This is a genomic window from Zhenpiania hominis (genome assembly GCF_014333425.1).
In the GTDB taxonomy this organism is placed as follows: domain Bacteria; phylum Bacillota; class Clostridia; order Peptostreptococcales; family Anaerovoracaceae; genus Hominibacterium; species Hominibacterium hominis.
Map to the genome: position 1 here is coordinate 1 of NZ_JACRYT010000022.1, position 51,624 is coordinate 51,624.

The 51,624-nt window shown below is 43.9% G+C and carries 35 protein-coding genes and 3 tRNA genes; 34 read left to right on the top strand and 4 right to left on the bottom strand.

Annotated features, from left to right (window positions below; all coding sequences use genetic code 11):
• Positions 1–62: 62 nt before the first annotated feature.
• Both H9L42_RS14045 and H9L42_RS14050 read left to right on the top strand, forming a co-directional pair.
• Positions 63–1,850 (top strand): FAD-dependent oxidoreductase, encoded by a 1,788-nt coding sequence (locus H9L42_RS14045; RefSeq protein WP_283243252.1) that lies wholly within the window; start codon positions 63–65, stop codon positions 1,848–1,850.
• A 165-nt stretch (positions 1,851–2,015) separates the two neighbouring features.
• Positions 2,016–3,311: an ATP-binding protein gene (locus H9L42_RS14050; protein ID WP_187304042.1), complete on the top strand. Its 1,296-nt coding sequence runs from the start codon at positions 2,016–2,018 to the stop codon at positions 3,309–3,311.
• Positions 3,312–3,352: 41 nt separating this feature from the next.
• On the opposite strand, the gene H9L42_RS14055 is transcribed toward H9L42_RS14050, so the two are convergent.
• On the bottom strand, positions 3,353–4,276 hold the full coding sequence (locus tag H9L42_RS14055) for an AEC family transporter (protein ID WP_187304043.1): 924 nt from the start codon (positions 4,274–4,276) through the stop codon (positions 3,353–3,355).
• Positions 4,277–4,636: 360 nt separating this feature from the next.
• On the opposite strand from H9L42_RS14055, the gene H9L42_RS14060 reads away from it, so the two are divergent.
• Positions 4,637–5,959 (top strand): uracil-xanthine permease family protein, encoded by a 1,323-nt coding sequence (locus tag H9L42_RS14060; protein WP_187304044.1) that lies wholly within the window; start codon positions 4,637–4,639, stop codon positions 5,957–5,959.
• Here H9L42_RS14060 and H9L42_RS14065 read toward each other — a convergent pair.
• Entirely contained in the window at positions 5,956–8,031 is a 2,076-nt protein-coding gene (locus H9L42_RS14065) for a sigma-54-dependent Fis family transcriptional regulator (protein ID WP_187304045.1), read from the bottom strand. The genes H9L42_RS14060 and H9L42_RS14065 overlap by 4 nt on opposite strands.
• A 349-nt stretch (positions 8,032–8,380) precedes the next feature.
• Between H9L42_RS14065 and H9L42_RS14070 the strand changes: the two genes are divergently transcribed.
• From H9L42_RS14070 to lpdA, 4 genes are all read left to right on the top strand, one after another.
• Positions 8,381–9,370, top strand: a complete 990-nt coding sequence (locus H9L42_RS14070) for a thiamine pyrophosphate-dependent dehydrogenase E1 component subunit alpha (protein WP_187304046.1) — start codon at positions 8,381–8,383, stop codon at positions 9,368–9,370.
• 48 nt (positions 9,371–9,418) lie between these two features.
• Entirely contained in the window at positions 9,419–10,393 is a 975-nt protein-coding gene (locus H9L42_RS14075) for an alpha-ketoacid dehydrogenase subunit beta (RefSeq protein ID WP_187304047.1), read from the top strand.
• Between the two features lie 19 nt (positions 10,394–10,412).
• A complete protein-coding gene (locus H9L42_RS14080) occupies positions 10,413–11,846 on the top strand; it encodes a dihydrolipoamide acetyltransferase family protein (protein WP_187304048.1) in 1,434 nt (477 codons plus the stop codon).
• A 169-nt stretch (positions 11,847–12,015) separates the two neighbouring features.
• Entirely contained in the window at positions 12,016–13,764 is a 1,749-nt protein-coding gene (lpdA, locus tag H9L42_RS14085; RefSeq protein ID WP_187304049.1) for a dihydrolipoyl dehydrogenase, read from the top strand.
• A gap of 114 nt (positions 13,765–13,878) precedes the next feature.
• Here lpdA and H9L42_RS14090 read toward each other — a convergent pair whose 3' ends face one another.
• The gene (locus H9L42_RS14090) at positions 13,879–14,412 is read right to left on the bottom strand and encodes a flavodoxin domain-containing protein (protein WP_187304050.1); all 534 of its coding nucleotides are present in this window, start codon (positions 14,410–14,412) and stop codon (positions 13,879–13,881) included.
• A gap of 154 nt (positions 14,413–14,566) precedes the next feature.
• On the opposite strand from H9L42_RS14090, the gene H9L42_RS17295 reads away from it, so the two are divergent.
• The 13 genes from H9L42_RS17295 to H9L42_RS14155 all read left to right on the top strand — a co-directional run bounded on the left by H9L42_RS17295 (position 14,567) and on the right by H9L42_RS14155 (position 23,898).
• On the top strand, positions 14,567–15,454 hold the full coding sequence (locus H9L42_RS17295) for a DUF5131 family protein (protein WP_187304051.1): 888 nt from the start codon (positions 14,567–14,569) through the stop codon (positions 15,452–15,454).
• Between the two features lie 503 nt (positions 15,455–15,957).
• A tRNA-Asn gene (locus tag H9L42_RS14100) sits at positions 15,958–16,032 on the top strand.
• A gap of 44 nt (positions 16,033–16,076) precedes the next feature.
• A tRNA-Leu gene (locus H9L42_RS14105) sits at positions 16,077–16,165 on the top strand.
• A gap of 15 nt (positions 16,166–16,180) precedes the next feature.
• Positions 16,181–16,256, top strand: a tRNA-Met gene (locus H9L42_RS14110).
• Between the two features lie 599 nt (positions 16,257–16,855).
• Positions 16,856–17,485, top strand: a complete 630-nt coding sequence (locus tag H9L42_RS14115) for a CatA-like O-acetyltransferase (protein ID WP_187304052.1) — start codon at positions 16,856–16,858, stop codon at positions 17,483–17,485.
• Between the two features lie 205 nt (positions 17,486–17,690).
• Complete coding sequence (locus tag H9L42_RS14120) at positions 17,691–18,104, top strand: DUF3788 domain-containing protein (protein ID WP_187304053.1); 414 nt, start codon at positions 17,691–17,693, stop codon at positions 18,102–18,104.
• 108 nt (positions 18,105–18,212) lie between these two features.
• The gene (locus tag H9L42_RS14125; RefSeq protein WP_187304054.1) at positions 18,213–18,953 is read left to right on the top strand and encodes a helix-turn-helix domain-containing protein; all 741 of its coding nucleotides are present in this window, start codon (positions 18,213–18,215) and stop codon (positions 18,951–18,953) included.
• A gap of 7 nt (positions 18,954–18,960) precedes the next feature.
• Positions 18,961–19,398, top strand: coding sequence for a hypothetical protein (locus H9L42_RS14130; RefSeq protein ID WP_187304055.1), 438 nt, complete (start codon positions 18,961–18,963; stop codon positions 19,396–19,398).
• Positions 19,399–19,718: 320 nt separating this feature from the next.
• A complete protein-coding gene (locus H9L42_RS14135; protein ID WP_187304056.1) occupies positions 19,719–20,921 on the top strand; it encodes an ATP-binding protein in 1,203 nt (400 codons plus the stop codon).
• Positions 20,922–21,151: 230 nt separating this feature from the next.
• Positions 21,152–21,634, top strand: a complete 483-nt coding sequence (tenpIN, locus tag H9L42_RS14140) for a type III toxin-antitoxin system TenpIN family toxin (protein ID WP_187304057.1) — start codon at positions 21,152–21,154, stop codon at positions 21,632–21,634.
• Between the two features lie 355 nt (positions 21,635–21,989).
• Complete coding sequence (locus H9L42_RS14145; protein ID WP_187304058.1) at positions 21,990–22,622, top strand: GyrI-like domain-containing protein; 633 nt, start codon at positions 21,990–21,992, stop codon at positions 22,620–22,622.
• Between the two features lie 10 nt (positions 22,623–22,632).
• Entirely contained in the window at positions 22,633–23,169 is a 537-nt protein-coding gene (locus H9L42_RS14150; protein ID WP_187304059.1) for a GNAT family N-acetyltransferase, read from the top strand.
• Between the two features lie 402 nt (positions 23,170–23,571).
• The gene (locus tag H9L42_RS14155; protein WP_243235803.1) at positions 23,572–23,898 is read left to right on the top strand and encodes a DUF4143 domain-containing protein; all 327 of its coding nucleotides are present in this window, start codon (positions 23,572–23,574) and stop codon (positions 23,896–23,898) included.
• 90 nt (positions 23,899–23,988) lie between these two features.
• On the opposite strand, the gene H9L42_RS14160 is transcribed toward H9L42_RS14155, so the two are convergent.
• Positions 23,989–24,369: a helix-turn-helix domain-containing protein gene (locus H9L42_RS14160; protein ID WP_187304060.1), complete on the bottom strand. Its 381-nt coding sequence runs from the start codon at positions 24,367–24,369 to the stop codon at positions 23,989–23,991.
• Between the two features lie 158 nt (positions 24,370–24,527).
• Between H9L42_RS14160 and H9L42_RS14165 the strand changes: the two genes are divergently transcribed.
• From H9L42_RS14165 to H9L42_RS14230, 14 genes are all read left to right on the top strand, one after another.
• Positions 24,528–25,226 carry a YjjG family noncanonical pyrimidine nucleotidase gene (locus H9L42_RS14165; RefSeq protein ID WP_187304061.1) on the top strand — a complete coding sequence of 233 codons (699 nt, stop codon included), beginning with the start codon at positions 24,528–24,530 and terminating at the stop codon, positions 25,224–25,226.
• Positions 25,227–25,321: 95 nt separating this feature from the next.
• A complete protein-coding gene (locus H9L42_RS14170; protein WP_187304062.1) occupies positions 25,322–26,014 on the top strand; it encodes a M15 family metallopeptidase in 693 nt (230 codons plus the stop codon).
• Between the two features lie 154 nt (positions 26,015–26,168).
• Positions 26,169–26,804 carry a hypothetical protein gene (locus H9L42_RS14175; protein ID WP_187304063.1) on the top strand — a complete coding sequence of 212 codons (636 nt, stop codon included), beginning with the start codon at positions 26,169–26,171 and terminating at the stop codon, positions 26,802–26,804.
• 622 nt (positions 26,805–27,426) lie between these two features.
• Entirely contained in the window at positions 27,427–28,632 is a 1,206-nt protein-coding gene (locus tag H9L42_RS14180; RefSeq protein WP_187304064.1) for a hypothetical protein, read from the top strand.
• A 9-nt stretch (positions 28,633–28,641) separates the two neighbouring features.
• Positions 28,642–30,372: a fibronectin type III domain-containing protein gene (locus H9L42_RS14185; protein WP_187304065.1), complete on the top strand. Its 1,731-nt coding sequence runs from the start codon at positions 28,642–28,644 to the stop codon at positions 30,370–30,372.
• 39 nt (positions 30,373–30,411) lie between these two features.
• Complete coding sequence (locus H9L42_RS14190; RefSeq protein ID WP_187304066.1) at positions 30,412–31,416, top strand: M14 family zinc carboxypeptidase; 1,005 nt, start codon at positions 30,412–30,414, stop codon at positions 31,414–31,416.
• A 58-nt stretch (positions 31,417–31,474) separates the two neighbouring features.
• Positions 31,475–33,163 carry a leucine-rich repeat protein gene (locus H9L42_RS14195; protein WP_187304067.1) on the top strand — a complete coding sequence of 563 codons (1,689 nt, stop codon included), beginning with the start codon at positions 31,475–31,477 and terminating at the stop codon, positions 33,161–33,163.
• A gap of 461 nt (positions 33,164–33,624) precedes the next feature.
• A complete protein-coding gene (locus H9L42_RS14200; RefSeq protein ID WP_187304068.1) occupies positions 33,625–35,058 on the top strand; it encodes an O-antigen ligase family protein in 1,434 nt (477 codons plus the stop codon).
• A gap of 51 nt (positions 35,059–35,109) precedes the next feature.
• On the top strand, positions 35,110–38,553 hold the full coding sequence (locus H9L42_RS14205; protein WP_187304069.1) for a fibronectin type III domain-containing protein: 3,444 nt from the start codon (positions 35,110–35,112) through the stop codon (positions 38,551–38,553).
• A 52-nt stretch (positions 38,554–38,605) separates the two neighbouring features.
• Positions 38,606–41,170: a fibronectin type III domain-containing protein gene (locus H9L42_RS14210; protein WP_187304070.1), complete on the top strand. Its 2,565-nt coding sequence runs from the start codon at positions 38,606–38,608 to the stop codon at positions 41,168–41,170.
• Positions 41,171–41,194: 24 nt separating this feature from the next.
• A complete protein-coding gene (locus H9L42_RS14215) occupies positions 41,195–43,789 on the top strand; it encodes a leucine-rich repeat protein (protein ID WP_187304071.1) in 2,595 nt (864 codons plus the stop codon).
• Between the two features lie 12 nt (positions 43,790–43,801).
• Complete coding sequence (locus H9L42_RS14220; protein ID WP_187304072.1) at positions 43,802–45,754, top strand: fibronectin type III domain-containing protein; 1,953 nt, start codon at positions 43,802–43,804, stop codon at positions 45,752–45,754.
• A 1,230-nt stretch (positions 45,755–46,984) separates the two neighbouring features.
• Positions 46,985–50,563, top strand: a complete 3,579-nt coding sequence (locus H9L42_RS14225; RefSeq protein ID WP_187304073.1) for a fibronectin type III domain-containing protein — start codon at positions 46,985–46,987, stop codon at positions 50,561–50,563.
• A 20-nt stretch (positions 50,564–50,583) separates the two neighbouring features.
• On the top strand, positions 50,584–51,594 hold the full coding sequence (locus H9L42_RS14230; RefSeq protein ID WP_187304074.1) for a hypothetical protein: 1,011 nt from the start codon (positions 50,584–50,586) through the stop codon (positions 51,592–51,594).
• The last annotated feature ends 30 nt before the right edge of the window (positions 51,595–51,624 follow it).

Sequence of the window (51,624 nt, forward strand, 5' to 3'; positions counted from 1 at the left end):
TTTCCATAGAGACCTTATCCTTTCGTGATTATTTTGTTTTTGGGTAAAACTATTTTATCACTTTGGAGTCGGTCTCTTCTTTTATTTCTCTGAAAACTCCACAACTATTTTACACTATCGCAGGCGCTTTTAAAACCCTGCCGGGACTGTGGAAAGATGAGCAAATTGCAAGCCATGCCAAAGTCACAGAGCGGGTACATGCGGCAGGTGGAAAAATAGCCGCGCAGTTATACCACGCGGGCAGAGAGACAACCAGCGAGATAACAGAAGTACAGCCAATTGCTCCATCCGCAGTCAAGGAGCAGTCAATGAGCGAAATCCCAAGAGAGTTAACGATTGAGGAAATACATGAGCTTGTAGAGCAATTTGGAGATGCGGCAGAGCGAGCCAAAAAAGCAGGCTTTGACGCGGTAGAAATGCATGGCGCCCATGGATATCTGATAGGCGCTTTTGTTTCGCCGCTTTCCAATCTGAGGCATGATAAATATGGAGGGTCTATCACGAACAGGGCCCGTTTCGCTGTGGAAATTTTACAAAATATACGTAAGAAGTGTGGAGAAGAATTTCCTGTCATATACCGGATGTCTACGGTTGAGTACGCTCATGGCGGTCTTGCGATAGAAGAAGCCAAAACAGTAGCCATGATATTGGAAGACGCAGGCATAGACGCGATTCATTGCTCACAGGGAATTTATGTATCTACACATGCGATCATTCCATCGTCGATTGTACCAAGAGCAGCCTATGTTGATAATGCCGCGGCCATAAAAAGCGTCGTGGACATACCGGTCATTGCTGTTGGAAGGATTAATGACCCCAGAATTGCAGAGTCTGTAATTGTATCGGGAAAAGCGGATTTGGTGGCTATGGGAAGAGCCTCCCTTGCGGATCCGATGCTGCCGAAAAAAACAGCGGAGGGCAGAGAAGATGAGATTATCCGCTGTATCGGGTGCGTGCAGGGATGTGTTGGGGAACATGTTACTGGGAGGTATACAAGATGTTTAGTAAATCCTGTGACAGGCATGCTTGATGAATATGACTTGACTCCAACGAAAGCGCCGAAAACGGTTTTGGTAATCGGCGGCGGTATTTCCGGTTGTGAAACAGCAATTGCGGCAGCGCTGAAAGGTCACAAGGTTACGCTAGCTGAAAAAACTGGTAAACTAGGAGGCCAATGGGTGCAGGCATCGATTCCGATTGGCAAAAGCGAATTTACGTCTCTGATTAACTGGCAGACCAATGAACTTAGACGCTTGGGAGTTGAAATTCGAATGAATATCTTGGATGATAAAAAACTTATTGAAAAGACGAATCCAGATATCCTTGTTGCGGCAACAGGAAGCCGCCCTATCATTCCCTCAATTCCCGGAAGCTCAAAAGCGCATGTTAAAACAGCCCATGAGGTTTTAAACGGAGACGTACCAGTTGGAAAGCATGCAGTGGTAATTGGCGGAGGCCTGATCGGGGCGGAAACTGCGGACTGGATGGCCGAGCAAGGCGCTAAAGTGACCATGATTGAGATGCTTCCGGAAATCGTAAAAGATGGGGAGCATACGCCGAATAAATACTTAAAAGAACGCCTGGCAGAATACCAGGTTGATATTTACACTTCTACGGAAGTTACAGAAATCCGAGACGATTGTGTAATCGCCAGGAAAGGGGAGAATTGTATAGAAATTTCAGATGTCGATATGGTCGTAATGGCGGTAGGCGTTGAGAAAGCGCTTCCTGAAGATAAAATATTTGACTCCTTTCAAGGCCGCGTTATTTATGTCGGTGATGCGAGAACTGTCAAAAATGGATTTAAAAATATGTTGGAAGCTTTCGAAACCGGTTTGAAGATCGATTAACTATCGCAGCGCCGCTGTCTGGGTGTGGCAGGAAATATCACATCGTGTTTGCGTCGGGTTTTAAGAAATTTAAAAAATGTGTATTTTAGTGTCAAAAATCTATAAATTTTCGTGCATATTTACATGAAAATATGATATACTATAGCTATCTGCAGGGAGGTCGCTATGTATCGAAAGATTACTCGCTTTTTGGAAGCATGGAAGGAAAACAAACATCGAAAACCTTTGATTTTACAGGGGGCAAGACAGGTTGGAAAAACCTATTCGATTTTGGAGCTTGGACGCAGCCACTATGAAAATGTGGCGTACTTTAATTTTGAAACAAATCCAAAGCTGAACGAAACTTTTGATGAAAACATTAGTCCGGATTATCTGCTCCCTATTTTATCGCATATCGCAGGTCAGACGATCGTGAAAGAGAAAACGCTGATCGTATTCGACGAGGTACAGCTCTGCGAACGGGCCTTAACTTCTCTGAAATATTTTTGCGAGGATGCGCCGGAGTATCATATCGTAGCTCTCGGCAGCTTGCTCGGCGTTGCGACAAGCAGGGAAAAATTCTCTTTTCCGGTAGGTAAGGTCGATATGAAAACCATGTATCCTATGGATATGGAGGAGTTTATGATGGCTATGGGTGAAGAAGCTCTTGTAGCACAGATTAAAAAGTGCTTTGAAACCGATACTCCGATGCCTTCCGCCCTGCACGATGCGGCAATGCTGCTCTACAGGCAATATCTCGTTGTAGGCGGTATGCCCGAGTGTGTTCTGCAGTTTACGCAGACAAAGGATTACATTCTTGTACGACATACACAGGATACCATACTCGCAAGCTATCTGAATGATATGAGTAAGTACAACAATGTGAATGAAATTAAGAAAACCAGACTTGTCTATGATAACATTACGGTTCAGCTCTCAAAGAAGAATACTCGTTTTCAATATAAACTGATAAAAAAAGGCGGAAGGGCATCTGAATTTGAAAACGCGATTGAATGGCTCTGTCTGTCCGGTATCGTTTCACAGGTTTATAAGGTAGAACAAATCAAAAAGCCTTTGGAGAACTACCGTGATATTGACGCGTTCAAGATCTATGTTTCTGACTTGGGTCTGCTTTGCGCAAAGAAAGACTTAGCGGCAAATGATGTCCTTTATATGGTTGAGGATTTGAACGATTTTAAGGGAGGTATGACGGAAAACTACGTCCATGTGCAGCTTACTATGAACGGCTATAAGAACTACTATTGGGAGTCCAGGCGCGGAGCTGAAATAGATTTTATCATTCAGCGAGACGGACAGATTATCCCCATTGAAGTCAAAGCCGCCGATAACACCAGGGCAAAGAGCCTGCGGGTCTATATGGATACTTATCATCCCGCCTACGCGATTAAGCTCTCCGCAAAAAATTTTGGATTTGAGGACAATAAAAAAACCGTTCCTCTCTATGCTGCCTTTTGCTTATAGTCCGCATATATGAATGGTATATTGTCAGGGAACGCATGACCCTATAGCAGAATCGCCGCGTAAATCGGAATGGTTACCAGGCTGATGAGCGTAGACAGGCTGACCAGGTTGGAAGCGTATTCACTTTCCAGATCGTAGTATTCGGCCATAATTGCCGTCTGGGCATGGCATGGAAGGGCGGCGGTAAGAATAAAGACCTTCAGAGGAAGGCCATGAACCCCCACCAGAGAGAAAACAGCGAATATAATCAGCGGATGAATCACAAACTTTCCTGCCATAATAACCACCTGATCCAGTGTGATTTTAGGAATTCCATGGGAAAAGGATTTCGCCAGATTGGAGCCGATGACCAGAAGGGACAGAGGCACGCAGATGTCGCCAAGATAGGTGAGGGCGGTTTCCGGAATTGAGGGCAGATGAAGCTCCAGCTCCGCCAGGACACAGCCGATGAGAACTCCAATGAGCCCCGGACTGAGGATTTTTTTCAGAGAAAAGGAATCTCTGTTTTCGCGGGAAGCCTTGCTCAGGGTATAAACTCCAAGGCTCCAGAACAGCACGATGGTCACAAGATAAAAGGTAAACAGATAAGGAAGGCCGTCATGGCCGAAAATAATCTGGTTGATGGGAAGTCCGATAAACATCGTGTTGTTAAAGGTGAAGGTGGTTTCAAAAACCGCCTTCTTTTCCGGAGCCAGCCGCAGCAGGCGGGAAAGGAGTTTTCCCAGGAAATACATGAAAAAAACGCTGGCAGCGATAATCAGCAGATTCCAGAAAGAGGAGCGCAGCAGCTCCGGCGTGAAACGGTTTTCAATACTGACAACGGCCAGACAGGGCGCCGCGATCTTAACCACTGTAGTGGAAAAGACTTTGTTTGTGTTGTCCGGCCATTTTTTTGCTTTTGTGAAATAAAAACCTACGGCTAAAAGAATAAATACAATCAGTACGCTGCTCATTCCTCTCAGCATAATCGTTCCTCCATCCTGATTTATGGGTATATTAAAAAGAAATCCTTATTATAATAATGCAAAAAAGATACCAATCTGAAAAAACGCGGAAAACAGCGATTCTTTTCGAGGCAATATGACAATTCTGCGACAAAATGTCAATGTGTTTCAGAAAGTGGCACAAAAGTGACACATAACTGACACGGCTGCAATGGTGCGATGACAGGATAAGAAAAAAGGCCGGATGCGAAATCCCTGATAATTTACAGATAAAACACAGGGATGGAAAAAAAGAATTGCGAAGATTTATGCCAATGGCATAATAGTTGCGTTTTGCTAAGAAGAGCAATCTATCTTTCTGAATATAAGGAGGCGGGTGTTATGCGGAAACAGCCAGATACCTTAAAATACGGCCTGGAAGATGTGGTCCCCAGACAGGAACTTCCCCTTTATACCCTGCAGCATATTGTTTATTTTGCCGCGGGAATTATCGTGCTGCCCATTGCGGTGGGCCTTTATCTCGGGCTCTCCCAGGGGGAACTCGCGGAATTTTTACAGAGAACCTTTTTCTTATGCGGCGTGGTTACGCTCCTGCAGCTTAGTTTTGGACACCGGTATCCGATTATTGACGGACCGGCGGGCCTGTGGGCGAGTATGTTAATCGTCATGTGCCTTGTGGTTTCGGAAATGGGCGACAGCTTAGGAGAGCTTCGAAGAGATTTACAGCTTGGAATTCTAATCGCGGGAGGACTTGTCGCCCTTCTTGCCGCCAGCGGACTGATTGTAAAGATTTCCAAGCTGTTTACCCCCATTGTAAACGGCGTGATCATTTTGCTGATGGTGCTGCAGATGAGTGAAACTTTTATTCGGGGCGCGCTAGGCGTAACCGATGAAAGTCCGGCGATGGACCCGAAACAGATGCTGGTATTTCTGGTAACGATTGTGGCGATCCTGGTGATTGCGGTTTATGCAAAAGGTTTCTTACAGAGTATCGCCACTCTTCTGGGTGTCGCGGCAGGATGGGTGCTGGCTGTGCTGATGGGACTTTCGGAGCACAGACCGGCGATGGATCAGATTTTCAGCATTCCCAGGGTGTGGGCCTTTGGAACTCCCTCCTTTGATCCGGGCGTGACGATCACCTGCGTCATCGGCGCGCTGGTACTGCTGTCCATGAGTTTCGCGAGCCTGAACAGCATGGCGGAAGCGGTAGGAGAGACGGTTACCGATCGCAGGCTTTCCAAAACCGTGTTATTTCACGGTATCGCCACCATCCTGACCGGTATTTTCGCGGTCATTCCCTTCATGCCCTTTGTATCCTCCACCGGAGTGGTACTCATGACCGGCGTTGCCGCAAGGAAACCCTTTCGCATCGCCTGCGTCTGCATGATTGTCTTTGGGATCTTTTCTCCGGTTGCCGCCTTTCTTTCGTCCATGCCGTCTACGGTCGCTTACGCCGCCAGTACGGTGGTGTTTTCCCTGATCCTCGGACAGGGGCTGAAGGAATTCCAGAAGATCCGGCTTACCAACCGGGAAAGCTATATTATCGGAATTTCCATGATCAGCGGAATGGGCGTCATGTTTCTTCCGGATCAGGCGTTTTCAGCGCTGCCGGAGACGGTTCATTTTATTGCTTCCAACGGACTGGTTACAGGTACGATTCTGGCGATGGCGCTGGAACAGATTTTCCGTAAAAAGGAAGCTTAATCTCTGTAATCAGACAGATTCAGTTCATATTTATCAAGCCGCCGGTACAGGGTGCGCAGATTCATGCCCAGCGCCCGGGCGGCTTTTGTCATGTTTCCTCCCGTGGCCCTCAGGGTAGAATCGATCAGAAGTTTTTCATTTTCTTTTACATTCAACGTTCCCGTGGAGGAAAGGGGTTCCGGCTGAAGGGCCGCGGGAGTCTGGGAAGCGGGGGAAGGAGCGGCGGGATCCGAGACGTGCAGGATCTCGGCAGGCAGGTGTTTCAGCGTGATTTGTCCGTCCTCATCACAGAGATTGACCGCCCGCTCAATGACATTTTCCAGCTGCCGGATATTTCCCGGCCAGGAGTAGGTCTGTAAAGCAGGGTAGACCTCCGGCGCGATCTGAATATTGCTGAATTTATCACGGTTATAGGTTTCTAAAAAATGATCGGCCAGGAGGCGGATTTCTTCCGCGCCGCGTTCTCTCAGAGCCGGCGTGTTGACCGTAAACACATTCAGACGGTAATAAAGATCGCTTCGAAAGGTTTTGTTTTCGATCTGCTGCAGAAGATTCTGGTTTGTGGCGGCGATAATCCGCAGGTTGACAGGCCGCGGATATTTCCCGCCGATGCGGACGACTTCTTTGGTCTGAATCACGCGCAGCAGGGCTGCCTGTATATTAAGCGGCATATCTCCGATTTCGTCCAGAAAAATGGTTCCGCCGTCTGCCATTTCAAATTTTCCCGGCTGTCCGTTTCGATCCGCGCCGGTAAAAGCCCCTTTTTCGTAACCAAACAGTTCGCTTTCAACCAGCGTGTTGGGAATGGAAGCACAGTTGATGGCAAGGAAGGGTCCGTCTGCTGAAGGACCGGCGTTATGGATAGACTGGGCAACCAGTTCCTTTCCGGTGCCGCTTTCACCGAGAATCAATACATTGGAGTTGCGCTGGGCGGCTTTTTGGCAGGCGGAAATCATATCTTTTACAGGCCTGGAATTTCCGATAATATTATCAAATGTATAGCGAGCTTTATAGCCCCCTACATTATTGACAAGCTTATGGATCAGTTCGGTCTTATTGAACCGGAGCAGTGTTTCGGTGATCGTTCCGGTATTATCCCGAATAAAATGGACCGACATGCGGAAGGTCTTGGGGAGCGCGTTGGAATTCCGCAACTTTACGGATACTTCCTCGTTATACTGCTCTTTTTCAAACATTTGGGTTCCGTTTGCCCGGCTGCCGTCGATTCCGTCAATATTGAGATAATCGAAAAAATTCTGCCCGATGATCTGTTCGTAGGAAAGGCCGAACATTTTAAGGGCATGTGTGTTAACCTGGGAAACCCGGCAGGTCTTGGTAAGCAGGAAAAGACCGGAAGGCATATTTTCGATAATGCTGTTTCTCTGAGCGCTGATCCGTTCGATATTATGCATGGCCTCGGTAAGCTCCAGTTCCTTTGCGATACTGTCCGCTGCCGAAAGAACCATGCCCAGCGTATGCGGATGGGCGTGCTCTTTCAGAACAGTGACGTTGACAGCGCCTAGCAGATTTCCGCTCCGATCGAGGATTGGAGCGCAGGAACAGGTATAAATCTGATGTTTTTTGCAATAATGCTCCCCGCCGCAGATCTGAATCGGTTTGCGGAGATACAGCGCGGTACCGATGGCGTTGGTTCCCGCTACCGCTTCCTGGCGGCAGGCTCCGGGAACCAGATGGGTCATGGCCTGACTGCTGGCGACGATTTTATGATCCCCCAGGTAATCGAGGATGTATCCCTCTCTGTCTGAAAGCAGAGTGTAAGAATCGGTCCCGCGGATAATGGAGTAGAGACGCTCCATATAAGGGCGGGCAACCTCGATCAGTTTCATATTATTATTGATTTTCAGATTCAGAGTGTCCGGCGAAAGGATCTGGCTGACGATCCCCATGGGATCGACCCCGGCCGCTCTCGAGCGTTCCCAGGAGGCGAGGATTTCCGGCGGCATGAAGGAGCAGTCACAGGATTCCCCGCGAATGAACTGCTGCCACGCGGCATGAAGCTGCTGCTGATAGGAATCATCGACGCTGGCATGGGAAATGATAAATTCTGTCATAGAAACACCTCTTATTTTCGGAAGATAATCATTTTTCTTTTTATTATACATGACAAAATGTCGTTATGCAAAGGTAATTTTGACACGCTATGACACAAAATGTCGCAGTCAGCACAGGTGTTTTTTAAGTTGCCGCGTATTTTTGTGACGAGGCAGCACAAAAATATTTTAAAAAGGATTGGAATTTCAACGATAATTTTTAAGCTGCAAAAAAAAGACGACGGATATGTAAATTTGGCACATGCCTTGCTTTTGTTTATGAATGACAAGAAAACGTTCCATATCATTTTACGGTAAGGAGCTTCGGTATAGAGAAAGCGCGAATTCAAAATTGTCAGGGAGGTAAATTATGAATGTGAAAAACTACAGTAAGAAACAGTTGATGAGCTTTTATGAAACCATGTTTAAAACGAGACGGTTTGAAGAAGAAACCTTTGAGTTTTATAAAAAAGGCATGATGGCGGGACTGGCCCATCTGTACATGGGTGAGGAAGCGGTGGCCGCGGGAGTATGCGCGGCGCTGAAAGAAGATGATTACATTGGAAGCACCCACAGAGGCCACGGGCATCTGGTAGCGCGGGGAGCGGATCTGAACCGGATGATGGCGGAAATTCTGGGGAAAGAGACCGGCTACTCTCATGGAAAGGGAGGATCTATGCACATCATGGCAATGGACAAGGGAATTCTCGGAGCTAACGGAATTGTCGGAGGCGAGATTCCCATCGCGACAGGAGCCGCATACACAATCAAATATAAAGGTACCGACCAGGTGGCGGTGTCGTTTATGGGCGATTCGGCCACCAATGAGGGTACCTTCCATGAAAGTCTGAATATGGCAGCAGCATGGGATTTGCCGTGTATTTATATAATTGAAAATAACCTTTACGGAATTTCGGTGGATATCCGGGACGTAACAAACACGCCGGACCTGGCGGTGAGAGCCAAAGCCTATGATATCCCAGGCGTTGTAGTAGACGGTATGGATGTGACAGCCGTTTATGAAGCCGCGGTCAAAGCGGTAAAACGAGCTCGGGAGGGGAAAGGCCCGACCCTGATCGAATGTAAAACCTACAGATGGCAGGGACACCATGTGGGCGATCCGGCCACTTACAGAAAGAGAAGAAGTGAGACAGAGAAGGAAGACTGGATGGCAAGATGTCCGGTAGCAACCCTGAGAAAAGAAATGATCGAATCCGGAAAAGCCAAAGAAGCAGAGATTGAGAAGCTGGAAAGCCAGATTGAGGAACAGATTCAAGAAGCGGTTCAATTCGCGGCAGACAGTCCTTATCCGGAGGCTTCCGAGGCATTTACAGACGTGTTCCAGCAGGGAACGCTGTAAACATCAGGTACAGAGTAAAGAAAGAAAACTACAGAAAGGAATGGAAACATGAAAGAACTTACATATGCGCAGGCAGTCTGCGAAGCGCTGGATGAAGAAATGGCGCGGGATGAAAATGTGGTAATGCTGGGAGAGGATATCGGATTTATTGGCGGAAACTTTAAATGCACGGTAGGGCTTTTGGAAAAATACGGAGACCTGCGGGTGAAGGACACGCCGATTTCTGAACAGGGCTTTGTAGGAATGGGCGTCGGCATGGCGCTGACCGGTCTGCGGCCGGTAATCGAGCTGATGTTTTCCGACTTCCTGCTGGTGGCGGCGGACCAGGTAATCAACCAGATGGCGAAAATCCGGTATATGTCCGGCGGGCAGGCTAATGTACCTATGACCATCCGCTGTCCTATCGGCGCGGGCAGATCTTCCGCGGCGCAGCATTCCCAGTCCATGCAGGCGATGGTAGCCCAGTTCCCGGGAACGAAAATCGTACTTCCGTCGACTGCCCAGGAAGCAAAGGGACTTTTGAAAACCGCGATCCGGGACGATGATCCGGTGCTGTTTTTAGAGCATAAAATGGAATACAACAAGAAATACCAGATCGATGATGAAGTAGAGCCGATTCCCTTTGGAAAAGCGCGGATCGCCAGAGAAGGAACGGACATCACCATCGCTGCCACATCTTCCATGGTCATGAAATCCGAGGAAGCGGCGGAGCGCCTTGCGAAGGAAGGCATTGAGTGCGAAATTATCGACCTGCGGACCATCGTGCCGCTGGATACGGAGACCATTATCGAGTCAGTGAAAAAGACCGGAAAGCTGATTGTAGCCGACGAAGCTCACGAACGCTGCGGAATCGGAGCGGAAGTGGCGGCCGCGGTTGCCGACGAGGTGTTCTATTATCTGGACGCGCCTTGCGGAAGAGTTAATAACCCCAATGTGCCGCTGCCTTTCAGCCCGGCCCTGGAATTCCCGCTGATTCCGTCGGCGGATAAAGTGTATGAAAAAGTAAAGACCTATTTTAAATAAAGAAGAGAGGAGAGGGAAAATGGCTGAAATTATTATTATGCCAAAGCTTGGCTTTAATATGAATGAAGGCAAGCTGGTAGAGTGGTATAAAAAAGAAGGTGACGCCGTGGCAAAGGGAGAACCTCTTTTCTCCGTAGAAACCGATAAGACAAATATGGATATCGAAGCCACCGGCGACGGTGTGGTAAAAAAACTGCTGATTGAGGCAGGAGACACGATTCCGGTTACTTTACCGATCGCGGTCATCGGCGCCGCGGAGGAAGACGCGTCCGCGGCAATTGAAGATGCTGCTTCCCAGCTGAAAGCAGGCGGAGCGGAGAAAGCAGCGCAGGAAGAAGCTCCTACGAAGGCAGAGGAGGCGCCTTCCGCCAAAGAGACGGTGCCGGAACCTGCGGCAGCTCCCAAAGGAGAGGGCGGCAGACTGAAAATATCTCCCAGAGCAAGACGCGTGGCAGCAGAAAACGATCTGTCTTTGGAGGGACTTTCCATTGTGGGAACCGGCTGGCAGGGCGGAATCTGCGAGCAGGATATTCTGGACTATCTGGCTTCCAACAGGCTGAAGATTACGCCGGTAGCCAGAGCCATGGCCGAGGCGGAAGGACTGGATCCGGAGACCATTACCGGAACCGGAGTTAACGGCAAGATTATGAAAGAAGACGTGGAAAAAGCGTTGGCCGAAAAGATGGCCGCCGCGGCGCAGACCGCTGTCGAGGCGGAAGCCGGAGCGGGGGAAAGGAAATTTTCTCCGGACGGCAAAGAAATTCTGGAGGAAGTTCCCTACGCGGGCGTACGCAAGGTCATTGGAGACCGGATGTCGGAAAGCAAGTTTACCGCGCCGCATCTTTACTTTACCCAGAAGGTGGACCTGGAAAAGCTGCTGAAGCTGCGTAAGGAAGTGAACGCGGCCCAGGATAAGAAGACTTCGGTAACGGATTATATCGCCAGAGCGACGATTTTGGCGCTGCAGAAATATCCGGAAATGAACGCTTCCCTGGTGGGAGATACCATTGTAAAATATAAGAGTGTGAACCTGGGAATCGCGGTGGCGTCTCCCACCGGGCTGATTGTGCCGAATATCAAGGACGCGCAGAATCTGAGCGTGGTGGAACTGTCTAAAGCGGCGTCGCCCCTCTTTGAAAAAGCGCGGGCAGGAAAGCTTGCCATCGACGAATATACAGGGGGAAGCTTTACCATATCCAACCTGGGAATGTTCGGAATTGAAAACTTCACGGCGATTATTAACCCGCCGGAGGTGGGGATTTTATCCATCAGTTCCACCAAGGACGAGCCGGTTGTGATCACGGATGAAGATGGTAACAAGGAAATCGCTATCCGGCCGATGATGAATATTCAGGTATCGGTGGATCACCGGGTGATCGACGGACTTTTGGCCGCGCAGTTTGTAACGGAAATCAAGAACCTTCTGGAACACCCGATGAGTCTGATGGTATAAATTTAAATAGGTAGAACATCAAGCTTATAAATGGAAACAAGATAAATCCTCTATAAATAATAAAACAGACCGAATACAACAAAACGATCACATGTACTCCAATTAGGAATGGTTATTTGGCATTACGAATTTATAAGCTTGATTCTATTCTTTAGAAAGGAAGAGAAGAATGGCGGAAGTAATTATCATGCCCAAGCTGGGCTTTAATATGAGTGAAGGAAAACTGGTGGAGTGGTATAAAGCCGAAGGGGAGGCGGTTGCTAAGGGAGAACCGCTGTTTTCGGTGGAAACGGACAAGACCAATATGGATATCGAAGCAACAGGAGACGGAGTGGTAAGAAAGCTGTTTATTGAGGCAGGGGATACTATTCCGGTAACGCTGCCCATCGCCATTGTAGGAGAGGCAGAAGAAGATATCGAAGCACTGGTAAAGGAATCCCTGGAGAAACTGGGAGGAAACGCGTCTGCCGGAGCGGAAGCTTCGACTGAGAGTTCTTCTGGCGCGCAGACTGTGGAGCCTGCTCCAAAATCGGAACAGAGCGGATCCTATGATTATGATATCGCGGTTATCGGAGGCGGTCCGGGAGGCTATGTGGCAGCCATTAAGGCGGCTCAGATGGGGAAAAAGACTGTGATTATTGAAAAAGAACATGTTGGAGGAACCTGTTTGAATGTGGGCTGCATCCCTACCAAAGCGCTTCTTAAGAGCGCGGAGGCTTTGAAGGAAGTGAAAGAATGCGGGTCCTTTGGCGTTATCGGCGTGGATGTGTCGAAAGCGGCGCTGGATTTGGAGACTGTACAGAACCGGAAACAGACGATTATCGGGCAGCTGGTCGGCGGCGTGCAGGGACTGCTGAAGAAAAACGGGGCGGTTCTGGAAAGCGGAGAAGGCGTGCTGGAAGATCCGCATACCATCAAGGTAGGAGGAAAGACGATTACAGCAGAAAGTGTCATTATCGCCACGGGGTCAGAAGCTAAGAGCCTGCCGATTCCGGTGGATCCGGCGATGCCGGTTCTGACCAGCACGGAGATGCTGAATATCAGCGAAGCGCCGGAGTCTATGGCAGTCATCGGAGGTGGCGTTATCGGAATTGAATTTGCCTACTTCCTGGCATCCATTGGAGTGAAGGTGACAGTCATTGAATTCCTGGATCGGATTTTGCCGATGGTGGACGCGGAGCTGACAGCGCAGGTAACGGAGAATCTGCGAGAGATGGGAATTGAAATTCATACCGGAGCGAAGGTGACGGAAATTACAGCAGAAGGCGTCCGCTTTGAAAGAGGGGGAACGCAGTCAGAAGTGAACTGCCAGCAGGTGCTGATGGCGGTAGGAAGAGCGCCGTCCCTCGCGGGAATTGACCCGGAAAAGCTGGGACTGAAAACCGAGAGAGGGGCGATTGTAACGGACAAGACCCTGAAGACATCCGTACCGGGAATCTATGCTATTGGCGATGTCAATGGGAAAGCCATGCTGGCCCATACCGCTTCCGCGGAAGCGATTGTGGCGGTAGAGACGATCTGCGGAGAGAAAGCGGAGATGGACTATGACAAGATTCCGAGCGCTATCTATATCCAGCCGGAAATTGCCAGCATCGGATTGACCGAAGAACAGGCGAAGGCGAAGTACGGAGAGGTAAAAGTGGGAAGATTCCCAATGATGGCCAACGGAAAAGCCAAGGTTGAAGGAGAAGAACGGGGCATGATTAAAGTGATCACGGAAGCGAAATATGGAGAGATTGTAGGGGTACATATGTACTGCATTCACGCCACAGACATGATTGCGGAGGCTTCCGCGGCTATGAAGCTGGAAAGCACGGCGGAAGAGTTGGCTATGGCCATTCATCCTCACCCGACGGTTTCGGAAATCATGCACGAAGCCATGCATGCGGCTTCCTGCGGGAACGCCATTCATATTTAAGCCAGTAAAGAAGCAAATACTCTTTGCTCCCCTTATCTTTTTAGATACAGCTCTCCCGCGGAATTCCCGCGGGAGAGCTATTATGCGCAAAAAATATTGAAAACGCGGACAATCTTATAAAGAGAGTTGTTCGATTACCGGCCTGAGACGGTTAAAATCCACAAAATCAACGGTCTGGCCGTAGGTTTCAATCATCGCCTTGGTTTCCGCGTTTTGCTGATCTGGCGGAATTTTTTTTACTTTACGGTAAAGCATCTTCATCATGGTCTTATGTTTGAATTTTAATTTTTGATAGTCAATGCCTCCCCGCAGATGAAAAATCCGCGTACGCTGGAAGAGCCAGCCGGGAATCTGTTTTTGGGCGGAAGCCTTTATATTTTTTCTGTTTTCAGGATCTTCCGGATCCGCAAGCCCTACTGTAAGAAGGATAAGTTCTGTACGGGCATCTGTAGGAAGCTTTCTTAGTGCTGCGGAAAGTCCCCAGACTCCGCCTGCGTACAGCCCGCCTACATAAAAGAGACGGTCGTAATCCCGGAGCGCCGGAGCCTGGTCACAAGAGACGCAGCGCAGACCGGTTTCCTTTGCCAGCGCCTGAGCGTAACGCATGGAAGTGCCATAGCAGCTTCCATATAAAATGATGGAATTCATGTTAAAAACCTCCTTGCGATCATCACCGATACCTAAGCGTATTATACAGGATAAGTGAGAAGAAAACAGCAAAATTTTGTTGTAGATTCAAATGAATTCTCTTATACTAAAAATGGATGTAATAAGAAGAGCATTTGCAGGGAGGCAAAAGCAGATGATAAAGTGGGATTTGCTGACAGAGCAGGACTGGATGACAATCCGGAGGGAAAAAAATGTTCGGATTGAGGTTCCTGCCGGACAAATTGCGTCCTTCTCCAGGAAACTCCCTGAAGGCTGGGGCAGCGGATATAAAAATGTTACGGTAGTCTGCGTCTGTGAAAGCCAGCAGCAGGCAAACAGACAGATTCCTGCTTTTCTGGAAATCCCTATCTGGCGCAGGGAAATAAAAGTAGATCCACTGGTAGAAAAAATGGACTTTGAACCCTGGCTTGCGGGAGGAAAGATCAAGCGCGTTTCCTGTAGCGGAGAAGTGGGGAGCGGCGGCAGGCTGTGTCGTTATGAATGGGTGTTGGACCTTCGGGAGCAGTGTGTCAGACAGAAAATCGAATTTTGCTTTGCCCGGACCGGTACGAACTTTCAGAAAGGCCAAAAGCAGTACCGAATCGCGGAAGCGATTCAGAAAGAACAGGCGGCAAAAGCGGGCATCGACTATAATCCCCAGGAAGAAAAAGCGGCAGACTTAGAGTCTCTGTTTGAACGGCTGTCTGGATCGAAGTTTCGGAGCGGTTTCCGGTTGGGGAAAAAGGAGATCCAGTATGCGGAAGAAAAAGGGCGTGATACAATCCGGCTTCACGCGCAGGAGTTTGTGCGAAAGCGACTGGCACCCGCGGAAATCGCAAATGACGGCAGACAGACACCCATGCGGGGACATCCTGTTTTTCCGGCTCAGCACGCCACCGGCACATGCTGCAGAGGCTGCCTGTACAAATGGCACCGCATTGAGAAAGGCAGGGAGCTGAGTGAAGAAGAACAAGCGTATATTGTATCTGTGATCTGTGAGTGGATTGCGAGGCAAATGAAGAGCATGGGAAAGGATTTTTAAGGGAGTTAGAAAAAAGCACGGGATGGGGGAAAGAACCGAAAAATGCGCAGAAAGCGCAGGGGCTTGTCTGAAAATCAAAGCCCTGGCAAACTTCTTCCCGGTAATTCGAACCTACAAAAGGAGAGCGGATGTTGCCAAATATCTAAAATAAAACTTCCGGACACATTTTTTTCATTTTTGTGTGGCCAATTAATTGAGAAAATTTTGCGGACACATAACTTTGACGAAAATTCCGGATTCTGCGGAAGATTGACTGGCATAGGCAGTTAATTGTTTCTGAAATTTAAACAAATACGCCCTGTTTTGACGCGTTTCGACAATAATCGACTGCGCAAAAAGTTAGTGTCAGTGAACTTTTTGTTCCCGAATGAATGAAAGACTGCATTGGCCACAAAAGTATGGGAGACTTCCTATAATTGTAGGTAAATATTTTTGAAAACCAGTTGACAGAAAAGCAGACTTTGTAGTATAATAATTTTCGTCGTCAGAACAGAAGATATTGTTCCAAGGTAGCTCAATGGTGGAGCAACCGGCTGTTAACCGGTAGGCTGTGGGTTCGAGCCCCACCCTTGGAGCCAATTCAAATAGTACACATTCGGAAGCAGGTTCTTCCGAAGAACTTGCCGAAGTGGTGGAATTGGCAGACACGCGGGACTTAAAATCCCGTGATCCTTACCGATCGTACCGGTTCGACCCCGGTCTTCGGCACCAATTTCAATTTAATATCGCGGGGTGGAGCAGTTGGTAGCTCGTCGGGCTCATAACCCGGAGGCCGCAGGTTCGAATCCTGTCCCCGCAACCATGGATATAACCTTGGAATTTTAATCATTCCAAGGTTTTTTATTGCGTCTCAATAAACGGCAATCTGCAGCTACCTGTTATAGATAAAATGGCTCTGTTAAAAATGTTGGGGTGGCGGATACTCCAAGGATTTCAGAGCCTCTTTCATTTTTTGAAAAAACGCTGTTTTCATCGGCTCCTACGGGAGTATCCCACAGATCGTTTACTGTAGAACATGTTTATTCTTTTCGATCGGTTTTACGGACATCAGGGCACTAAAAGATAATATTTGCACGGTAGCTCACTGGCTTTTCATATTCTGTTTTAGTCATGTCTGCTCATCGGTCAGTTCTAAGAAACATCTTTTACCAGTTGAGTACGGTAATTATGGACTTTGCTTGTGATGGTTCTGCAGCTTTATTCTACAGGATTCAGGCTTCTAATGCTTTTCTTTTCATTAAAAAAGATGACTCGCTATCTGCGAGCCACCCCAACATATTTTTTCGAACCAAAAAACTCCACAACAACCTGATACTGTTCCCCTACCCGATTTTATTGTATTTTTCCAGAATGAACGCTATAATATTGAAAAAGACAAGTGAGAATTTGGAGGGGTAATATATGGCTAATTCATATCAGATAATAGATGAAAAAGCATGGGAAAGGGCAATGCACTGCGCCGTATTTAGAAACAGTGTTGAACCTGCTTTTTGTGTGACATTTGAAGCGGATATTACAAATTTTAGGCTCATGGTTAAGGAAGAAGGATTATCCTTTACATTAGCTATGGTATATGCAGTATGCAAATGTGCCAATCATATAGAGGCTTTTCGTTATCGCTTTGTAGATGGAAAAGTTGCCCTTTATAACAAAATAGACACCGCCTTTACTTATTTGAATGAGGATACGGGCTTGTTCAAAGTAGTAAATGTTCCAATGTTAGATGATTTGAAAGAATACTGTGAGTTGGCAGCAAAAACAGCCAAAGAACAAAAAGTATATTTCACAGGGCCATTAGGAAACGATGTTTTCCAATGTTCTCCAATGCCTTGGGTTACATATACTCATATATCACACACAAACTCAGGAAAGAAAGATAATGCAACACCTCTTTTTGATTGGGGAAAATATTATGAAAAAGATGGAAGAATCATGATTCCAATTTCCGTGCAGGCACATCATTCATTTGTAGATGGTGTGCATATCGGACAATTTGTGGAAGAACTGAAAAGACTTTTGAATGAATGCTAAATCTGAAGTTGTAAAGTGATAAACAGATGGAAAATACCAGGAAAGAAGAATATGTTCTTTGCCCGCGTTGCAGGCAAGAAGTTTACAAAGAAGCGATTATATGCCCTTTCTGCAAGTTTGGTATTATGGCATGGCTCGAGGGAGGAGTGGATGAAAACGGAGAACCGATAAAAAATAAGTCTAAGTAAAAAATGGAGAAAAAATTATGCTTGATAAAATACCTGATGCAGAGGAAATGACGGCGTTGGTAGGACGATCCTTATATGATGTATGGAATAAACTATGCGCTTTAATTGACGAAAAGTATGAAATGGAACGGTTATGGAATCAAGGTGGAAAGGCATGGACCTATGAGTATAAATATCGTCGAGGTGGTAAAACGCTTTGTACGTTATATGCCAGAGAAAATTGTATAGGATTTATGATTATCTTTGGAAAAGACGAGAGAGCAAAATTTGAAACAGAACGTAATGATTATTCTCAACAAGTCCAGAAAATCTATGATGAAGCTAAAACCTATCGAGATGGTAAATGGGTAATGTATGAACCGACCGATACATCAATGTTTCAAGATTTTATTAAATTACTAGGTATTAAAAGAAAGCCAAATAAAAAATAACAGCTATCATCCTGCGGTTGCAACCCTCTGTTGCGTAGTTGCAACCGTATTTTGGTTGTGTGCTATCGATAAAAACCGTATACTGATAGCGAAAAGGAGGACGCAGATATGACCTTTGGAGAAAAAATACAAAAGCTGCGGAAAGAAGCCGGGCTGTCACAGGAAGAACTATCCTACCAGCTAGGAGTATCCAGACAGGCTATCAGCAAATGGGAACGTGACAATGGCTATCCAGAAACAGAAAAGATTGTTCGCATGAGTAAAATTTTTAATGTGACACTTGACTACTTATTGAATGAGGATAGTATACAGACACCGGAAATTGTTGCGGAACAAGGAATCTATGTAAGCCGGGAAATGGCAGAGGGCTTCCTTTTGTATCAGAAACGAAAATTTCTTAAAATCGCGGTTGCCGTAGGTATGATGGTTGGAAGCCTTGCGCTCTCGTTTATGTTTTCAGATATTTCCATGCTCCTGTTTATGCTGATACTGATTATAGGAATTATACTCTTGTTCTCTGTCAAATTAACAGATAATCCCTATAGAAAACTCTGGAAGGAACCGTTGTTGTTTGATAAGCTTGTAAAAGCAGAACTTAATACAACATACGCGGAGAAAAAGAAATTCCTGCAACTATTTAACTTACTCGGAATTGCCTTGATCGCATTAGGCTTTTTGTTTTTTCCGTTAATTGTTCCAGCAGAATTGATCTTCGCAGATACAGTTGCTCTCGCTACGGGAATGATTATTGCGGGAATCGGAACATTTTTATGCATCTATATGTCGGGGATTGTTCGAGCTTACCGATTGCTTATTATGAATGAAACTTATCAGCAGAAAAGAAAATGAGGGCATTATGAAAAAAATATGGATTATATTAGCGTTAATACTGACACTTCTTTGTGGCTGTCAAGCCGACGAAAATACAAATGCTTTTGATTATGGGGATGATATTTCAAAAGCGCAGGAAATAGCTGTTATCTCTCCCAATACATCGGAAGTTATTGAGACAATTACTTCCAAAGAAGGTATTGAGAATTTTGTTCACTCTCTGGATTTTGAGCAGTGGAAATTGACATCGTTACCAGATGAAGCTATAGAAATCGGTTCTTTTGGGTTAGCGCAAGAAGAGACGATCAAATTGGGACAAACGGATACGGATGGAACTTTCTCTGATATTGCGACGATTACCTTATATGAGAATTCCTATATCAGATTTGAGGTTAGTGATTTGGTCATGGATTTTGAAGTGAGTGAGGGTACTGCTGATTATTTGAGTGGATATTTTGAATAACATTGGTTGGAATGACAGCAGGTGTCGCCAGAGAAAAGGAAAAACGTGATTTGGCATTCCATTTTTTTCGAACATCTTTTCTATTACAGAACGTATTCCGGAAGTTTTCTCAAAAAATATTTGCGGATAAGGCTTTGTTTCTGACAGGTCAATCGTATGGCGGTTTGACGTTTGTGGATGGCAGGACAAATCTTGTGAAACAGACGCTACACATTTTAAGGAAGAATATATTTTTTATTGTACGCGAATGCTATTTATAGTAAAATATAATCGGTTTCAAAAAATGAAAAAAAATAAAGTTTTGAAAGTAAGAGGGCTATATGAAAATCATTTCCAGGCCATATTATATGGAGCGCCTTTTTAATTTAAAAGACACTCCTGATATTAAAATCATTACGGGAGTAAGGCGCTGCGGAAAATCAAGACTTCTTGCCGCGTTTATTGAAAAAGTTAAACTTGATAAGGATGCAAATATCATATTCATTGACTTTATGGATTTGAAATATGAAACACTGAAGGAATACCATGCTTTCTATGACTACGTAGAGAGTAAATATGAAAGTGGGAAGAAAAATTATCTTTTTGTGGATGAAGTACAGATGTGCAGCGGCTTTGAACTTGCAATCAACAGTCTGCATGCAAAAGAAAAATATGATATTTATATTACCGGCTCAAATGCTTTTTTGTTGAGCGCGGATCTTGCAACACTGTTTACAGGAAGATATATGGAGATCCATGTGTTTCCCTTTAGCTTTAAAGAGTATTGCGCGTATTACGACACAGAAAAAGATGTGGATAAGCTGTTTGATGATTATGTGCTGCAGGGAGGATTGTCCGGATCGTATCTCTATAAAAATACGCAGAATAGGATGGGGTATATAAGAGAAGTTTATGATACGATTCTCCATCGCGATTTGATACAGAAATATAATTTACCTGATACGGTTGTCCTTGATATGCTCTCAGAGTATCTGATGGATAATATCAGTAATCTAACTTCGCCTAACAGAATCAGCAATACGTTGCAGTCGAATCAAGTTGCCACAAATCATGTGACGATAGGAAAGTATATAAAGTACCTTTGTAGTGCATTTCTGTTTTATGATATCAGAAGATATGATATACGCGGGAAGAAATATCTCCAGACATCGGAGAAATATTATCTCTGTGATACCGGTTTGAGACAGGCAGTTTTGGGAACACGGAATATGGATTACGGCCGGGTATATGAGAATATCATATGTCTTGAACTTTTGAGAAGAGGCTACGAAGTATATGTTGGTAAATTGTACAAAAAAGAAATAGACTTTGTTGCAAAAAAAAGGAATGAGTTACTGTATATTCAGGTCAGCGATGATATCAGCAGCGAAAAAACCTTTCAAAGAGAGTATGAACCTTTGCTGAGTATTAAGGACGCATACCCGAAAATGATTCTTGCCAGAACAAAGCATGAGACATACACATATGAGGGGATTCTTATAAAAGATATTTCTCGATGGTTATTTGGCAATGAAAATTTGTAATTCTTAATAAAAGATTGACATAATTTCAGTTCATACGTATAATAATAACAAGAGAAGTATCATCGTAGATGATGACGAGTGACGGTTCCGACTCGTCGGTAAACAAAAAATAACCGAGCGATGATGACGAGTGACGGTTCCGACTCGTCGGTAAACAAAAAATAACCGAGCGATGATATATCTACGAGAGGAATTATTCCTCTCGTTTGTTTTTTGTAGGAGCTTTTATAATGGATGCGGATAAGTTTGATTACCAGGTGTATAAATTATCAAAATCTTTTTTTGCTCAATTTATTGGCAAGAAAGATTCAGAAATTTTATTAAAGGAACAAAGACCATATAATTGCCTTTTGATTGAAACAAAATGGGAATACTTTATATGTATTCCATATAGAACTGAAATAAGACATCAGGAAGCATATCTGTTTAAGCATACAAAGCGTTCCAAATCCCATTGCTCAGGGCTTGACTACAGTAAAATGATAATATTAGAGGATCTGTCATATATAGATTCCAGCCCTGCCATTGTTGACCCCGATGAGTTTACAGAAACAAGGAAAAATATAAATAAAATTGTGAAACAAGCCAATGCGTATTTAGATACATATATAAATCATTGTAATGGTAAAAAGGTATTACCGGAAGCTACATTTAGAAGAAAATATAGATATTCTACACTTAAAAATTTCCATGATATATTGGGTATAAAGTAGAAAAGGAATTAATTGGGGATAGAATAGGGGATGAATGAAATGAAAAGGACTGAAAACAAATTCTTACAGATATCCCTGGAAGGTGTCCAATTTTTAAAATTTCCTCCATTTGGACACGTTTTTTGAGGAAGCCCGGCTGGAAGAGGGAAGATTTTTTCGCCAAACAGCCCGTAATCGCCTCAAACAGGCAGAAAAAACAGGTGATTAAATATACAGACACCAAAAAACGTGTCCAAAATCGAAGTGATTTGCAAATTGGACAATTTTTGAAGGAATGACGGAGAGACCTGTATGCGTTAAGTTTTAATCCGTTATAATGATGGAAATATTGAGTCGCAGAAAAGGAGATAGAGCAATGGCGTTTGATTACAAGAAAGAATACAAGGAATTTTATATGCCGAAAAATAAGCCGTCTATCGTCACAGTGCCGGATATGAACTTTATAGCGGTGAGAGGCCAGGGCGATCCGAATGCGGAGGATGGTGAGTACAAGCAGTCCATCGGGCTTTTGTATGGCATTGCCTTTACCATCAAGATGAGTAAAAAAGGCGATCATCGGATTGAAGGGTATTTTGATTATGTGGTGCCGCCGCTGGAGGGCTTTTGGTGGCAGGAAGGGACAGAGGGCATCGACTATGCGCATAAGGAAAGACTTCAGTGGATCTCGGTCATTCGGCTGCCCGATTTTGTCACAAAGGAAGATTTTGACTGGGCGGTTGAAGAAGCCACAAGGAAAAAGAAAACGGATTATTCAAAGGTGGAGTTTTTCACTTATGACGAGGGCTTGTGTGTACAGTCCATGCACATCGGCCCATACGACGATGAACCCAAGACGGTTGCGCGCATGCACGAGTTTATGGAACAGGAAGGGTACGCGCTGGATATTACCGATCAGCGCATGCACCATGAAATCTATCTTTCCGATGCAAGAAGGGTGGCGCCCGAGAAACGGAAAACCGTGATCCGGCATCCGATAAGGAAGGTGTGAGGGGAATCAAATGGAAATCAGACGAATTCGTCCAGGCGACAGCCGAATGGACATCAGCAGGATCTATGAAGAAAGCTGGAAAAGCGCGTATAAGGGAATTGTCCCGCAGACCTATCTGGATTCGATACCAAAAGGGCGCTGGGCGCCGTATTTGGATCAGCCGGATTGGCATACGCTGATCTGCATCGAAGGAGGCCATATTATTGGAACAACAAGTTTCTGCAAGTCCCGGTTTGAACAGTTTGCATCATGGGGAGAGATTATATCCCTCTACCTTCTGCCCCAATATGTAGGCAGGGGATATGGCAAAGCCCTGCTGAAAGCCGCGATTCGTGAATTGAAAGAAATGGGGTTTCACGATGTTTTCCTGTGGGTGTTGGAGGAAAACCATCGTGCGCGACTGTTTTATGAGAAAATGGGATTCTTGTTTTCCGGCAATTTTATGGAGGATTCGATTGGTGGAAAAACTTTGCGGGAAGTGCGGTATACGTATTCTCCGGATCTCTCTGGCAGTGCGGAAAGCGAACTTTGCCGTCAGGAGGTATGAAAAAGTCGGATTTAAGGCAATGGAAGAAACCGCGCAGAAATGTATTATGGTGCGTAAATTATGAAGGGGAGCGGCAGGCACTTTCGAAATGGGCAAGGTCTGTTCGCTCCGGATTCCACAATTAGGAACGTTGTGATGTGTTTCGCCGGCGGCGCGCTGTTTCGTATGGGACTCGGCGCAATCAGCAGCAAGGTGTTGCAGAAAACAAGTCTGGGATACAAGATATAGAGATAGAAGAATGAAAAGGACTCCCGCAAACCAAGAGGCATAAAAATAGCGATTTTGCGGTAAAATAAAAGAATAAAAACAGCGATTTTGTAGAGGGAGTCAATCTATGTTTAAAAGGAAAAATTTTTGATGAAGTTCAGTTGTGTCCGCTTGCTCGTCAGGCGATAAAATCTCTTGTTAAAGATTCACAGATATGATTATATAGAGACGGGTTCCCTGATTTCCATTAAACGGAATGTAAAAGATATACTGATTCCCAGCGAAGAACGTAAAATAGAAAGGACCCGTCGGAATTATGAAATCGACTTCCTGCTGGCGAGAAGAAACAAAATCTGTCCAATTGAAGTCAAATCATCCGGATACAAAACACACTCATCGCTGGATGCTTTTTCGCAAAAGTTTTCCGATCGGATCCTTCATAAATATCTGGTTTATACAAAGGAGCTGGGAAAAGACGAGGATATCATTTGTCTGCCAATCTACATGGTTCCCTTTTTATAATCAAAAAATGAGTCAGAAGGCCAGGTGGCTTTCTGGCTTTTTTTCAGCGGAATACGGAGTGGAAACAGGTTCCCGCAAACGGGCAGAAGCCTATTTGCGGGAATTGCCGTCTTTGTCAGAATTTTTTTCCGGATCCGCTTTGTCCAGGCAGGCGAAGAGAAAGGTCTTAACGGCTTTAGCCGCAAGAGCCCTGTTCTCCTCGGAAAGTTCGAAAAGCCAGTCGAGGAGTTGTGTCAGAGAAAACGCCGCCTGGATTTCCTCTTCGGAAAACGAAAGCAGAGAAAGGGGATTGACATCCAGTTTTTCCGCGATCAATTCCACTGTGGCGAGGGTGGGATTGCTCTTTCCCTTCAGGATGTCCTGCAAAGAGGATCGGGAAATGGAAAGTTCGTCTGCGAATTCAGTAAGAGAATGATTGCTGCGTTCAAAGATTGTCTTCATATTAACTGCAAAATTTTCGCGAAGATTCATAAACATTCCTCCATTACTATTTTATAGTAGATGGATCTAACCAAAAATGACAGGCTGAAATACTGGTATTTCGTACCGATATACTGGCCGCCAGACCTTTTACAAACGATAAGGAACACAGTATAATATTAGGAAAGGGACGCGAAAGGAATGAAATCATGATTCGGACTGTTTTATTTGATGTAGATAATACATTGTTGGATTTTAGCAAGGCAGAGAAAAACGCCCTGACAAAGACGTTACAGCAGTTAGGGATTGAGCCAGGGGAAACGATCCTGGAAAGATATAGTGAGTTGAATCTCGCGCAATGGAAGCTGCTGGAGCAGGGCAAGCTAAGCCGGGGCGAAGTGAAAGTCAGGAGATACCGCCTGCTGTTTGAGGAAATCGGCGCGGACTGCTCACCGGAAAAGGCGGCGCGGATTTATGAGAAACTTTTGGGAATCGGCCACTTTTTCATGGAAGGGGCGGAGGAACTGTTGGAGGAATTGTATCAAAAGTACAATTTATATCTGGTAACCAATGGCACGGCGGCGGTTCAGAGGAGCAGGCTTAAAAGCGCGGGCCTGAAAAAATATGTTCAGGGAATCTTTATTTCCGAAGAAATGGGAAGCAATAAACCGGCAAAAGAATATTTTGATCGCTGCTTTGAACAGATCCCCGGGTTTCGGAAAGAGGAAGCCGTGATCATCGGAGACAGCCTTACATCGGATATTCAAGGCGGGAAAAACGCGGGGATCCGGACGATCTGGTTTAACCCCGGCAGGCTGCCTAATGACAGCGGTCCGGCCGCGGATTACGAAATCGCGAGCCTTAGAGAAATAGGGCCGCTGCTGCGCGGGATATCGAAAGCGGAATAACTGCTTGGCAGAGTACAAAATTTCCGGTATAAAGACAGCATTTTCCGCATAAGGTAGAAAGCGGGAAGCATTGTGAAAGAGAAAGGGGGCAGGTTATGGGAAGCGCGCTGAAACTTGTGATCGCAGGTATCCTTTCCGTTACGGCCGCCGCGTCGTGGTTTGCTCCGGTAAGTGCTGCTCCAGCCCAGGGAGAGACCGTGTATTATAAAGCAGGATTTTCCTACGGGCCGGTTGACGCTTCTGTCCGATCGCGCATTGAAGGAAAGTCCTACCGAAAAAACAGTAATATCGCGCTGGATGAGCTTCGCTATGTGCGGGTTTTGTACTGTGGATTTGACGGGGAAACGAAGGCTGGAGAATTGATTGTCAATCAAGAAATCGCCGAAGATATAGTAGAAATTTTTTATGATCTTTATCAGCATCCGTATCCGATCCAGGAGATTTCTCTCATTGACAAATATGATGCTGACGATGAACGCTCCATGCGGGCTAACAATACATCGGCCTTTAATTATCGGCCCATTTCCGGGAGCAGTACCCTTTCCAAACACGCTTATGGTATGGCGATTGACATCAATCCGCGGATCAATCCATATGTGCGGGGCGCGGAAATACAGCCGGAAAATGGCAGCGCTTACACACAGAGGGATCCGCGAAAGTGTGAGGGAAAATACCGGGAGCAGATGATACAGAAAGGGGACTATGTTTATCGGCTTTTTCGGGAGCATGGCTTTACATGGGGAGGTGACTGGGCGTCTCTGAAAGACTACCAGCATTTTGAAAAATGAGGTATGGGACGGGAAACGGAACGCGGAGATGAAAGAACGCTAAATTTCTTCGGGTTTCCTGTAGATTTTTGGGGGACGAATCAAGAACGCTTTTCCCGAAAGGTATGGTACAATCAGGAAAAGAACGTTACCATGCGAACAGGGGGAGTGATTTATGGACAGGCTCAGCGGAGTGCTGATTAGCGCCATCTGTTTTTTGATGTGCTTTAGCGCGGCGATCGTCTATACGACCTGGTTCCGGGAAGGGCCCGGGCTTTCGGCGAGTAGTGTAGCGGAGATTGAAGAGGAAATGTCTCTCGCCGCGATTGCTATGAATACGCAAAAACAGGTGATTAACGGAGGCGGCAAAGATATGTGGATCCGCGTGGAAATTCAGATGCCGGATGTCGGGGCGGCGTCCGCCGGCGGAGTATCCGAAGAGCGCTGCGAATTGGTATCGGATACAATTGTGGAAAATCCCAGCCCCCAGGAGCGAAAACGAGGCGTCTGGGTGCCGGAAGACGATGGGTATTACTACTATAGCATTCCGGTCCATCCGGGCGAACAGTCCAGGCCGCTTTTCCATTCAGTACGGATCTCAGCGGGAGATTTGGGAGAAACAGCTGCCGTTAAAGATGTAGAAGCTTTGCAGAACCGGAAGAACGAAAAGGATCGGACCAAAAGTGTTCGGGTACGGGCGGAGGGGATTCAGGTGAACTGGATCAGCGGCGATGCGGGAAGCTGCCGGGAAGCGTATCGGCTGTTTGAGCTGTATCGGCCGGTTTGGAAGGAACGGGCGGAGTTTGTGTGAGAGAAATGGAGCAACTTGCGGTTGCTTAGGGGAAGCTTTTCCTCAGTATTGTGTATAAGGACGAAAGGGCTTTGGTGACTGGCTGTAAGAACAGCTTTTGTGGCCAAAGCTCTTTTTTTTCTGAGTGGGAACAAAAAGTTTGTTTTATCTAACTTGGGACTGTGTCGAAATTTGCCGAAAAAGATTGAATTTTGTTGGAACTGTTTGAAACTTAGAAACAATTAAGAGGGATAAAGAAGTTCACTTGCGGAATTTCAATGGTAACTTCCGATTGGTTTGATTGGACACATAAAATACGAAAAAATGTGTCCGGGGGAAGCGATTGAGGGAATGGACACAGAGTTTTGGTGAGAGAAGAGGTGGAAGAAAGCGAAGGTTGTAATGATGGTGTTACGGAGGCTGCGTGGTAAAGAAAAGTGTCTGGCATGTTTGTTATGCTCAAAACACCTGATTGGGTTATAAATGGTAACAATCAGGCGGTAAAATGTAACAAACAGATCGGTAAAGAGCGAAAATTTATAGTAAAATGGTAATGAGAATGTGATGAGTACTTGTGAGTTATATGTAAATGATATTTAAATTTGAAATTTACATCGTGTCGGAACGGAAAGGAGAAACGCAAATGATACTTAAGAAAAAATGGATAAGCCTGTTAATTGCAATGGCAATGCTGGCCACTGTTTTTGGCCCTTCCGGTATCAGTGTGGTGGCAGCGGCAAGCAGCAGTCAGCAGGAAACGGAGAACAACGACTATATTGGATCCGCGGATCCAATTTCAGTGGCGACTGGAAATACGTTGAATGGAACTTTGACAGAAGATGCGGATGAAGATGACTGGTTTAGGTTTACACTGACGAAAGGAAGCAAGATAACTGTCACTTCATTCGGGTATTCTCAGTCTACGGACCCACAAAATTCCAACGTATTTTATTATGAGATTTACAAATCGAAAGATTTAGAACATAGCATCGTAGATGAAACGATAGGTTATGACGAAAACAGAGGGTACAGTTACTGGTCCTGCAGCCACTATTTGTCGAAGGGTACTTATTATTTGGATGTTTCAGGACCGTACCATGAAAAATTAAATTACAAACTGCAATTTAAAACAGTTGAATGGGAAAATTTCACAGAGCCAAATGACTATATGGGTCAAGCAACACCAGTGACAAGCGGTAAGATTTATTACGGACTGATGGAAAGTGATACTTATGGTACAAATAGTAATGTTACTTATGATCAGGATTTCTTCCGTATAAAAACGAGCGCAAAGACCGATTACTACATGACGGTTCGCACCGTTGATTTTTCCAAGCCAATTAATTCCGGCGGTGCGGCTTTGTATGTCGATGCGTATAAAGGCAATGGAAAACCGCGGGAAGTTTTTCGTAATGCATATTACACAGGAAGTATTGATGATGGGATTACCATTGGCGAAAAAACGCGAAAGACTGTGCTTGTTCGAATCCCCGCCGGGACTACATTTTTTAAAGTAACCGCCAGCATCCGCGGGCAGTATCAAATCAGCTTTACCAAAAAGCCGAAGAAAATCTTAGGAATAAAGGCTTCCAAAAAAGGAGCGAAAAATATTAAGCTGAGATGGAAGAAGAGACGCGACATTACAGGTTATAAAATATATCGTTCCACCAAAAGAAAGAGCGGATATAAATGTATCAAAACAATCAAGAATCCAAAATGTAATTATTATATTGACAAGAAGAGAAAGAAAAAGGGAAGAAAGTATTATTATAAGGTGTGCTCCTATAAATCTGTAAATGGATATGCATGTAAGGGCACCTACTCAAAAATTGTATCAAAACGGCGATAGGAGGGTAATATGAAAAAGAGAGTCAGTATTCTAGTATCGCTGGTTATGCTATTCATAACATCTGTAATGCCTGTATATGCTCTGGCAGAAGAGTCCGAGCAACTTCCTTCAGAACGGAAATATTATTTTATAACACCTGTGAGTGGAGAATTTCAGAAAGATCCATATGCGGAAGACGATGATGTAGTCTATTATGCACAACTCAAAAAAGGTGATGTGATTGATCTGAAAATTGATAGTAATCAAGATCGCGATCAAACGATTCAGACAGAATGGAAATGGTATTCCAATGACCAATATAGCGACGAAAAAGTTGTTGAAATGTCTGAACCAACGGAAGAGGGTGTTCAGGTTAGAGGCCTTACAGATGGGATTGCCTATATTCATGCAAAAAATGAGAATGACAGAAGTGAAACGATGCAGATCGCTCTATATGTTGGCGATGCCTGCAGGTGTTATATAACGGATAACATAGATGAGTACAGCTATCTTCGCGAGATGAATGTAGGAGAGACAATTCAGTTGAATGTTTTAACTGTTCCAGAACGGATAGTGGATGAGAATAAATGGATTTGGAGTGTGGAAGAGGAGGTAATAGAGGATGAACAAAGCAGGGGAAAAGTAAGTTTTGTTGGGAATACAATAACCGCACTTAGTCGCGGAGATGTTTGTGTTTCTGTGGAGCATCCGGAGCTTACAGGTGAAAAAAGAGTTCTCTTTCATTTGCAAATTGGCTATGACAGCTATTGTTTAGGTGATGCCATATATACGATTGATGCAGAGACCAAAACAGCAAGACTGAACGACTGGACCTGGTATGAGGATCAAACATTGGAAATCCATGCGGAGATTCCATCGACTCTGACGATAACCTCTGAAGAATCCTACTTCGATGGTGTCTATACAGTAAACGAAATTGGAATAAGAGCACTCCGTGAACCCCAGATTAAAAGTGTGGTGATTCCAGACAGCGTTACCAAAATCGGGACCTGTGGGGTAGGGTATTCAGAAGGATATGAATATAACCCTGAGTTGGGTTACTATGAGGATGTTTATAGATTAACTCCCAATTTTATTATTTATGGATATTCAGATAACTCTGCAGCAGCAGAATATGCAGAAGAACACGGAATTAAATATGTGAAACTGGACCTGCCGCAGCCAGAAAAACCAGTAACCCCACAAAAGCCCGTGGAACCAGTCGCTAAAAAAGTTACGGAAATTACGGCAAAGAACTTCACCAAAACCTATGGCAACAAGCCATTCAGCCTGGAGGCAAAAGCGACCAGTGGCGGAAAGCTATCCTACAAATCCAGCGATACGAAAATTGCCACTGTAAGCAGCGACGGCCGCGTCACTCTCAAGGGACCGGGTAAAGCGATCATCACGATCACAGCGGCGGCGACCGCAAACTACAATACAGCAAGTAAGAACGTTACCGTCACGGTGAAGCCGAAGAAAACCGTGGGTCTGAAAGTGAAAAAAGGCAAGAACCGCATGACGGTCAGCTGGAAGCGGGATAAGAAAGCTACTGGCTACCAGATTACTTACGCCCAGAACAAAAAGTTCAAAAAAGGGAAGAAGAACATCACTATCAGTAAGAACAAGACTGTGAAGAGAACCATCAAAAAGTTGAAAGCAAGGAAAACTTATTATGTAAAAGTTCGGGCGTATAAGAAGGTTGGAAAGACAAAACTTTACGGGGGATACAGTGTAGTGAAGAGAGTAAAAGTACGGTAACCTGCATATAAACTCTTTCAATTTCAAGAGGTGCGACAGATGAACTACCAAAAAGTCAAAGCTCTGCTGGCGATCGTTTGTGTATTTACCTTGTTGTTCTACCCGGTTGAGACATTTGCATCAACTGCGATCGTAAATGCAAAGGACAAAAAATACAGTTACAAGGACATGCAGGCAGATCTGAACGCTTTCGTAAAGGAGTATCCGGAAATTGTTTCCCTGGAATCCTTGGGGAAAACGGCAGACAAGAGACAGATTTATTGCCTGCGCATGGGAAATCCAAAGGCCAAAAAACAGATCGTTGTGCAGGCGGGGATCCACGGAAGAGAATGGCTTAACTGTCAAATGTTGATGAAAATGCTAGAGCGGTATCTATCTTGTTACAAGACAGGAACATATAAAAAGAAAACTTATGAGGAGCTATTTAATGAGGTAGCGGTGTACGCAATCCCGATGGTTAATCCGGACGGAGTTATCATCAGTCAGTACGGGCCGGAAAAGATACGAAATAAAAAGTTGCGAAAGAAAATCAAAAGGATGGAACGCCAGGGCGGATACAGCAGATGGAAAGCCAATGCAAGAGGCGTGGATGTGAATCGGAATTTTCCGGCGAAATGGGGAAGGCAAAAAGAAGCTAGAAAGCCTTCCAGCGAGCGGTATCCGGGGAAAAAGGAAAAAAGTGAGAGAGAAACCAGAGCAGTATTGAAGCTTCTGAAGGGACTGCCAAATGTAAAGGCCTGTATCAATTGGCATTCACGGGGAGAACAAATCTACTGGGGCGCGAAAGGAAATAGTGGACTACGGAAAAAAGCCTGGAAACTGGCGAAGCTTGCAAGAAAGAATACGGGCTACCGATGTATTGATGAGAGCAAAAGCTATGGCGCAGGCGGCGATTTGGAACGGTATATAATTCAGACGATGAAGACACCATATGTCTGTATTGAGACAGGAAAAGAAGTTGCCCCGTTGAAACACAAGTCTTTTTCATCTATTTATAAAAAGAATAAGTTGATGCTCGAGAAGACTGTCGAATTGTATTTGTGAATAGAAATTATTTTCGAAGATTAGAAATCTAAAACTGAGAAAATAGGAGGCACAAAATATGAATGGAATTATAAAAAAATACTCGGCTATCATTATTTCTTTAGTGATGGTAGTTGCTGTTTTTTCTCATCTATCAACATTGGAGAATGTAAACGCAGAAACAGAGACTGCTATTGAAGGAGAAGATATAGTCTCCTATCCAGTAACAGGAGGAAATTTATATTTTGATCGCGCAATAGGGGCAATTACAGACTGCGATGAGGGAGTTACTCAGGCAGAAATTCCAAGTCAAATATATGGCGTAGAAGTTAGCAGCATTGGTAGAAGTGCTTTTATAAATTGTACGGAATTAAAGAAAGTTTCTTTGCCAAAGACATTAAAATCCATATGCGAAGCTGCATTTGCTGATTGTTCATCTTTAGATTCTATAGTGATTCCAAAGGGTGTAATTAATATCGCTGATAGGGCATTTTCTGGTTGTCACTTGAAGACAGTTGAACTACCAAATACACTCAGAACGATAGGCACTCAGGTTTTTTCTGGAAACAGGGAATTCACATCCATTATAATTCCAGATAGTGTGACATCCATAGGAGCGGCTTGTTTTAATGGGTGCGTCAATTTGGAAACAGTGAAGTTATCAAAAAATATAAAAGAAATTCCACCGGAGTGCTTTTATGTCTGTGAAAAGTTAAAAGACTTAGAGATACCGGAGGGGGTAACAGCAATTGAAGGCTATGCATTTTTCGGTTGTGAAGCATTAGATATTAAATTACCGAATTCTGTAAAGACAATTGATTATGCAGCGTTTGGTCGAACGAATGCAAAGTATATAGAAATCCCTGATAGCGTTGAATCTCTAGGGATGTACACATTCAAAGGATGTGAAAACCTTAAGTTTGTAAAATTATCAAAAAACCTTACAACGATTCCTAATGGATGTTTTCACTCATGTCCAAGGTTGGAGAACTTAAGAATTCCAGAGAATGTTAAAAAGATAGAAGAAAATGCTTTTTTCCAATGTGAAGGATTAAAAAAAGTTGAATTACCAAAGAGCTTAAACAGCATAAAATCTTGTTATCGAAATGATGGAATAATTTCGCCCTATTATAATTCTGCGTTTGCTTGGAGCGATAAGGTTAGATTGTACGGATATGCTGGGAGTTATGCGGAATCTTATGCGAGAAAGTATGGGATACCCTTTATTTACCAAAAAGAAAATCCGAAGTTAGTTAGTATGTCGTTAACAAAGGTTTTTGGACAGAAGCCGTTTCAACTGAAAGTAAGCTATTCTGGAAACGGGAAATTGTCCTATAAATCCAGCAACACCAAAGTAGCAACCGTCAGCAACACAGGCCGCGTTACCTTAAAAGGACCGGGCAGAGCGACCATCACCATCACAGCGGCGGCGACAACTAATTATAATGCAGCAAGTAAGAACGTTACCATCACGGTGAAGCCGAAAAAGGTGGCGGGCCTGAAAGTGAAAAAAGGCAAAAAGCGTATGACTGTAAGCTGGAAACGGGATAAGAAAGTCACCGGCTATCAGATTACATACGCCCAGAACAAGAAATTCAAAAAAGGGAAAAAGACGATTACCATTAGCAAGAATAAGACCATCAAACGGACAGTGAAAAAGCTGAAAGCAAGGAAAACTTACTATGTAAAAGTTCGGGCATATAAGAAGGTTGGCAAGACGAAAATTTATGGAGCTTACAACAAGGTAAAGAAAGTGAACACCAGATAAGATGTAAAGATAGATAAGAGCAAAATTAGACCCTCGATCTGATCAGAAAAATTCTGTCAGATTGGGGTTAGTGCATGTCTAAAATGCGCCATTTTTTTGAAAGATTTTCACGTTGCAGGAGATATAATAACGGTGTAATTATTGTGTTTAAAATCTAATTGAAGAATAAAGAGGACAATCGAATGGAAGCGAAGGAGCTGCTATGCGTTAGAAAAATAGAGACACGTATACAAGATAAAACTTTTTATGTTATATTTGTGCTGCTATTCTTTATGGGAGGAGGATATGGTGAGGTGGTCTCCTCTTTTTGTTCGATTGTTTATTCGGGCTTGATTCTCTGGTATGCAAAAGGCGCGGGCACTTTGAAAATTCCAACTGGTAAAAACTTTTTTTGCCTTTGTCTGTTTGTGGTGTCTTCTGTAATATCCTGCTTCTACGCTGTGGATTGGGGGACTGCGGTGTTGGGGGTTATAAAATTTTTCCCTGTGCTCCTGTTTGTTATTGCTGCCTGCCAGATGGAACGAGAAGCGAGGGAGTTCTGCATTCAACTGATTCCGGACATTTCGTCGGCTATGGTAATTTGCGCTATGATCCTTTTTTTTACCCCTTGGCGTGAGTCTTTCTTTACAGCGGACAGAATGGGAAGCTTTTTTCAGTATCCGAACACGTTTGCCTTAGTATTGCTCCTGTCGATTCTGATCCTATTGGAACGTCCGCGATTATACCGAAAGGATCTTTTAGAGGCGCTCCTTTCTATAACCGGGCTGCTGTTGTCAGGAAGCCGCAGCGTATTCCTTCTTTTTATAATCTGTCTCATCTATACCGCAATCACGGAAACAAAGAAGCGTAAGTGGATTGCCGGTTTTTCCGTCTATATGCTGACCTTGATAGCAGTAGGGGGGATTCTTCTGGGGTATGTGCAGGAGTTCGCGAGATTTACTACGTCATTTACTCAGAATTCAACTTTGTGGGGGAGACTACTATATTGGCAGGATGCGTTACAGATTCTGAAGGATCATCCGTTTGGTCTGGGGTACAAAGGATACTATTTTATACAGGGCACTTATGCCAGTGGCAATTATGTAACGATGTATGCTCATAATGAGTTATTGCAGATCCTTCTTGACTTTGGATTCTTAGGTGGAGTGGCGATCGCCGGAATGCTGTTTTTTTCCTTATACCGACGTCGGTTAGATTCTTCATTGAAGAAAAAACTACTGACGGTATGCGTTGTCCATAGCCTATTTGATTTTGACTTGCAGTTTCTTGTGGTTGTTTTTATTATTTTACTGCTTTTTGACTTCGGTGAATGCAAATGTATCAAAACTTCCATGCTGTTTCAAGGAGTTGTGGCGGCAGTATTATTGGTTTCAATCTATTCCTTTTCCTTTCTGGGACTAGAGCAGTTGAAAAAAACGGAAGCCGCCTTAAAGCTGTTTCCGGCACTGACTTTCTCCGAGGTGGATATGCTGAATGATGCGTCAACGATTGAGGAAAAAGGAAGGATTGCCGATCATATTCTTGAGCGAAATCACAGTTGTTCGGCAGTGTATCGTCTGAAAGCGCTACAGGCGGCATCGGAAGGCAACTTTTCGGATATGGAGGAATACGCAAAGAGGGCGATCGCGACAGATCCGTATAATCCGGAAAACTATGAAGCCTGCATCCAGGGATGGTCCCTGGCGTTAGACCTTGCGGTTCGAAATAATGACGAGCTTCAGACCGTTCATTTATTAAAAAAGATTACGGGGATTGAAAAATGGATTCAGCAAAGGGAGGAAAACAGCTCCTGTCTTGCGTTTAAGATAAAAGATAAACCGAAAATTGTATTGCAGGAGCAATATTTAAAATATATAGAAAGGTTGAAAGAAATTCAGGGAAATTCTGCGGGATAAGAAGCGTGACAATGAACGAAAAACGCGAGGTTATGAAGAAAGGAGCGGAATATGAATCATAGTGTAAAAAGAAATCTGGCATTCTTTCTCTCTTTGATAATGCTGGTTACAGTCTTTTCCCCATTATCAAAGACAGAGCATGTATGGGCGGAGGAAAGAGAAGCGGAAGAAGTGACAGATGTAGTGGGGCCTGAACCTTTAGAAAACGAGGAAGCAGAAGGACCTTCTTTTTCCTCTCAGGAAGGGCAAGAGAATCCATCACAGAGAGACAACAAGGTAGAAGAAAAAAAGAAAGCGGAGATAAAATCAGAAGCTGCGGAACCTGAACGTAAAAGTACGGAAAAAAATGCAATGGATAAGGCAAAAATTTCGGAAGTTAAAGCGGAACGAAAAACTGCAACAAAAATCGCAGTTACGAAGGTACCGGAACCATATGCGTTTATCAGTGATTCCGGAAGATCCGATTACAATCCGAAAGGTATTGAAATAACTGTATTTTATGATGATGGCACGTCGGAAATTGTTACAATGGCTTCTGATGGCGACGCTTATACAGATTACGGAGAAAAAGATTATTCTTTCAAAGTGGAAATATCTGGATTTTGGGACATAAAACTGGGAGAAAACACGTTGAAAGCGGCATATATACGAGAAAACGATTATAAGGTGGACGAAGAAGAGGAACTGCTCTCGGTAAATTTTTCTGTAGAGGGAGTAGAGGCGCCATTGCCAAAAAGCATCCGGATTGTTGAAACGAAAGCCTATCAGAACTTACAGTCACAGAAAGTATGCGCCGGTTTTTCCGGATATGGATTTGAAGCGGATGGTACGATAACAATTGAGGCGGATTACGGACAATATGGGAAAAAAGAAATCAGATATCGGGATTTTTTTAGCGTGCCATATGATCCGAGTTCGAGAATTACAGTAGAAGATCCAGTGATTCAACCGGGAAAAAATGAAATTCAGGTTACCTATGAAAAAGAGATCGACGGGGACTATCAGGAAATTTGCAGCACGGCTTTTACTGTTATGGGCGTAAAAGAAAAACTTCCGGTTAATCTTGAAGTCGAGCAAATGCCGGAAAACCTGATTGCGTATATCGATGAATTCGGACAAACAAAATACCATTATTCTGAGGATTTCGGAGCCTGGAAACTAAAGATTCATTATGACGATGGAAGTGAGAAAATCGTTGATATGGACGGCGGAAGTCCGCTCAATTTAAGAGATGATTTATCAGGAATATATACGAATATCGAGATCAAAGCAACCGACCTGGAAATAAAAAATAATGATGTTACACTTGAATACCGTATCAATTCGCAGTATAATGCGGAACCGTTAAAGATAATCCGCAATCAGGATTTAAAAATTCAAGGTATAGCGGCAAAAATTGCGAATGCGATAGAGATTGCGCAATATCCAAAAACAACAGGGGTATATGCGGGTTTGGATGACGATTCGGAATATGAGAATCTGAAAGCAAGGGTTTTATACACCGATGGAACGGAGGAAGTGGTCTCGTGGGATCCGGATATACGGGAAATGGAACAGCCAATCTGTTGTGGAGGTTCCTACGGGCTGTTTTTGGAACCGATTGATTTGAAACCAGGAGAAAATAAATGCGATCTTATTTACGGAACTGGCGACTGGGAATGGGGAGAATTGGACGAAGAAAAAATGCGGGTTACCTTTACAATAAGCGCAAAATCCTTTACGGATTATGATCCCTCGCTTATTACAGATCAAACGGTAGAGTCTGTAATTCGCAGCAGTGGGAACGCAATCCTGAATGCAAATCAGGAAATGTGGCTGGATATGAATACAAATGATCCTGAAAGCATTCATTATCAATATCGAAACAATGTGCAGAAATGCTATGATCGGGTATTTTTAGACACTTCAGGCTTGCTGACGGTGTATGATGGAAATGGAAAAGTCCTGGGAAAACATACGAATGTGAAAGATTTCAGTGAAGATCGTATTTTACTGCAAAATGGCGATTTGTATACTGTTAAGGACAATAGAAAGATAACGTCAGATGTCGAAAACTGGGTCGAATCGGGGAGCGATATTTTAAAAATTTTAAAGAAAGATGGCACTTTATTACGTGTTACGCAACAGGCACCAATTGCTACAGAAGTTGTGGATACTGGTGTTGCAGATGTAAACGCCGGAGGTTGGGTGAGAAAAAATGGCGACTTGTATACGGATACGTATGATTGGGATACCGAGTCCTATGGGATACAGAAAAAGGTAGAAAATATTGATTATCTTTGTAACTATTTCTTTGCAGTCAGTAAGGACGGAAGTACCTACTATAATGGAGAAAAAATTCTGGATAAAAGAATAAAAGCGTATTCTTATGAACTCTCTTTGATTGTCGATGAGGATAATGTGATATACGAGAATTACTCTTTTCCAACAACGATCCAATCACTTCCGGGAAAATTCCTGAAATTTTCTCCAAGGGGATACTGGACCCAAAATGGAGAGCACTATAACAGAAATGGGAAGTTAGAGGAAATTGTAGACTCAAGGGGTTCTTTTCGTCTGAAAGCTGATGGTACTTTGCTGGTCAATGGAAAAAAATTACTGACGCATGTGTCTTCTATAAGCTGGCAGACAACGCCGAGCCTGATTACGAGAACAGATGGGACGGTGTGGATTTTTGATCAGGAAACACCGAAAAACAGAGCGCGTATTTCCATTCCCCGTATGCTCCAAAGGGGAGGCAAAGATATACAGAGCCTGACCATCGCAGCAATTCCACCTAAAATATATACGGGTAAGCCATACACGCCGTCTCTTATTATTAAAGATGGGACAAAAGTGCTGAAGCAAGGAGTGGACTATGTACTTTCCTATGCGAATAATGTGAACGCGGGAACCGCAAAGGTAACCATCACAGGAAAGGGCAGTTATACAGGAGCAATTACGAAACCGTTTACGATCACAAAGGCTCCATCGGCAATTACAGCGAAGAACTTCACCAAAACCTATGGTAACAAATCATTCCTTCTGGGAGCGAAGGTAAACAGCGGCGGTAAGCTGACCTACAAATCCAGCAGTGCGAAAGTAGCCACCGTCAGCAACACCGGCCGAGTCACCCTCAAGGGCCCGGGCAAAGCGACCATCACCATCACAGCCGCGGCAACCGCGAATTACAATGGGGTCACAAAGCGCGTGACGATTACCGTAAAACCGAAAAAGGTAGCTGGCCTGAAAGTAAAGAAAGGCAAAAAGCGTATGACCGTAAGCTGGAAACGGGACAAAAAAGCAACCGGCTACCAGATCACCTACGCCCAGAACAAGAAGTTCCAAAAAGGCAAGAAAAACATAACCATCCGCAGGAACAAGACCGTGAAGAGAATCATCAAAAAGCTGAAGGCGAGAAAGACCTACTATGTGAAAGTGCGGGCGTATAAAAAGGTTGGAAAGACGAAACTTTACGGGGCTTACAGTAAAACACGAAAAGTCCGGATCCGTTAGGTGGCGTATCTGTGTATGGGAGAAAATAATGGCAGGTAAGAAGGAGGAAGTTATGAGAACTTACAGAAAACACATTACGGTCTGCGTCATTATAATGATGTTGGTATCGTTGGGCGTACCGTTTTCCGGAATACAGAAAAGCTATGCCGCGGCAGATTCTGCGTTGACCGAAAACATTGAAGTCGTAAATCTTCCGGAAAACGGAGAGGTTCTGCTCGGGATTGGCGAGCAGGAAATGTTTGAACGAATTCAGTTGAAAGTCAAGCTGAAAGATGGAAGTGAGAAAATTATATCAGACTTGTATGCGGAGCAGGGAGACGTCAAGCTTAAGAATTCAAATTTTGCGGAAATAGAGCTGGAATACAATCGAAATGAATATGATGCAAATGGTGAATTGAAAGAGGGAGACAATAAAATTACGGTTAAATATCGCGAATATACGACCGTGTTAAATCCAAATTACGATCCGGAAACGGATTACGAAGACGAGCAGTATATGGATAAACTGGTGAAAACACTGGAAACCAGTTTTAACGTGAAAGGTGTTGTCTTTGAGGGTTATGATCCACCGTTAGAAAATGACAAGGAGATGAATAGCGAAATATCGCGGTTTGGAAACGAAATCCTTTTTTCCAATAACGAACTCTGGAAAGCGCCAGTGGCAAGTATTCGATATACGAAAAAAAATAATATCAAAGGCATAGCAAAAGAAGTGTACAACAATATGTATTTAGACACTTCGGGAAATCTGACGATTGAAAACCTGAAAGGAGAGACAATCCATTCCTTTGATAATGTAAAAGATTTTCAGTCCGACTATATCCTTCAGGATAACGGAAGATTGACAAGTATTGAACGGTACGCTGGTTGGGACAGAGATAAGAACGAAGGCCTGGAAACTGAGGTAGTTGCGGAAGATGTGAATGATTGTTATGTCAGACCTGGGTTAGAGGGAGATTACTATACTGTAAATAAAGATGGAATTCCATTTTTTTATGAACAGGATTATGATTGGGAAACTGACCAGCCAAAAAGAGTACGATGGCAAATGGACGACGTAAAAGTTGCCGCCATTGTGGATAATCCTCTAAGCGACTGGGAGGATGGAGATGTTTCCTATTTAACCCAAAATCACGAACTGAAAACTTTTTGGATAGAATATCCGCAAGATGAAGAGGGAGAACCGACAGGCGAGGAGATCCCGAGAAATAAATTGCTGAAAGAAAATATTATATCCATTATGGAATACTTCGCGATTGGAGCAGATGGGAAGACCTATTCTGTTGCGGATGGAAGAAAATTGCTGGACAGCAAAATGGTCGCTTGTAAAACGACAGATCGTGGGGCTTTTGCTGCGGATGAAAAAGGAAATCTATATCTATATACAGAAACCTGGAAATATCCAGAGGGTTCCGATGATGGGAAATATGTAATGGAATTGACGAAAGTAACCGATAATTTTGGTTCCTTTTCTCATTACGGATATTATGATAAGTCGGGAAAGCAGCATGGCCTTCCGGAATATTATGAAGACGATAATGAAAATATTGTGATAGAAGAAAATACATCTCTGGAATGGCCTCTTGAAGAAGATGGAACCGTATATTCAGGAAGCTACAAAATACTTACGAATGTAGTAAGCGTTGGAACGGTAGAAGGATCCGATACACTCATTATGGGAAGAAAAGATGGGACAATCTGGCTATTCGATCCGACTTCCCGTTTTACAGAGAACCGTAAACGGATTGCGAAACCGCAGAAATTTTCACAGGAATTGCTAAATGAAGTTTTTGATATGAAAACGAAGGATATCAGCGCTTTAAAATTTGAGTACCAAACAGAAGTTCCATATAACGAAGATGAGCAGGGGTACTGTCCGAAGGTGACGATTTGGGATGGGGAAAAAGTGCTGACAAGAGGGCTGGATTATACGGTAACTTATCAAAATAACGATGCGCCGGGACAGGCGAAGATGATCGTTAAAGGGCAAGGGGCATATAAAGGTACGAAGACTTTGTCTTTCACCATTTTAAAACCAGAACAGAAGCCGACCACGCCGCAAAAACCCGCGAAACCAGTGACCAAAAAAGCCGCGGCAATTACTGCAAAGAGTTTCACCAAAACCTACGGCAACAAGCCATTCAGCCTGGGAGCAAAGGTAAACAGCGGCGGGAAATTATCCTACAAATCCAGCGATACGAAAGTAGCGACTGTAAGTAGCGACGGCCGCGTCATTCTTAAAGGCCCGGGCAAAGCGACCATCACCATTACCGCCGCGGCGACCGCGAACTACAATGGAGCGACAAAACGTATCACCATCACGGTAAAACCGAAAAAAGTAATCGGTCTGAAAGCAAAGAAAGGTAAAAAACGTATGACCGTGAGCTGGAAGCGGGATAAGAAAGCAACCGGCTACCAGATCACCTACGCCCAGAACATGAAGTTCAAAAAAGGCAAGAAGAACATCGCCATCAGCAAGAACAAGACCGTGAAGAGAACCATCAAAAAGCTGAAGGCGAGAAAAACGTACTATGTGAAGGTGCGGGCGTATAAGAAGGTTGGAAAGACAAAAATTTATGGGGCCTACAGTAAAGTGACAAAAATAAAAGTAAGATAATAGAGATTGTTAGGAAGCGTAGAAATGAAACAGATAATGAAAAGTGAGTTATATGTTATTGTAGCTTTGACTATGTTCATTTCTGTGATTTTATCACTGATGGGAACAGAAAATGTTAATGCAAAGGAGGAATCTTTTATGGTTTATCCTGTAGTTGGTGGGAATATCTATTTTGATTCGTCTACAGGAACAATTATAGATTGTGATTCGGGGGTGACAGCAGTGACGATACCAAACGATATAGATGGAATCCCTGTAGTAGCAATCGGAAAAGAAGCTTTCTATCTTTGTGATGAGCTGAAAACAGTAACGATGAATAATAATGTGTCAACAATTGGCAAGAGGGCTTTTGCAGAATGTACTTCATTAGCAAATGTAAGTTTTGCAGAAGGATTAAAAAATATCGAGGCATCAGCATTTATACATTGTGACGCATTAGCGGATATGATAATTCCAGATAGTGTAGAAAGCATAGGAGATGATGTATTTAGAGACTGCGATAATTTGAAGCACGTTACTTTTTCAAAAAGTATAAAAAATATTGGAAGTAATCTTTTTCATCTCTGTAGCAATTTGAAGAGAATTGATGTAAATGAAGATAATCCTCAATATGCTTCAATAAGTGGCGTACTAGTAGATAAAATTAAAAGGGAGTTATTATTTTATCCAGCGGGAAAGTCTGACACAAGTTATCGTATCCCGGATGGAATTGTCAATGTTGGGAAAGAAGCTTTTTATGAATGCAATAACATTAAAAGGATATTTTTGACAAATAGTATGAAAAGTATTGGAGAAAATGCCTTTTTTCAAATGAATAGTTTAGAAGAAGTTATAATGCCGGATTCGATAGAAAAAATAGGGTCAGGTGCTTTTTGGGGATGTAAAAGTTTGAAAGACGTCAAGTTACCTAATAGTGTAACGGAAATTGGAAATGGAGCTTTTTTAGGATGTTTGGGGTTGACTGATATTATTATTCCAGACAGTGTAGTATGTATAAAGTCCGGAGCATTTTCGGCATGTCGAAATTTAGTTAATGTAGAAATATCAGAGGGTGTAACTACTATTGGAGCAAATGCATTTTATGAATGTATAAGATTGAAAAAAGTGGAAATTCCTGAAAGCGTAACGATGATAGGAGAAGATGCGTTTGCGTATTGTGATAGTCTTAAAAAAGTTACGATACCGTCTAGTGTACAAAGCCTTAGTGCGGATGCTTTTTGCAGTTGTAGGGAATTAACAAACATTAGTGTAGAAACGAATAACTCTAGATACATATCGCTTGATGGAGTTCTATTTAATAAAGCGAAGACAACATTAATGGCATATCCAGCAGGAAAGCCGCAAGGCCACTATACAATACCAGAAAGTGTAAATTGTATTTCAGAAAAAGCATTTCGTGATGTGAAATATTTAAAAGATGTAATTATTCCAGAAGGTGTAAAAAAGATTGGGGCATATACTTTTTTAGGTATGAAAAACTTAAAGTGTATTGTAATTCCACCAAGTGTGATAGATATTGATATATATGCATTTAAGAGAGGAAGCGAAATTAAATCGTTTGTCATATATGGAATAGAAGGCTGTTTTGCTCAAACTTATGCGGCAGAAAAAGAAATTTCATTTAAAACAGTAGATGAATATATAGGTATATATTCCGTCACGTTTGATGCAGCCGGTGGAACCGTTGATGTTACAACAAAAGATGTCACATCAAAAGAACTATATGGCGAACTTCCTGTCCCCAAAAGAGAAGGTTATATTTTTGATGGTTGGTACACCGAGCGAGAAGGTGGAATGAGAATTACTAGCGAAACGATAGTAAATCTTACCGATAATCAGACGTTATATGCGCATTGGAATAAAGAAGCTATAGATATTGGAGAACTTACATATAGTAGCATACCTGCTAAAGTATATACAGGAAAGCCGCAGACTCCATTGCCTGTGCTAAAGGATGGGAATTATGTTTTGCAGAAAGGGAAAGACTATACGATTTCTTATGAAAATAACATTAATGCAGGAACTGCCAAAATAATTTTTACGGGTATAGGTAGCTACAGCGGAACTGTTATAAAGAATTTTACGATAAAAAAAGCAGAGCAGATGATTCATACAAAAGCATGTATCAAAACATATGGCAATAAGCCTTTCAGCTTGAGGGCAAAAGCTAAAACAAAGTTGTCCTACAAATCCAGCAACACTAAAGTCGTAGCTATCGGCAACACTGGTCGCGTAACCCTAAAAGGCCCGGGAAAAGCGACCATCACGATCACAGCGGCGGCGACTGCGAACTACAATGGAGCGACAAAACATGTAACTATCACCGTGAAGCCGAAGAAAACCGTGGGTCTGAAAGTGAAAAAAGGCAAGAACCGCATGACCGTAAGCTGGAAGCGGGATAAGAAAGCTACTGGCTACCAGATTGCTTACGCCCAGACCAAAAGGTTCAAAAAAGGGAAGAAGAACATCACTATCAGTAAGAACAAGACTGTGAAAAAAACCATCAAAAAGTTGAAAGCCAGGAAAACTTATTATGTAAAAGTTCGGGCGTATAAGAAGGTTGGAAAGACAAAAATTTATGGGGCCTACAGTAAGATGAAGACAATAAAGGTAAAGTAAAAGGAGGACAAAATGAAAAAGAAAGTTAGTATTTTAGTAGCACTGGTTATGTTGCTTACTACCTTTGCGGTACCGATATCTGCCTATGGGAAAGAGCAAAAAGTACAGGCTTATGCATTTCATGAGCATTATTTTATTTCAACAGAGGATTACGAAGAAGATGAAATTCGTCTTGATATGAATGAAAGCATTCAATTGTATTTGAATTATGCAACGGAAGTAGATAATCAGCAGTTCAACAGTCTGTCAGAAGTATCACCGGACTGGTATTGGGAAAGTGCGAATCCCGATATTGTAAAAATTTCGGAAGATGGCATGGCAAGTTATGTTTCCGAGGGAATCGCAAAAATTTTAGTAAATGATGAAAAAGGGATGGAACAGGCCAGTATTAATCTTTTAGCCGGAGATGTGGAAGCTAAAAAGTATTCGATTACGCGGGTGAATGGTGAGTTTCAAAAGAATCCCTATGAATATAACGGCGATGATGAGGAAATGCTGTATGCGCAGATTGACGTAGGTGAGACAATTAATCTGAAAATTGATAGTAACCGTGATAGTGACCAAATCGTTCAGACAGACTGGGAATGGGACTCTAGTGATTATGATGAGGAAATGATTCAATTGGGAGAGCCTACAGAGGAAGGAATAGCAATAAAAGGGATTGCAGATGGTGTAGTGACAATATATGCATATAATAATTATTACGATGGATATACAAGCGATATAACATTATATGTTGGAGATGCGTGTAGCTATTATGTGGCTGATATGGAGGAGAAAGCAACGGGTTGGAGATATATGGACATCGGAGAATCGCTGACGCTTGGAGTTCTAACTGTTCCAACAAAGAATGTAGAGGCTGCCAAATGGGAATGGTATATTGAGGAAAATGTAACTTATCCGGGAGAAGTCAGCCTTAAAAATAATACATTGACAGCCTTAACCCAAGGTGATGTGTCTATTGGCGCAGCCCACCCTGATATCGTAGGAGAAAGGAATTCATTGGAACTGCAGATTGGTTATGACGATTACTGGGGGGCCGATGCAGATTATAGACTTTATCCGCAGAATCGAACAGCAAAACTAAGAGATTGGTATGGACTTGAGGATCCGGGGGTTAAAGTGACGGTTCCGGTAACCATTACAGTAAATGCAGATTACTGTTTCCGTCCAGGGACTTATACGGTTACTGCAATTGGGAAAGGAGCAATCTGCAACAGCAGAACGAAAAGTGTGGTAGTACCAAACACCGTTACAACCATCGAAGATTATGGGGTTGGTTATGAGCGTGTCTATGACGACAATGGCGATGATCGTTATCTGAAAATAGCAGGCTTTACTATCTATGGCTACTCAGATACTTCTGCGGCTGCAAAATACGCAGCAAAAAATGGAATCAAATATGTGAATTTGGCATCAAACCCAGTCGTTAAAAAAAACGCGGCAATTACAGCGAAATCCTTCATCAAAACCTACGGCAATAAGCCATTCAGTCTGGGAGCAAAGGCAAATAGCGGCGGTAAGCTGACCTACAAATCCAGCAGCACAAAAGTCGCGACCGTCAGCAGCACCGGCCGCGTCACTCTTAAAGGACCGGGCAAAGCGACCATTACTATCACCGCTGCAGCGACCGCAAACTACAATGGAGCCACAAAACGCGTCACCATCACCGTAAAGCCGAAGAAAATCACGGGCCTGAAAGTGAAAAAAGGCAAGAAACGCATGACCGTAAGCTGGAAGCGGGACAAAAAAGCAACCGGCTACCAGATCACTTACGCCCAGAACAAGAAATTCAAAAAAGGGAAGAAGACGATTACCATTAGCAAGAATAAGACCATCAAACGGACAGTGAAAAAGCTGAAAGCAAGGAAAACTTATTATGTAAAAGTTCGGGCGTATAAGAAGGTTGGTAAGACGAAGATTTATGGAGCTTACAGTGGGACGAAGAAAGTGAAAGTTAGGTAAGTTTTTTGCAACCTTAGGATTAATAGATGAATCCGAATATCGAATAGAGGTAAGGAAATGAAGCGTAGAACGAAGGGATACAAGGTGCGTTGGACCGCAGGTATCATTACTCTTTTTTTGTCGATGAGCATTATAGGTCCAACAAATACGGTGATTTCTGATGCAGCATCTTATTCGCAGGGAACTACTGAAAATCAACAAGAAGTTGAAAAAAGGAATTTTTCCGATAAAGATATATTATTAAAAACTAAATCTGTAGAAGGGACGGAAAAGAAGAAAAAGACGTCTGAATTTAAGGCGGATTTAAGTGCAAACGAGAATTCCACAGACGATGCACCCATAGAAATTTGGACGAGGGAGGATTTGGAAGCAGTAAAAGATAATCTTCATGGAAATTACAAACTTATGAAGGATATTGATCTAAAGGGGGAAGATTGGACTCCTATAGAAGGAGCTTTTTACGGAACGTTTGATGGTAACCATTATGTTATAAAAAATATGCAAATTAATATAAAAAGTGCTAAAAGTAGATTGAAGGCAGGGTTGTTTGAACAGAATAGTGGAGATATCAGCAATTTAGGTATAGAAAGCGGAAGTGTAACTATTCGGTCTACCGAAAAGCAGGAATATAGTTCGGATTTATGGTGTGGAGGTATTGCGGGGTATCAATATAGAGGCACCATAAGAAATTGTTATAATAATGCGGATGTTACTGCTAAAGGACGGGCTGTAGCAGATACATATCAATATGTTTCTGCAAGTTCATTTTGCCAAGTAGGAGGAATTGTAGGATTAGATGAATATGGAACGATAGAGTGTTGTTATAATACGGGGAAGATTTCAAGTGATGCATATTCACGATATTCGTTACATTCGTCAAGTGGAGTTGCAAGAAGTGGTGGTATTGCCGGAGCTTGTGATTCTGGAAAAATTTTAAATTGTTATAATATTGGTGAAGGAACGTCAAATGCGTATGCATATTATTCAAGCAATGTTGGCTCTCATTGTGGTGGAATTGTTGGATTAGCATTAAATATGACATTAAATAATTGTTATAATATTACTAAAATGCAAGCAACTTCGGATTTCTTTGAAACGGGGAGTCGAGCAGTATCAATGTATACGGGAGGGGTTGTAGGTCGAGATTCCAACTCAAAGCTTCAGAATTGTTATTATAGTCGTGATGCCATAGGGACAACATTAGTAGGGACAGCATTATCTCGGGAAGAGATGAAGCAGAAAGAGTTCTATGTAGGATTTGATTTTGACACATGTTGGGAATTTAATACATCAATAAGCCAATATCCGATTTTACAAGGAATAACGAATGCGTCCCCAAGACCAGGCTACAAACCCGTAGAAGATGTCAACATGACCACTCCCGGTGACTCCGGCTCCATTCGACTGTTCCAGGATACAGGGGGAAGTATTGGAACCGCCCCAATCGCGAAAATTTTCCCAGGTGATTACAGCCTGAAATTTCCGATGATTCAAACCGGGGTTGCAAAGGAAAGTATGGAAGACGGGACATATAAATATAAAATGACCATTGGCCTAGATGAAAATATGGCCTTTGGATCTGCCAAAGCATGGGACAATCTGAAAAAAGATTTTGCAGACGCAAAAAAGAATCTGAATCGGATAAACACCTTAAATACGCTGATGAAAAAATGGGGCGCTTCCAGGGGATCTTTTAACCTGACAAAATCTTTCAAAGCAAAACCCGATATGGAAGTAGCCGGATATTACGAGGCGATCTGTGATGAAAACGGCAGAGTCATTTCCGACAGCGGCGGAGTACTGCTGTCGGCCAAATGGAGCGCAAGTACGACCAATCAGTTTCTTGCAGGACCGATACCCCTTTACCTGGAACTGGGAGGAAGCTTGAAAGCAGTGGGAAAAGGTGGGTTGGAAAGAACCCTGCAGGATTCCAATCTTTCCCTGACCGGAACGGTTACCGTATCGCCGGGACTCTCGCTGGAAGGAGGAGTGGGAGTCAGCGGGGTTGCTACCGTCGGTGCGAAGGGGGATGCGGATGTAGCGATTCAATTAGTGCCATGGTCAAAAGGGACCTTTCATGGAGGGGCATCCATCACTGCAAAATTGATTTTTGTCTTTGACTGGGAGTATTCTGTGCTGAAGGTAACCTGTCCTATTTGGGATAACACCCGGCAGGCAAAAATAGCTGCGTTTTTCACGGATGAGGCAGCGATTAAAGAGCTTTCCCTGACCGACCGAAGCTATCAAGAATATACGACCCAATGGAAAGGACAGCCGGCATCCGCTAAAAACAGCAGGAGCCTCGCAAGAACACAGAGCGGGGATTCCGGAGCAGCGGCCTGGGAACTGCAGGGGTATGTTCTTCCGGATACGATTCCTCAAATGAAACAGGCAGGAGACGATACCGTTCTGGTGTTCCAGTCCAATGACGCGCAGCGGAATACGCAGAACAGTACGAAGCTGATGTATTCGGTTTATGACGGAAGCGCCTGGTCCCAGCCAAAGGCGCTGTGGGATAATGGGACACTGGATACCTTTGCGGATCTGGAACAGGTCGGTGAGGATTTGTATGTGGTCTGGCAGAAATGCAGAGAACCTCTGACCGGAAGCGATGTTAGCGAACTCAGCCAGCAGGCGGCGAAGTCCAGCGAAATCTGCTGGGCAAAATACGATCCGGAAAAGAAGGTCTTTGATACTCCTCAGTATCTGACCGATAATTCCCTTCCGGATACCATGCCGGTACTGGCAGAGGACGCAGAGACTCCGACCGTAATGTGGGTGCAGAACAACAAAACGGATCTGACCGGACTGAGCGGAACGAAAACCATTTTTACTTCTCAGCTTACCGGAACTCAGTGGAGCGAACCGGAAAAGATGGGAGAAACCGATGCATATCTTTCTCAGCTGGTGGGAATTTCTCAGGGCGGAACAGAAAAAGCCGCTTATCTGGGGAGCCCGGCCAGTGGCGGACTGCCAGCCGTATATCTGGCAGAAAACGGTACGGAAACCCAGATCGCGAAGTCGGAAGAAACACCGATTTCGGGATTGGACTGCGGAGATGGCGCCATTACCTACAAAAAGGATGGAGTTTTGGAGCAGTATCAGATTGCCGATGGAACCCTGTCCAAATGGAAAGCAGGCCAGTCGCAGGCGGTAGGAAGCAATGCGAGAATCTATTCGCTAAATGGCAAAGAAACCCTTCTCTGGATGACCAATGAAGGGGATGGATGTACCTTCTACGCATCTGTGAAAACGGAGGAGGGGTACAGCGAGCCGGTCGAAGTGTATCAGAAGAAAAACCTGCAGGGAAATTATTTTACCGCGCAGCCCGCGAAAACGGGAGGCTGGGAGATCGTCCTGAATGCTTCGGAGACAGCAAACGAAGAGAAAACCTCCCTCTATTTCATTCAGACGGAAAGCCAGCCAAAAGTGGAACTGGAAGACGTGGTTCTGAATGAAAATGAGATGGAAGATGGGAACCAGCCCTTCGCGTATTCGGTAACCAATGACAGTGAAGAAACGATTACCCGGTTCCAACTGACCGTGAAGGACGGGACAAAGGTGCTTGTGGACAAAACCATATCCCAAAGGATTTTACCGGGAGAAACGGTCTATCTGGAAGATACCGTGGATCTAAGCGGTGTGAAAGAAACGGCGAATCTGACGATTCAGGCCATGGCTCCGGGACAGATCGATTCGGAAGGCAGCAGCCGAGAGCAGACAGTGCAGATGGCAGATTTGGAAGTGGCAGTGGAAAAGACGGTATTGGACAAGTCCGTTCGCTTTACCGTCACGGTGACCAATACAGGAAAGGTGGCTTCCGATGGAGATGTGATCCTGTACGGTGACGCGGAAGGAAACCGAAAGATCGCAAGCCGGCATTTTGATTCCATTGATCCGGGAGAAGCCGCAACGGTGGAACTGGAATATCCGGTTTCCAGCATGATCTTCCAGGAGGACGAAAGCGCCTACTGCATGGTGCAGACGGTGACGGATAAAGAGGAATTTAATGCGGACAATAACACCTATTACGGAGCGACCTATCTGTGGGAACTGCCGGAGGATAATTTCCAGATCGCGGGATTTGCCTTAAGTGGAGCTGAAGGAACTTATACTTATACCGGAAAAGCGATTCGACCGGCAGTAACAGTAAAAGGACTGACTGCAGGGAAGGATTATACGGTATCTTATCAGAACAATGTCAATGCCGGAACAGCCCAGGTGGTGGTAACCGGGATCGGCCGGTATCACGGAACGATGGTGAAGGAATTTACCATTCGGAAAGCATCCCAGACCGTGGCAGGAAAATCCTATACCAAGACCTACGGGAATCGCGCGTTCAGCCTGGGGGCAAAAGCGAAGACCAAGCTGAGTTATACGTCCAGCAATACCAAGGTGGCAACGGTCAACAGTGCTGGAAAGGTTACATTAAAGGGGCCGGGTAAAGCGACCATCACCATCACCGCCGCAGCAACCGCAAACTACAATGCAGCAAGCAAGAACGTTACTATCACGGTGAAGCCGAAAAAGGTAGCGGGCCTGAAAGTGAAAAAAGGTAAAAAGCGTATGACTGTAAGCTGGAAACGGGATAAGAAAGTCACCGGTTATCAGATTACTTACGCTCAGAACAAAAAGTTCAAAAAAGGGAAGAAGACGATCACCATTAGCAAGAATAAGACCATCAAACGGACAGTGAAAAAGCTGAAAGCAAGGAAAACTTATTATGTAAAAGTTCGGGCGTATAAGAAGGTTGGCAAGATGAAGCTTTATGGGGGTTATAGCAAAGTGAAAAAAGTGAAGACCCGTTAGTGCAAAGGAGGACGGAGTTCATGAAAGCCAAAATTGAGATATATAACTATGTTGCGGCATTCTTGCTATTGCTGTCGGCATGGCTCTTTGTCTGCCTTCAACCGGTCTATGGGGCAGAAGATACAATTAATGGGAATGAGGATCCTTATTTCAAAAACCGTACAAAAGCACAGATAACGGAGAGATGGGAAAGTTCTAAAATACAGAAAAGAGATTCCATTTATGAGGAGGGGAAAGAACCATCTTTTACCGCGCCATATTCGGGAGGTGTGGTAAAGCAGGAGGTGTTGGATAACGTTCTCAATAATTTGAACTATTACCGCTGGCTGATTGGATCACCGGAGGTTACAAGAAAACCAATACAGCGTCAGGATTTGCAGGATGCGGTTGTATTACAGATTTTAAGCCTGAATGCGGGAAACCCTCTGACTCACTGGATTTCGGAGTATTATGAAAAGCCTGCGGATATGTCCCAGGAGTTTTATGACAGCGGAAATGAAGCGGATCATAATATCATCAGCACCTACTATTATACTTCCGCAGTAAGTGGTTTTTTCGGAGAAAGCTATTTTACCTATACAGCAGGGCATCGGACAGCCCTGCTGTCTCCGAATGTCAGCCGGGCAGACTTTGGATTAGGCGAAGTTACATATGGCTCAACAGGCGGAAGCTCCAGCCAATATGATGTTATGGAGCCTGATTTTGCGGCTTATCCTGCTCCGGGCTACTTCCCCGCACAGGATTTTGCCAGTGCGTCAGACTGGGATATTTATCTGAATCAAACGTTTTTTTCGGATCAGTTTGATCAGGCTGTAACCGGAACGATTACCTGTCTGGATACAAATCAAACGTGGACTTATTCAGAAGAAAAGGGGAATTTAGCCAATGGTGGAAGCGGATTTCATCTGAAAGCCCCAGAAAAAAGCTTTACAAATTATGAAGTGTTGTGGTCAAGCGTTTTTGTAACACTTATGGCTAAAAAATATCGATTTATGCAATTCGAGCTTGATATGGTGTTTGATACCCATTGAAACTATGAGGGCGCACATGATTATATGTGA

What these genes read in the sequence shown, in the direction of transcription:
- H9L42_RS14050 (WP_187304042.1), top strand. Translation starts at nt 2,016, where the DNA reads ATGTATCGAAAGATTACTCGCTTTTTGGAAGCATGGAAGGAAAACAAA.
- H9L42_RS14055 (WP_187304043.1), bottom strand. Translation starts at nt 4,276, where the DNA reads ATGCTGAGAGGAATGAGCAGCGTACTGATTGTATTTATTCTTTTAGCC.
- H9L42_RS14060 (WP_187304044.1), top strand. Translation starts at nt 4,637, where the DNA reads ATGCGGAAACAGCCAGATACCTTAAAATACGGCCTGGAAGATGTGGTC.
- H9L42_RS14065 (WP_187304045.1), bottom strand. Translation starts at nt 8,031, where the DNA reads ATGACAGAATTTATCATTTCCCATGCCAGCGTCGATGATTCCTATCAG.
- H9L42_RS14070 (WP_187304046.1), top strand. Translation starts at nt 8,381, where the DNA reads ATGAATGTGAAAAACTACAGTAAGAAACAGTTGATGAGCTTTTATGAA.
- H9L42_RS14075 (WP_187304047.1), top strand. Translation starts at nt 9,419, where the DNA reads ATGAAAGAACTTACATATGCGCAGGCAGTCTGCGAAGCGCTGGATGAA.
- H9L42_RS14080 (WP_187304048.1), top strand. Translation starts at nt 10,413, where the DNA reads ATGGCTGAAATTATTATTATGCCAAAGCTTGGCTTTAATATGAATGAA.
- lpdA (WP_187304049.1), top strand. Translation starts at nt 12,016, where the DNA reads ATGGCGGAAGTAATTATCATGCCCAAGCTGGGCTTTAATATGAGTGAA.
- H9L42_RS14090 (WP_187304050.1), bottom strand. Translation starts at nt 14,412, where the DNA reads ATGAATTCCATCATTTTATATGGAAGCTGCTATGGCACTTCCATGCGT.
- H9L42_RS17295 (WP_187304051.1), top strand. Translation starts at nt 14,567, where the DNA reads ATGATAAAGTGGGATTTGCTGACAGAGCAGGACTGGATGACAATCCGG.
- H9L42_RS14115 (WP_187304052.1), top strand. Translation starts at nt 16,856, where the DNA reads ATGGCTAATTCATATCAGATAATAGATGAAAAAGCATGGGAAAGGGCA.
- H9L42_RS14120 (WP_187304053.1), top strand. Translation starts at nt 17,691, where the DNA reads ATGCTTGATAAAATACCTGATGCAGAGGAAATGACGGCGTTGGTAGGA.
- H9L42_RS14125 (WP_187304054.1), top strand. Translation starts at nt 18,213, where the DNA reads ATGACCTTTGGAGAAAAAATACAAAAGCTGCGGAAAGAAGCCGGGCTG.
- H9L42_RS14130 (WP_187304055.1), top strand. Translation starts at nt 18,961, where the DNA reads ATGAAAAAAATATGGATTATATTAGCGTTAATACTGACACTTCTTTGT.
- H9L42_RS14135 (WP_187304056.1), top strand. Translation starts at nt 19,719, where the DNA reads ATGAAAATCATTTCCAGGCCATATTATATGGAGCGCCTTTTTAATTTA.
- tenpIN (WP_187304057.1), top strand. Translation starts at nt 21,152, where the DNA reads ATGGATGCGGATAAGTTTGATTACCAGGTGTATAAATTATCAAAATCT.
- H9L42_RS14145 (WP_187304058.1), top strand. Translation starts at nt 21,990, where the DNA reads ATGGCGTTTGATTACAAGAAAGAATACAAGGAATTTTATATGCCGAAA.
- H9L42_RS14150 (WP_187304059.1), top strand. Translation starts at nt 22,633, where the DNA reads ATGGAAATCAGACGAATTCGTCCAGGCGACAGCCGAATGGACATCAGC.
- H9L42_RS14160 (WP_187304060.1), bottom strand. Translation starts at nt 24,369, where the DNA reads ATGAATCTTCGCGAAAATTTTGCAGTTAATATGAAGACAATCTTTGAA.
- H9L42_RS14165 (WP_187304061.1), top strand. Translation starts at nt 24,528, where the DNA reads ATGATTCGGACTGTTTTATTTGATGTAGATAATACATTGTTGGATTTT.
- H9L42_RS14170 (WP_187304062.1), top strand. Translation starts at nt 25,322, where the DNA reads ATGGGAAGCGCGCTGAAACTTGTGATCGCAGGTATCCTTTCCGTTACG.
- H9L42_RS14175 (WP_187304063.1), top strand. Translation starts at nt 26,169, where the DNA reads ATGGACAGGCTCAGCGGAGTGCTGATTAGCGCCATCTGTTTTTTGATG.
- H9L42_RS14180 (WP_187304064.1), top strand. Translation starts at nt 27,427, where the DNA reads ATGATACTTAAGAAAAAATGGATAAGCCTGTTAATTGCAATGGCAATG.
- H9L42_RS14185 (WP_187304065.1), top strand. Translation starts at nt 28,642, where the DNA reads ATGAAAAAGAGAGTCAGTATTCTAGTATCGCTGGTTATGCTATTCATA.
- H9L42_RS14190 (WP_187304066.1), top strand. Translation starts at nt 30,412, where the DNA reads ATGAACTACCAAAAAGTCAAAGCTCTGCTGGCGATCGTTTGTGTATTT.
- H9L42_RS14195 (WP_187304067.1), top strand. Translation starts at nt 31,475, where the DNA reads ATGAATGGAATTATAAAAAAATACTCGGCTATCATTATTTCTTTAGTG.
- H9L42_RS14205 (WP_187304069.1), top strand. Translation starts at nt 35,110, where the DNA reads ATGAATCATAGTGTAAAAAGAAATCTGGCATTCTTTCTCTCTTTGATA.
- H9L42_RS14210 (WP_187304070.1), top strand. Translation starts at nt 38,606, where the DNA reads ATGAGAACTTACAGAAAACACATTACGGTCTGCGTCATTATAATGATG.
- H9L42_RS14215 (WP_187304071.1), top strand. Translation starts at nt 41,195, where the DNA reads ATGAAACAGATAATGAAAAGTGAGTTATATGTTATTGTAGCTTTGACT.
- H9L42_RS14220 (WP_187304072.1), top strand. Translation starts at nt 43,802, where the DNA reads ATGAAAAAGAAAGTTAGTATTTTAGTAGCACTGGTTATGTTGCTTACT.
- H9L42_RS14225 (WP_187304073.1), top strand. Translation starts at nt 46,985, where the DNA reads ATGAAGCAGAAAGAGTTCTATGTAGGATTTGATTTTGACACATGTTGG.
- H9L42_RS14230 (WP_187304074.1), top strand. Translation starts at nt 50,584, where the DNA reads ATGAAAGCCAAAATTGAGATATATAACTATGTTGCGGCATTCTTGCTA.